Consider the following 57671-nt stretch of genomic DNA (forward strand, 5'->3'; position numbering starts at 1 on the left):
GAGAACACCTTGCTCACAAAGAAGCATCACCGCATAAGCCGTTACCCATTTACTCATAGAGCATGCATGGAAAATAGAATCATTCGTAACATTCTGTTCTGTCCCTGCTTCCAGCACGCCATAGCTTGCCAGATCACTAATTTGTCCGCGTTCAAGTAACGCAATGCTTAATCCGGCAACATTATCGTGCTGCATCTGTTTCGTAATGCTTACATTTTTCAACTTCATCGCTCATCACTATTGTTGTGTACCTTCATCTAGCAGGAAAACACAACAACTTTCCCCTTCCAATGATCATTATTCAGCAGCTTTTCTTCGACTATTTCCCCATTTGGATACTGTGAAATGACTTTTTCCCAAAATATTTGTGCGGCCACATTTCCCTCTGTTTGTTTTATTTCCCATATCCCCTGAAATTGCTCAAACAGCTGGAAAGCAACCTTTTTGCCGACTCCCCTCCCACGGAACTTCCGCATAATAAAGAAATCGCTCACTACATTTGTCTGCTCCGCTGTACTCCGCTTCGTATATTGTTTTGGCACATCAAGGATCAGCAAAGCAAAACCTGCAATCTCCCCATCCACCTTGACTAAAAGCGGGCGACGATAGCTTTCCGTCCATTGGTGGTCAAGGTATTTATAAGAATAAAGGCCGTGTGCCGTTAAAGCATGTCCATCAAATTCACTGCTGTCATAACGGTAAAGTTGTATTAATTGAAAAAGTATTGATTTATCTTCGTATGGAATGGGGGCAAGCGTTACATTCATTGGCTCCCTCCGATTTTCGCGATAATTTGCTTAACAATACATTCCGGTGCTTGTGTGCCATCAATGACAGCATCCGAGTCTCGTTTGATCGTTTGTTCCATTTCTAAATAGCCAATTCTTCCGGCTGTTAAATAAAATTGGATATCCTTTTGGATCTTCTCTACCGAGTCTGTTTCCTGATAATCTCGCAAAATTCGTCTACTAAGTGCTACATCTAATGGAGTGTCTATGAAAATAGCAAAATCAATGAACGGACGCATTTGGTCGTTTTGGTAGGCAAACGGGTAGTCAAGTAGGATGTAGGCGCAATCGTTCCGTAAGGCATGCAGATCATTTACGAACGGGTCCAAGTTCCATTCATTATAATCCGCCCCCTCCTTTACCCAATCAATGATATCTTCGGGAGCGTTTTCAAAATCATAGTCATCAAAGAACAATGCTGCTGCATTTGGAAGTGTAGCCTGTAATTGTTTTACAATCGTGGTCTTACCTCCTCCAGAAAAGGCAGAAATGGCTATAACGAATGGTTTGTCGTTCATTACGTTTCCTCCAAATTCAAGAATATTCCTATTACTCATTATAAACATAATTTCGACATCCAGCATTATTTTGCCTGTTTTCTAGCAAATTCGCGGTCTATTTACAAACCACCACCATTTATGCAAAAAAATCTATTTTTTTAATAAAAATGGAAAAAACTACATAAAATATGGTTAGCACTTTCACGTTCCAAATAATATTTAATTACAAGTTGGTGGTTGCAATCGGCGCGAAGGAAGAAATGCTAGAGCATATTCGAGTATTAGAGGATAAGTTATATAAAATAGAGCTAGATGATTGGATAAAAAATGAGGTCTTTACTTGGGAGTGGTGGATTTTACTTTGTTTCTTCGTGCTTCCTTGGGTGCTCTGGTGGCGTTTGGCAAAACGTGAGGCGTATGTAGAGGCATTTCTTTTTGGGATATTGGTTTTGTTTATTACGACGATACTGGATATTATCGGCCTCCGCTTTAACTTTTGGGAATATCCAACCGTGCTATTACCTGTATTACCAAAAGGGTTTCCATTTGATTTTTCGATGGTTCCGGTTGCCTATATGTTTATTTACCAATACACGAAAACGTGGAAAGCTTTTTCCCTTTTATTATTGGTGATGGCGCTATTATATGCGTTTGTCGGTGAACCATTTTGCCTTTGGACCGACCTTGTGGCTTATGATAAATGGCATTTGCTGAATTCGTTTATCTATTATTTAATTATTGGTATATTCATTCGATATTTCCTATTAAAAATGGTCGCCTATCAAAATAGCTCCGGGTAATGGCCACCCATTACCCGTTTACCCTCTATTAATTCAATCTTTTAATGTATGCAAATCGATCCGTTTTTACTAATTGGCTATCTGGTACGAGCGGATTTTTTTTCATATTTAACGCCAGGCGATTTAAAAGTGGCACTAAATGATTTCGTTCACTTTCAATAGAAGTGAATTCGATACCGTATCGGAAGAGATTTTCTTCGATTTCCTGCTTCCACGCGATATACCCGCATTCGATTACTTTTTTTCCGAGAATTATTGTCTCAAATTCGAGAATGACTTCATGGGTCACAGCAAAGGATAGATGGGTTAGAAAACGTAGTCCACCAATACCGATATCTTCTACTAGCACCTCCGTATTACCCAAGTTCATGTCTTTATTTTTGATTTTCACAATTGTCATTTGTGCACTTAAAGGGAAAAAGAAATCCACTCGAAAATACTTCCGGCGATTTTCTACTGGTACTTCCTTTTTGCCCCCATTTGGAAGCAATATTTTTTTATTAAGTAAGGAAAGAAACTCTGTAGCTGGTACCGGCTTACTATAAATATAGCCTTGAATTTCATCACATTCCTGCTGTTTTAAGAAGTTTAGCTGCTCCGTTGTTTCTACTCCTTCTGCTACAGTTTTTAAACCTAATTCATGGGCTAAATGAATGATGGCTTTTGTTACCGTTACATTGGATGGGCTGTTAATGATATTGCGGATAAAGTACCGATCAATTTTGATAATATCAACTTGAAATTTGGTTAAATAGGCAAGTGAAGAATATTCGATTCCAAAATCATCGATGGCAATTTTGATTCCAAGACTTTTTAACTTTTTAATAGCAGATTCTACGATTGCTTGATTTTCCAATAAGGAGCTTTCCGTGATTTCAAATTCTAACCACTCTGCTTTTGCTTTCGTTTCCTTTAGTAGCTCGATGACATCATTTGTAAATTCCTCTGAAAAAAATTGCCGGGCAGGAATATTTACGGATACCGGCACGAAAGGAACTCCTTCTGCTTCAAAAAATTGAATTTGCTTACACACCGTTCGTAACACATATTTTGTTAATGGCTCAATTAATCCAGTTTCCTCTGCAATCGATATAAATTCACCAGGTAACAGCATCCCCCACTCGGGATGCTTCCAACGCACCAATGCCTCCGCACTCACAATTCGACCCGAATGGGGTTCTACTCGCGGTTGGTAATGCACTTCTAGCATCTTTTCATTAATAGCGACTCGTAGTTCTCGCTCAAGGGAAAATCGTTTATATGAGTAAATGTCCATGATCGGATTAAATACCGTATAATTATTTATCCCTCTTGCTTTTGAACTATAGAGGGCAATATCGGCATTTTTTATAATGGTTTCCACATCTTGCCCATGTTGTGGATAAAAGCTGATACCTATACTCGTAGTTACAAAAAATTCATGTTGATTAATGCAAAAAGGGTCATTCTCCATACTTTGGATAATGCTTCTCGCCAGCGTTTGGACAGCATTTTTATCTAAACGATCATCCATTAGAACCGCAAATTGGTCGCCACCCATCCGCGCAACAAATCCTTTATCGTCAACAACATTTACTATTCGTTGCGAGATTTCTTTGATTAGTTGGTCCCCGAGGCTGTGTCCGAATGTGTCGTTTATATTTTTGAATCGATCCACATCAAAATAGATTAATGAAAACTCTTTTTGATTTGCTATAGAATGCTCCCATAATTGTGAAATCCTCTTTTCAAAATAACTTCGATTAGGAAGATTGGTTAAGGCATCATGTAAAGTGACATGCTCCAGTAGTTGTTCATTCTTTTTCTGGTTTGTAATATTCGTCACATAACCAATGATTCCATCTTGGTAAGGAGATACCCGAACCTCTAACCATTCCTGCGTAGGCTCAAAATATTCTTCAAAGAAAAACTCCCTACGCTCCACCATTGCTTTTCTATAAAAAAATTCAAATTTCGTATCTAGAATTGCCGGAAACACTTTCCAAACACTTTTTCCAATAATTTCGTGGCGAGTTTTCCCAATATTATATTCCAATTGTTTATTGACATAAAGAATGTTCCAATTCCTGTCCAATTTAAAAAAACCATTCATCATATTTTCCAAAATGGCTTCACTTGGTGGTAAGAAAATTTCATCGGTACGAGTTTCTTTTGGAATTTTACCGAACGATTTTTTAAGTATATTCATAATTGCTTATCACCTTATACCTTTTCAGCTTTTTATTTTTTTGGAAAATTATAAAAAACCAATAAAAAATGGCTCCCTCACACCCGAGTAGCCACTGAAAAATATAGGTTGATTGTGCTATCGGTAGCTGGCTGACATAGGAAAAAAATTCCGTTAGTCCCTGTAGCTTTGCGTCCCCACCTTTTGATGGGTTTGCCTTTATCGAGAGAATATCCTTTTCTTTGAATTATAGGAAAAATTGCCTACAAAATCAATAAAAAACCGATTTTACAGAAGATTCGACTTGTTAAGAGTAGTCAATTTTTCCTATTTATGATGTTCGTAACGCAGGATTGCACTGCTTTCAGTAAGAATTATTTTCTTTTTTCTGCAAAGAATATAGTAGGTAATATCATTTTAGGAGGAGCATTCATGGAACAATCACTCGGTTATTTACGCGAAATTTTAGCTGCACATACAGAGGATGATGTTGTTGGAAAAAAAATTTATCAACGGATCCGAAATCGTGACTACAAGGACGAGCATCAGTTTGTGATGGAGCTATCACAGGAGGAAAGCACGTATTTAAACCAAATATTAAAGGAAGCAATTGACTATTCCCGCCAGGAGCAGGATTACGAGCGAATGCAGCAGTTGAATGATGTGTACGAGCAGTTATTTGTTTAGTTGGGGTTTCAAAGGAAAAGGTGCATTTCTCAACGAAACGCACCCTTTTTTATTACTTTGCCCCAAAGTATTCTTTGTAGGTCGGACTTAATTCACTCCAAACGTCAAATATGTTTCCGTCTGGATCGGCGAAGACAAAATTATGTCCTGGATGGCCACGGTCCTCCATTTCACCGACGTTTACCCCATTTTCCGCTAATGTTTTATGTAGTAGCTCTAGCTGATCATAGCCATTCACTTCAAATGTCATGGAAAACTGCTCGTTGCCACGAAAATCCTTGAATCCCAGCTTTTCTCCGGGTGCAGCTTTCACAAGAAAAAAGCTTTGATTCGCAAAATCAAGAATTGCTTTGTCCTCGTCACGATAATTTTCTATCGCTCCTAGCTTTTCTTGGTACCAGATTGAGGAAGCTGCTGGATTGGATACTGGAAGGTAGGTTGTTCCTACTCGTTTAATGATGGTTTTCATTTTCGTTTCTCCTTTGTTATTTTTTTTCTGGGAATTGGATTGCTAGTTTTTAAGATTTTTTATGTGAGTGACGCTTGGGTTTTCAGGAAATTCCACGGTTTTTTCTGAAAAGTGATGTTCAGTTTTCTGGAATTTCCCTATTTTTTTCTGGAAGTTGCGTTGGGTTTTCGGGAATCTCCCCGTTTTTTTCTGGAAGTTACCCGAGGTTTTCGGGAATCTCCTCGTTTTTTTCGGGAAGTGACACCGAATTTTCGGGAATCTCCCCGTTTTTTTCTGGAAGTTACCTGAGGTTTTCGGGAATCTCTTCGTTTTTTTCGGGAAGTTACCCGAGTTTTTCGGGAACTGCCTTGGTTTTTTCTGAAAAGTGATGTTCAGTTTTCTGGAATTTCCCTATTTTTTTCTAGAAGTTGCGTTGGGTTTTCGGGAATCTCCTCGTTTTTTTCGGGAAGTTACCCAAGTTTTTCGGGAACTGCCTTGGTTTTTTCTGAAAAGTGATGTTCAGTTTTCTGGAATTTCCCTATTTTTTTCTGGAAGTTGCGTTGGGTTTTCGGGAATCTCCTCGTTTTTTTCTCACAGGGGCATCCCCATTTTTTGGAACCTCCCAACCATTTCCGAGAGCTTACCCGCTTTTTCCTCCTAAAAATCTACCATTTTATCAACCCAATCTACTAGATTTTTCACCACTCATATTGTAAAATAATTCTAAATAAATAGAAAGGGGTTGTTTTATGAACGTTAAACCGTATGAATTGCCTGCTGATGTTTGTAAGTATGGGGCTTTAAATGGGCGACTGATTAGAAGTCATAAGTTGAAGGCTGCTATTAGCGCTGAGTTTAAGAAAATGATGGCAGGGCAGCATGGGGAGAAGGAATTGTATTATCATTTGCAATATCTTCCTTACGATAAGTTTTTTATTTTACATGATGTTCGCTTAGTAGAGCATGGTCGTGTGTTTCAGATGGATGTAATTGTTTTTACTTCTGGAAGAGTGTTTATTTTAGAAGTGAAGAATTTTAAAGGCTTTATTTTTTTTAATGAAATTTCCCAATTAGTTCACCAAAGAGAGGATGGAAGTGAAGAGGTTTACAATAATCCCGTCACCCAGGTTGAAAAGCAAAAATTGCAGCTACAAAGCTGGCTAGCCCAAAATGGGTTACCCGCAATTCCGATCGAGACATTTGTTGTTATTGGAAATTCCACGAAATTTCACCCTACGAAAAATCAATTTTCTAAATACCTTCATAAAATTATTCCAATATCGAATATTCATTCCGTCATTGTAGAAACATGTAATAAATCCAATCGGCCGATTTTAAATGGAAACGGCATTCAGCAGCTATCCACCACCTTCCTATCATCCCATATTCCATTAGAGCGTGACCTTTTAAGTAAATATAATATTTCCAAGAATGACCTACTCACAGGTGTACAATGCCCAAATTGTGCTGCATTGCCCATGAAGCGCGTACATGGTAAATGGGTTTGTCTGCACTGCCAGCATGAGGGGAAAATGGATTTCGTTCATGCGTTAAATGATTATTACTTACTAATTGACGAATCGATTTCGGTGAGACAAGCAATGGAATTTTTACATGTTCCTTCTGATCATGTCGTTACATATATGATGCAAAAAGCGAAGTATAAGCGAGTGGGTCGCACGGCGGGGAGTCGGTATGTACTACGATATGTTAAGTGAATGAGTCTAATGAAAAAATAGCTCGTTCAATCTATTGTTGTTCGAGCTATCAAGTATATTTTATGAATGAGATTTTACTAATTTCCTTTTTTCCACATCATTACCACTTTAATTAAAATAAATTGTAAAAATGGGATTGATACAAATTTGATTACAGCTTCCACTGGATAAGCTAACAAAAATAAAAGTAACCACCCAACAGATCGAATAAAACTATCATCGCCCATATTTTTATCAAAAAAATAATCCGATAAACCAATATTTAAAAAGGTGGAGCAAACAGCAAAACTAACGAGTCCACTAATCATATACAAAATAAATTGTATCCTAATAATATTGCTGGTTTCCTTTGAACCTCGACGCTTTTCACTTTTTGCAATTGCTACTCGACTTAATGATAGGTCATCATCTGTTTCTACTGGAATGCTTTTATCATTTTTACTATTTCTACGATTTTCCAAATATAGCAAAATAGCAGTGATAATACATAAGATAATAATATTTGGAACAAATAAATCCATCCATAAACCTTCAAATAGCTCTTCTATTAGTTCTAATAAAAAAGAAGGTATAATTGCAATAACAAGAAAACCTAAAGCATAGCCTAAACATCCAGGATTCCTATTAGAGCTCACATAATTCCCAATCATTGCTGACCAAAAAACATTCCTCATGTTCCGTTAACTCCCTTATGGTGACTTTTTATGGCATACTATTTCAATATAATATAAAACGTACACTTGTGGATATAGCAGTATTTTCCATTTAAAAACATGTAATAATTTTTTGAGATTTATTCCTACGTTGTTTGTAGAGTAAATTTTTCCTTTTTACACACTCTATATTTGGAGGTGATAAAAGTGGAAAACCAAAATCAGCAAGGGAACAATCAGCGTGATAGCCAAGAGGATAACGGACTGTTTAACAAAATTGGTGAAGCGATTGAAAATGCGATTGATTCCGTTACTGGAAAAAGTGATGGCCAACCTAAAGATCGAAATAATAGCAAATGAGGGTTGTATAATAACGCCATAATTGTGGCGTTTTTTTATGGGTGGATATTTCCGTTTTTTTTTTAGGAATTCTAATTTGTGTTTTGCGGAGTTTTCTTTCCCGAAAGCTATTTTTGTTTCGGGAATTTGTTGTGGTTATTTGGGAATCTATAGTATTTTTCGGTGAACTTCCTCTCTTTTTCGGGAACTCCACCCACTTTTTCCGGAACTTCCTCCCTTTTTTCGGGAACTCCACCCACTTTTTCCGGAACTTCCTCCCTTTTTTCGGGAACTTCTACGCTTTTTTCGGGAACTTCCCCACTTTTTTCGGGAACTTCCCCGCTTTTTTCGGGAACTTCCCCGCTTTTTTCAGGAATCTCCGACATTTTTTCGGAAACTCCACCCACTTTTTCCGGAACTTCACCTCTTTTTTCGGGAACTTCCTCCCTTTTTTCGGGAACTTCCTCCTTTTTTTCGGAAACTTCCCCGCTTTTTTCGGGAATCTCCGACATTTTTTCGGAAACTCCACCCACTTTTTCCGGAACTTCCTCCCTTTTTTCAGGAACTTCCCCACTTTTTTCGGGAACTTCCTCCTTTTTTCGGAAACTTCCCCGCTTTTTTCGGGAATCTCCGACATTTTTTCGGAAACTCCACCCACTTTTTCCGGAACTTCCTCCCTTTTTTTGGGAACTTCCACGCTTTTTTCGGGAACTTCCGACATTTTTTCGGGAACTCCACCCACTTTTTCCGGAACTTCACCTCTTTTATCGGATACCTCCGCCCTTTTTTCGGGAAGCACTCCGTTCTCTTTTCTGGAACTCTCCCCATTTTTTTCAAGAATCCCCAACATTTTTTTATGGAACCCCACTCCCCAACTTTTTTCCTACACCCTCCTTATCATAATTTTCAAAACTAGTGCAAAATACTCTACATTTCTTGTTTGGTTATCGTTATAATAAAAAAAATAAACTAGGGGTAATATGACGTTGGGAGGTTTCGTTTGTGGATCAGTTGTTGCCGAATGGTTCGATTGTATTATTAAAAGGTGGGAATAAGAAGTTGATGATTTATGGGAGGAAGCAGCTTTTGTTGATTGATGAGGCTGGGAATCCTGTGGAGGAAGGAAGAATGTTCGATTATTTAGGTGTGCCTTATCCAGAAGGCTATATTAGTCCGGAGTATTCCTTTGTTTTTAATCATGATGATATAAGGGAAATTATTTTTAAAGGGTACGAGAATCAGGAAGAGGCGGAGTTTCAAGAGGTGTTAAGTAGGACGTAATGTTTGGACATCCGATTCTTCACTAAATATGTGTTTCTTAAATTAGAAAGTTGAATATTTTATCAAATAGATTGCTTTATTGGAATTTTTTTAGAAAAGCCAATCGCTTTATTGGTTTTATCGGGGAGGATTCACATGAAGGTATTAGATGTGAATAATTTATTTTCAAGTGTCGATTATACAGTGTCAGAAATTGGAAAGGTTCAGTCGCAATTGACCACCGTTTTGAAGGCTGTGGATGGGATTATTTCGTTAGAGGGGTCGTTGGATGGGAAGGGTGGTTTGGCGATTCGTTCGTTTTATACAGAGTCCCATTTGCCGTTTTTAAAATTTTTCTTTGATTTGCTTGAGGAATATAAGCAGACTTTGCAAAACTTGAAACAGGCGGTCAGTTCCTATGAGCCGGAAACGAGTGGCTATGTAAAGCAGGATTTTTTGGATGGGGCGGCAGAAAATGGCTTGAACCATGCGAAAAATATTACGGATGGTTTAACAGATGATGCAAATGCGGTGATTAACAGTGTCTCCGATATTGTTTCATTACCACAGCTTAACCAATCGGAACTGATTAATCAGGTGCAAAATGGGAAACGTGAATTGACAACTACGATTGATAATTTATATACTCTCGATTCGAAACAAACAAGTGCACTTTCTTCGATTCACCAGGATACCCTCACAATGAAAAACTACATCTCTGACATTCAATCCAAATTTAGTACTGGTGCTATTAGCATTGCCAATTATAATGGCCAAACATTACAGTCAATCCCTGCCTACCATACCATTCTCGCTACGCAAGCCGACGCAACGGAGGAAGTAGAGGATCCAACTGGTGTTAGCTTTAATCCGATGGCAGCGTTTGATGGTCCGAGTGATTGGGTTGGAATGAGTACGGAGGCAGTTGCTTTTTACCAGCTGTTTGGAAATGTTAGTGATGGTTTTAAAATTGTGAAGCATACGACACCTGGCGGAAAGCTACAATACCGGGTGTACGGGCCGGAAACGGTTGGTATTGGCAGACCTCGTAATCCAGCGAATCCAAGAAGAACGTACAAAATTTATGATGCCGATTATATTAAAAATCACGGTAGTAATTTAAAGGTGAATGAATACATTCGTCCAGGTGCTGGTGCAGTTAGTGCCTTAAGAAGTAAAGCCGGTTGGGCTGGTGTTGCCGTTGAGACGGTAATGAATGCGAAGGAAAACATTGATAATGGTGAGCCATTCCGTAATATTGCAGTAGATGCTGGTGTCGACGTTGGTGTTGGTGCCGTATCACTTGCCGTTGGTGGAGCTGTGACAGCTGCAGTTGTTGGAACACTAGGTGCCCCAGTTTTAGTAGGTGCAGCCGCTGGTGTATTAGCTGGTATTGTTATCACGTCTGTTTTAGACGGAATTGAAATTAACGGGAAATCTGTTAGCGATCATATAAAAAGTGGTTTACGAACCGTAGCTGGTTGGTTCAGCTAAACTAGTCTTTGGAAAATAGGGTGAAAACATGCGAAAACTTGACGAAAACATTAAATACAATAATCTATCAACATTTCAAAAAGGTCATTTAACTCCCCCACCTGCATTAGGTATCAAAGGCTCGATTGCGTTGTTTACCTTTATTGTTTTAGATCTCATGTGTCTCCTACCAATGCTGGCAGACCCGTTTATGCCAATGTTTCTATGGCTTGTTTTGCCTGTAATTTTGCTAGTCAATCTATGGGCAATTTCCTTACTCGTGCGGAATGTGTATTCGATTCAACTGGAGTCTGTACTATTTTTAGGAGCATTCAGTGCTGTTGGTGCATATAGCTTTTTCGTTTTAGTTCAAAAGTTTGCCTATTATGTAGTAGGTATGCAGTCCCCAGTGTTCCTTATCGTATCACTGCTAATCGTTTTATTAACGGTAATTTATTTTGTTTTATATTACGCGAAAAAAGTAGCAGCGACAGAAGACAGCAGCGTCAACAAGGAGCGCACGATTTGGTCTATTGCTTTTTCCGGACCTGCCCTTGGGTATATTTTGTATCAAACAATCATTGAGGATTCCCCATTTTTCAATCACTTTTTGATTGTCGTGTTCTTCCTTTTTGCGTTATTTTTCCTATATATTGCGGTGAAGTTTTTCCATAAATATTTGTTTATGAAAACTAATTACCATTTAGTAAATTTCCATGAACCTGCCAAGAGTGAGCAGAAGCAGTTTCGGGCGAAAGGAAAGACGATTCAAATTAAGTAGGCGTTCATTTATAAGTTTATAAAAAAGTGGTGAGTAGAGATGTCCTTAGCTAGTATTAATGCGCAAATTAGGTCTACGAAAAATACAATCTATTATTTAAACGGTCAGCTCGATCTGCGACAGGAGGAGTTACGCAGACTACAGCAGGCGCAATCGAAGCTGAATGATTATAAAAGTGAGTTCCAGCATAACGAACATTTCATCCTAGAGCCAAAGCTGACCGCAAAAACTTGGCATGGTCAGTTAGCGACCGATTACGACTCCTTTCGGGAAGGAGACTTGCTTTCCAGTTACAAAAACATTTACCAAACCCAATTAGGTAGCGTCTTATCTGAAATTAGTAGCGAAATACGTGCATTGCAAAATAAAATTGAGCAATTAGAGGCTTCGATAGAATCGAACGAGCGAAGATTAAGTGATCTATACGAGGCAAGAAGACGAGAACTGGAGGATGATGACTGAGATGGCTGAAATAAAAATGGAAGAGAGCGCCGTTGAAAGTGCATTATCAGCACTACGTACCTCTGCCCAAGCATTGGAAGCCGACTTCACAAAGGATGCCGGAGATAATGTCCTTTCTTTAGTGAATAAATTAGAAGAAATTAATACAACACTAAATAGCGTATTACGCTCTTACCAGGCTTTGCTGCTGCAAAATGAAGCTTCGACAAAGGATGCAGTGGAAGCATTGAAGGAAACCGATCAGCAGTTGGCTACTGGGTATCGGCAAGTTCGATAGGATTTTAGTATGAGAGATAAATAACGCCCACTTTCGGTGAGAAGTGGGTTGGAAGTTGTATTGGATGATAAGACGCCTGGATGTGGCGTTTTTTATTTTGGGTGGAGTTTTTCGAAGGGGCGGATACTTCTTCTTTTTTTGGGAAGTGTGCTTCTTTTTGGGGAGTGTCACTTGATTTTCGGGAACTGTCCGCGGTTTTCAGGGACTGTCCCGCGGTTTTCGGGGACCGTCCCGCGGTTTTCGGGAACTTCCTCACATATTTCGGGAACTCCACCGGATTTTTCGGGAACTTGCCCGCAATTTTCGGGAACTCCACCTCATTTTTCGAGAACTTCACCACATATTTCGGGAACTCATCCTCTTTTTTCGGGAACTTCCCCTCATTTTTCGGGAACTTGCCCTCATTTTTCGAGAACTTCCCCTCATTTTTCGGGAACTCGCCATCTTTTTTCGGGAACTCCCCCTCACTTTTCGGGAACTCATCCTCTTTTTTCGGGAACTCATCCTCTTTTTTCGGGAACTCATCCTCTTTTTTCGGGAACTCATCCTCTTTTTTCGGGAACTCATCCTCTTTTTTCGGGGACTTCCCCTCACATTTCGGGAACTTGCCCGCAATTTTCGGGAACTCATCCTCTTTTTTCGGGAACTCATCCTCTTTTTTCGGGAACTCATCCTCTTTTTTCGGGAACTTCCTCACATATTTCGAGAACTTCCCCTCATTTTTCGGGAACTCCACCTCATTTTTCGAGAACTTCACCACATATTTCGGGAACTCGCCCTCTTTTTTTCGGAAACTTCCCCTCACTTTTCGGGAACTTGCCCGCAATTTTCGGGAACTCCACCGAATTTTTCGGGAACTCATCCTCTTTTTTCGGGAACTTCACCACATTTTTCGGGAACTTGCCCTCATTTTTCGAGAACTTCCCCTCACTTTTCGGGAACTTGCCCGCAATTTTCGGGAACTCAGCAAGCTTCTCCTCAATCGCCCATATTATCGACTACCTCATATGTTGCTAGTCTTTCTTCTAATGTCCCCGTATGTAGTTCAAATAAATTATTATCATAATCATAGAAGTAAATAGAGTAGCCTTCTCCATTAATGCGAGGACGTGGTGGCAGCATTTCCAGATTCCATGCTTGTATTTTATGTAAATACTGCTCGATTGCGTCCGCACTAATTTTGAAAGCAATATGATGATAAGTTCTATTTACTATTTCTTTATTTTCCATCACAGCAATCCATTGCCCAGCAATTATGAAAAATTTTTCTTTTGCTATGGAATGGGGTTTGTTTTTGCTATCATAAACTTCTTTTGCATCAAAAATTTCTTTGTACAATGCCGAAGTTTTTTCTAAATCTTGTACGATAAAGGTGATGTGACTAATAGCTTCTATCAATTCCACTCCCCCTTTTCCTTGTTATTTTACACGATAATATAATTCCGCAAATTGCTTGAAACGGCGAACGTCTACCAATTCTAATTTTGTATCTTGATTGCTAGGAGTAAATAACGGGATGCCTTTGCCAATAATTGTCGGTGCGATTTGAATGATGAATTCATCGACTAGCTTTGCTTGTAACATTGGATTCAAAACTTCTCCCCCGCCAACCATCCAAATTCGCTTACCCTCTTGTTCCTTCAGTTTTTTCGTAAAGCTTACTATGTCATCGTTGATGAATGTGACATCTTCATTTTGGGCAGTCATTGTTCGCGAAAATACATAGCATTCCTTTCCCTTATATGGGAATTCGTTTGGGGAGAGAATTAAAATTTGCTCATACGTTTTCCTACCCATCAATATCGTATCGACCGTGTCATAGAACTCAAAATACCCACTTTCCTCTTCACCTTCCGTTCCTAGCAACCAATCCAACGAATGGTCCTCGCGGGCAAGATATCCATCGACACTAATTGCTCCGTAAAATACTACGTTTCTTTGATTACTCATATATATCAGATCCTTTATATTAAAAATTATTATTTATCGTTTGTTATTACTATCTTTGACAAAATTGTGGAGTTTCCTGCTTGTTTTGAAAGATTTTTGCGGAAAATGCAGTGTTTTTAAAGTGGGTAGTTGTAAGAATGATAGAAATTCTTTGTGATTATCACTATACTATAGAAAAGTAGCTTGTATCTAACTCTAGTAATTTGTGAATGATAGATGGGTGTCGGGGATTGATGCTAGGATTTTGGGAATTTTCCCTTATTTTTTGGGGAAGTGTGGGGCAGGTTTCGGGAACTCCCTCTTTTTTTCAGGGAAGTGCGACTCCGTTTTCGGGAAAATTCCTTTGTTTTTCGGGAAGTAGAGCTCCGTTTTCGGGGACTTTCCTTTTTTTTTCGGGAAGTGGGAATCCGTTTTCGCGAAATTTCCTTCTTTTTTCGGATGCCTGATTTGTTTTTCGGGATCTTCCTCCCTTTTTCGAGAAATGGGACTCCGTTTTCGGGAACCCCTCCTTTTCTCGGGAAGCGTGACTTGTTTTCTCTTCTCCTTTTCTAGAAGCGTGGCCGATTTTTCTAGAAGGAAACTAGTTTTTTCCCGCAACCCCATTCGTACTTTTTTAAAACTGCTAGAAACCACTTACCTATTCCCAACAAAACACCTATAAGTTTTTTTGAAAACACCCGTATAATTTTGCAGCCTTCAACCGTTTTATTTAAGTACTATAATGGGAGGGGATTTTTTGAAAGAAACCGTAACTATTCATTCAGCCATTGAGAAGACTCGAAGTGCGAGGAATCTTTTCGATGAAATTATGTCTGAGTATTGTGCCGATTTGTGGAATTATTGTAGATATATTACAGGGTCGCCTTGGGATGGGGAGGATTTGTACCAAGAGACATTGATTAAGTCATTCGGGCTACTTCCAGCGCGTTGGAGTGAGATTACAGATAAGAAGTATTATCTGTTTCGGATTGCGACGAATGGTTGGTTGGATTTGTGTCGGAAGCGAAAACGGGAAGTTGGTACGCTGGAGGAAATTCCAGATACTCCTGTTGATTTTTCGGAGAGTTTATTATTAGAAGAGGTTTTAGAAATGTTGGCGGCGAACTTGACTCCGAAACAGACGGCAGCATTTCTTTTGATGGATGTATTTCAGTTTAATGCAGAGGAAGTTGCTGGCATTGTTCAAAGCACAACTGGTGGAGTGTATGCCTCCGTGCAGCGTGCAAGAAAGCGAATTGCAAATTTGGATTTCGCAAAACCAAAGGCTGTAGTGCTTTCTACTAAAAACAGAGCGGTAATTCAGGCATATTTACAAGCCTTTAATTCCGGTGATTTGAATGGGATGCTGCAATTATTTAGTGAACAAGCACATAACGAGGCATTTCTTGGGTTTCAGGAATTTTCGAAAGAGGAAATGCGTAAAGGTTCGCTTCAGTTTGGATTACCTGGTCACACTGCTCAGGAAGTGGTTCTTTGGGGTAAACCGGTGATCATTGTATTAGCAAATGATACGAACGGTCCTGCGATTCATGATATTCAAATTCAAGAAATCGAAAATGGGAAAATTGTCAGTCATAAAAGTTATTTTTTCCGAAAAGAATTAATTCTAGCTGCAGCAAAAGAGCTTGGAATGCAGGCACAAATGGTCAAGCCTCCTTTGGATTGGAGCTAAAGTGTTTACGGGATAGCGATGGTTATCCCTTTTTTATTTTCCTAGAAAAAGGGCTCGTATACTTTACCGTTATTTCCGCATACTACCTATGTGAGTAAGGGAACATGGAGTGCTTTTTTAAAAGAAGGTGACGAACATAAGAAAGAAAAATGAACTTATTATATTACGCTCTCTTTTTGTTTTTGGAATCGCTTCCTTTTTTCATTTTGTTCGAAAACCACCGATGAAGGACTGGCTAATAATTTTTCTTTTAAAAAGCTATGTTGCTTCATTTCTCGATACACTTATTGTAAAAAAAGGGTATATTAAGTACCCCGTAAATTTATTTAAAAGCTTCAACATTAGCGTGTTGTTTAGCTATTTAATTTACCCTGTTACATGTATTTATTTTAGCCAAGTGACAAAAAATGCAAAACTGCCAAAAATATTGCTTGTTAATTTCTTATTCACTCTTCCTTCTACTTTGGTAGAATCATGGTTGGAAAAAAATACTCGATTAATCGAATATAAAAAATCCTGGACTTCCTTTCATAGCTTTGCTTCTATTTTTAGTACGACATTGATTGTCCGGCTATTGTTACTGGCGATTCGAAGGGTGGTAGAGGATGATAGAGAGGGTTAGAGAATATGGATGGGATGATGGACATTTTTTGATCAGTAATTTTATGGAACGAAAATCCCTCAAAATAGCCCCAATTTTCCTTCCCCTCACGTATCCTACTCCTCCACTTGTTCCTCCTTTGGTTCGCCATACTGCTCTGAAATTTCTTCTGCAATTTGATCTAAAAACTCATCTGTTATAATTGGTTCCTCTTTCTTCGACACAATCCATACCTCCGTATTTATCGAATTTCATAAAAAAGATTTCTCTTTACTTTTTCCTTACAAAAATATTGATGATTTATGTTGAAAAATATTTCATTTTGCTAATTTACATCTTCACAAAATGGGAGTAATATAATTTTTGTTTCATAGTTCTTATATCGCTGAAACATTATGTACGGGGGAACCATTAAGTGGATTAATTTCTTAATCCTGGGGTGAATCCTTTTTAGGTAGGGCTACTCAAAGGCCCGAATCCGACAGCTAACCTCGTAAGCGTATCTTGAGAAGGAAGGTGGATCAAGTGATTACTATTACATAATTTCTACAGCCTAAGTTTATTTGGCTTGTAGACTTTTTTTATTTCTTCGGTTTTTATTTTTTCCAATGGGGAAAATAATTATTAATTTATCACTAGAAGGTGAATTCTTTGGTGTCGACAGTAAAAAGGTTTCTGATTGGGAAACCGTTAAAATCAACTGAATTAGGGGAACAAAAATTAACGAAAACGAAGGCACTCGCGATACTTTCCTCTGATGCGTTGTCGTCTGTTGCCTACGGTCCAGAACAGATTTTGCTAGTGTTAGTAACTATTGGTTCGATTGCTTTATGGTACTCGATTCCGATTGCTATTGGGATTCTTATTTTACTTACCGCGCTGATTCTGTCGTATCGGCAAATTATTTTTGCTTATTCCCATGGTGGTGGCGCATATGTCGTATCTCGGGAAAATCTCGGGGCAAAACCTGGATTAATTGCTGGTGGTTCCTTATTAGTTGATTATATTTTAACCGTTGCCGTAAGTGTCTCGGCCGGTGCAGATGCGATTACTTCCGCTTTTCCTGCATTGCATGACTGGAAGGTAGCCATTGCTGTCGTGTTTGTCATTTTTATTACCGTTTTAAATTTACGAGGGATTACCGAATCCGCTTCGGTGTTAGCCTACCCTGTCTATTTATTTGTTTTGGCATTGCTAATTTTAATTGGTACTGGGCTATACCAAATTGTAACTGGAGCAGTTCCATCTGATTTACATGCATCTATTGGTACACCAGTTGCAGGCATCTCACTATTTTTATTATTAAAAGCTTTTACATCGGGTAGCTCTGCTTTAACTGGCGTCGAAGCAATCTCTAATGCGATTCCGAATTTTAAAGATCCCGCTCCGAACAATGCAGCGAAAACATTGACGGCAATGGGAATCATTTTAGCCATCCTGTTTTCCGGAATAACATATATTGCTTATTATTTTGGGGTTACCCCTTCGGAGACAGAAACGGTAGTTTCCCAAATTGCATCCGAAACATTTGGACGAAATTGGATGTACTATTTCGTTCAAGGGACAACTGCATTGATCTTAATTCTTGCAGCAAATACAGGGTATTCAGCTTTTCCATTATTAGCTGTTAATTTATCTAAAGATAAATATTTGCCAAGGATGTTTAATAATCGTGGGAATCGTCTCGTGTATTCAAATGGCATACTCACACTTGCGGTTGCAGCAATTCTATTAATTATTGTATTTAACGGAAATACCGAGCATCTCATCCCGCTTTATGCCGTTGGCGTGTTTATTCCATTCACGCTATCACAGACTGGCATGATGTTGAAATGGCTAAAAGAAAAACCGACAGGCTGGGTATCGAAGTTTACGGTAAATACTTTTGGTGCGTTCATCTGCTTTATCGTGACCATGATGTTCATCATTACAAAATTCGCCCAAGTTTGGCCAGTATTCATCTTTTTACCAATTATTGTATCATTTTTCTATAAAATTAGAAAACATTATGACACGGTTGGCGAACAATTGCGGGTAAGTGCGGACGAGGATGTTCCAGAAATTGAAGGCAATATTATTATCGTACCTGTTTCTGGTATTACACGAGTGGTAGAACATTCGCTTAATTATGCGAAATCCCTTCATGCAAGTCAAATTATCGCAGTTTATGTTGGATTTGACCGTGAAAGTATCATAACATTTGAAGAAAAATGGAAAAAATTACACCCAGATGTGCGCATTGTTACATTGTATTCCTACTATCGAAATATTGTCGGCCCACTCGGGAAATTTGTTGATTTAGTAAGCCATAAGGCAGAACAGAGTCACTATAGTGTAACAGTCGTCATTCCACAATTCATTCCGAAAAAAGGCTGGCATAATATGTTGCATAACCAAATGAGCTTAATGGTCCGGGAATTCTTGTTGCATAAGAAAAATGTTATTGTAAGTACGGTGCCTTATCGGTTGAAGAAATAAGTATAGATTTTATGCTTCGGTAATTATTTAAAGGTTATTAGAGGCTGCTCTTGAATGGTAGGTTTTTGTTGCCGTTTGGGGGCAGTTTTTTTGTTATGGTGTGGGGGATTGTTGGTGGTGGCATCCTGGAATTACAGGAATTTCCATGAGAATTTCGGGAACTGCTCATGATTTTTCGGGAACTTCCTCGAATATTTCAGGAATCTCTCATGGTTTTTCGGGAACTTCCTCTGAAATTTCGGGAACTGCTCCTGGTTTTTCGGGAACTTCCCCTGAAATTTCGGGAACTGCTCATATTTTTTCGGGATCTTCCCCGAATATTTCGGGAATCTCTCATGTTTTTTCGGGAACTTCCCCTGAAATTTCGGGAACTGCTCATATTTTTTCCGGAACTTCCCCTAGAATTTCGGGATCTTCCCCGAATATTTCGGGAATCTCTCATGGTTTTTCGGGAACTTCCTCTGATATTTCGGGAACTGCTCCTGGTTTTTCGGGAACTTCCTCGAAAATTTCGGGAACTTCACTACTTTTTTCCGGAACCTCCCCTAGAATTTCGGGAACTTCACTACTTTTTTCCGGAACCACCCCTAAAATTTTGGGAACTCCACTACTTTTTTCGGGAACCGCCCTAGTTTTTCCGGAACTCCCCCCTAACAACTACCTAACTCCCCACACCGACACACCGTAACATTCGGCAACACAACTTCTCCATCCGTACTATATTTCTCAAACACCGCACGAAATGCTGCGACTACTTGTTCATATGCTGCATCTCCTTCTATTGGGGCATAGGATGCGGATAGATGGCGTCCAATAAAACTTTCTTTATCGTATATTAAAGGGTGATCATAGCTTTTTGTTGTGAAGTTTGCAAAGAATGCTTGATATAGTTCTGGATGTTCTTCCATACCATTTGAAAACCCTTTGAATTCTGGGCAATAGGCATCGTATATAGAGATAATCTCTTGCATTATAGGTACGTCAATGACTCTACTGTTCGAGATGATGGCAACTTTTCCTGAAGGTTTTAATATTCGCTTGCATTCTGCTTTAAATTTTTTTAGATCAAACCAATGAAACGCTTGGGCAACTGTGATGAAGTCGATTGTTTCAGATGGGAGGGTGGTGTGTTCTGCTGTTCCGTTGATGGAGGTGTATCGTGGATGGTGGCGGAGTTTTTCCTCTGCAACGGCTCGCATATCGGCATTTGGTTCGACTGCTACGACTTGGAGATTGAAGTCAAGTAGCTTTTTTGTCATGATTCCGGTTCCGGCGCCGATATCCGCAATGATTGCATGCTCATTTAATCCGTGTTCCTGTTTCCAATCGATTATTAATTGATCTGGATAATCTGGGCGAAATTTTGCATATCCTTCTGCTTTTCCACTAAATTTGTTCGTATGCTCCATTGCTCACAACTCCCCCTACAATGTATGTAATAGAAAAATTGTATTACGAAAAAAAGCGTTCCGCAAGGTAGACGAACGCTTAATACAATGTTTTCTATTTTAAACTGTCATAAAGTGCATCCTGCTCCAATAGCCAACGATTGGTCAAAAAATCACGGCGAATGATAAATTGGATATTTCTTTTCCGATTTCCTTCCATTTTATCAATATAACTAATAGTAGCAGGTATTTGGACGAGTAGCAGCCCATTAAAATTATCCTTCGGTTTTTCAGGAGTATCAGTAATCAAAAAATAAGACATTGTCTTCGTTACTTTATTCAAACAGCTTTTGCACGCTGTATCGGTCGTAATCATTTGTAATAGGCTCGAGTCCCCTTGATTTACTGCCACTGCAAAAACATCAAGAAGCTCATAGGGATCTACCTGATGAATATAGTTATCTAGCTTTCCAGCCGATTTCAGCATCATTAATTTATGTCCGAGGTCTTCTTTTTTCGAACGATGGGTCGAGCTTCCGAAAAAATGTACACAAAAATGTCCCGGAAAACCATTTTGAAGTGCACCCGCCCCATGAGGCATCCCGTTCATGGATGCAGCAATCATTTTATCATCTGCCAACACGATGATTGCCCTCCGCTTCCAGCTCCATTCCCCTCCATAGATTTTCTTCATGATTTTCGTGTCTTTAGTGGTCAATGGCTGGACATCCGCGTGCTTATTTCCCGCTCTACGTTGAACATTAAAATGCAATCCTGTTTCCACATCAATAATTGTAAATTTCGTTTTTCTTGGCAGAAGCTCGTCCACTTCCTCCCAAGGTAGCAATTCAATTCGGTAGCTAAGTGGTGTGTTTTCATCCTCCCATTGTTCAGCCTTCACGATACTTGGTGACAGGAGTAAAAAAACGATGAGCATTAAGCTCGTAATTTTCCACATCATTCTCGCTATCTCCTCTGTTTTTTGTTATTTTTTTAGAGAAGAACCCATTTTATACAGTAAAAAATATTTTTCTATTTCACCTTTGCAACCCCGATTGCATAATGTTCCCACAAAATATTTTCTACTAGCTCTGCTTTTATTTCCTCGCACTCCACTATTAAAATAACCTCGGATTGCTTTCCCTTTAATTTCCTATTTCGTTTTTTGATAACTTTTTCGATAAAAAAGCGAATTGCTACTCCAACTATAAAACCAACCGCCGCCCCAATCAGTCCCCAATAAATCGGACCCCATGCTAATTCGAATCCAATACTTGCAGCAATCACGGCAAATGCCGTTGCCAGGGCCATTCCGATATCAATAAGCGAGGTACCATCGGAATGATGCAGTGTGTCGAAAAGCTTACGCTCATCCGAACGATTATCTAGTGGAACTGCAAATATTTTTTCTTGTTGAATCCCCTTTTTCTCGAGCTCGGCAAGTGCCATTTCTAAAAACACACTATTTTCAAATGTTGAGAAAACCTGCATTTTCATCACTTTACTTTTTCCCCTTTTTTAACTTGAAACGTTGGTGATTGATACTTTCTCTTTAAAAATTTCCGTTGTTCTTTATCAAAAAGCTTGTTATTCTCTACTGTATTGATGTAAGAATCAAATATTGCAAAGCCATAAATGGATGGAAAAAATAGCAGCCATTCCGGTTTTAATACCGATGTTGCCTCTTGGACCTTGCCAACAAATAGCATAGATATTGCCTCCAGAACATGGGATAAATAGCAAAATAGGATTACACTGATAATGACAAAAAAGGCAGTTAAAATGCGATGAATATATAACTGCCCAAGCCCAGGGACAAACAATGACCAAATAACAGCTACTACCGGATTTCTTTTATCTAAATAGTTGATTTCTAATGCACCAATACTGAATGTGTTGTAATCATGGCCCTCACGCTCGGCCAATAGACTCATTTTATTCAAATCCACCGTTGTTCGATAGCTATCCCATATGCCAAAAATATAAACGGGAATATAGATTAATAGCCATCTTGTATTTAAAACCTCTTTAGCCATTTCTATTTTTCCTTGAAAAGAGTACATCATCGCAAGATTCACGTTTGCCGTGATATTAACGACCACTTCCCATATAAATAAAAAGTAACCACGAAGGTATTTTGATAGCAACAAATGTCCAAATCCTGGAAATGAGGCACTCCACCAAGCAATAATGTATGGATTTCGCAAATGAATTTGCGTTGTTCCAAAGATACTTACATGTGCTTGATAGCGTCTAGCTGTGTTGTTATTTGAATAATTGTTCATGGTTAGTCTCCATTTTTACATTTTTTATTTCCTACCGATTATTTACAAACTCATTAAAGATTTTTTCCTAATTATTAGATGCCATACGTAACTTTAAAAAATGGACTTCCTCTTCATTGGAAGTCCATTCCGCTATGCGCGTACTACGCCGCTCTTATACGTCCCCCAATGGTTCTCTTGCTGCTCTTCCCTTGTATACATATCGGTGAAGAAAGTAATCCAACCCAAACCGACCGGCATTATAGCCAGCAACCATAATAAAGATTCCCATTAAAATATCGGTCGGATTATGAGAAATCGTACCGGATAACAAGAAACTGAAATTCATCAGAACGCCGAAAAATGCTGCTGCTGTTGTAAAACAGCCAAGGATAAGCCCTAAACCAACTAAGAACTCTCCCCAAGGAACGAGAAGATTGATAACTCGAGCATTAGGTAGCGCAAAATTTTCTACAAACGTTGTCCACCAACCATATACAGGACTACCTTCAGGACCTTGAATAGGTGCTGTCACCGCTCCCTTTAAAAATCCGCTCGAATCAAATCCACCAGTAATTTTTCCCCAGCCACTCATTAGCCAGCTATACCCTAAATACAATCGTAAAATTAACAATAAAAATGCTGCTATCGTATTTTCCTGTAAAAATTTGACAATCAAATGGTTTACCTCCCTTTGAAAATAATTTTTCCTATTCCGTTTTATATTTTGTTTAACGATCATTCCTATACTTATATTTTCCGTTAGTAAACAACAAAGGCTGCCGAAATGTCTCTTGCTTGAGCATTTCGGCAGCCGAATGATGAAAGAAAAATTATTTAGTTTCTAAAATTGGATAAAGGTCCGTAAGCTTATGGATTTCATATGTCGGTTCAATATCGGTGCTATTTTGCTTTCGTTCAGGGTTGAACCAGCACGTATCAATCCCTGCCATGTTTCCACCTTTAATATCTGCACTCAAGGAATCGCCAATAATTAATAATTGATTGGTGGAAACATTTGGTATATTCGCCAACACATGATCAAAAAACTCCTTACGCGGTTTTTGGTAGCCAACCTCCTGCGAAATAAACACACCTTTAAATAAAGAATCCAATCCCGCTTTCTTCAAGCGTTTATACTGTGTTTCTGCAACTCCATTTGTAACAATATAGAGATCATATTCCGCATGAAGCTTATTGATAAGCTCTAAAGCACCTTCCATCAACTGACTGCCCTCACTTAAAAAGGAACGATAATTCGTCTCAAATAAAACACCGTCAACTTCTTTACCATATTCCTTGAAGAATTTAGAAAAACGTGTGTTCACCACTTCATCCTGATCAATTTTCCCTTCCTCAAACGATTTCCAAAGACCAGAATTAATTTTCTTATATTGTGCTTCCACCTCTGGTGTTAACTGAAGATTCTCACCTTCAAATAGCAATTTCAATGCCACCTGTTCCGCTGCATTGAAATCTAATAATGTATTATCTACGTCAAATAGTAATGCTTTATATTTTGTCATGAATGTCACCTGTTTTTTCTTTCATTTTTTGTTGTTGGTATTATTTTATCATTTTCGCAGTGGAAATGCTGTTGAAGCGTATGTTATGGTTGGTGGGTTTGGGAGGAATGGGAGCTGGATGGTTTTCGGGAAAGTGTGTGTTTAGATTTTTCCGGAGATATGGTAAGAGGTTTTTAGGAAATAGTGGCTGTGTTTTGTGGATGGATTGGGAACCTCACCTACTTTTTGAGGTATCTCCTGCTTTTTTTCTGGAACTTCTCCCGATTTTTCGGGAACTTCTTGTTTTTTTCGGGAACTCCCTCTTCTTTTTCGGGAATCTCCTGCTTTTTTTTCTGGAACTTCTCCCGATTTTTCAGGAACTACACATTCAATTTCGGGAACCTCACCTACTTTTTGAGGTATCTCCTGCTTTTTTTTCTGGAACTTCTCCCGATTTTTCGGAGAACTACACATTCAATTTCGGGAACCTCACCTACTTTTTGAGGTATCTCCTTCTCTCTTTCCCGAACTACTCATACAAAATTCCCCCCACTGCTTCATAAATAATAGCTCATCACTATGAGCACACCTTTCCTCCCCATTGTCCTTCTCCCTTCATCAACAAAGCCGGACTTCTTGTATAGCTCCTGAGCAGCGACATTTTGCAGATTCACTGCTAAAACAATCTCATTTATCTCCGGAAAGTTTTCCCGAACAAAATTGGGTAGTAGCTGCAGTGCTAGTTTTGCATAGCCTTTTCCTTGATGACGATAGTCTGTGGAAAATGCTCTTACTAATATTGCTTTTTCATTTTCAGTGTACGGTTTGACTCCTTCATTTGGATGTAAGACAAAAAAAGTGACGAGCTGATTGTTTTCCATTGCTAGTATCGGATAACGTTCTGGTTCCTCTTGTGCGAGTGCGACTGCATCCTTAGGTGCACCTGTATATCGCAGCTGTTCTTCCGTTATTAGATAGTTTGTAATGGCATCATGATAATTTTCTTTATAAAAACATAGTTGCATAGTATTCTCCCCGCCCTTATGATTTCCCTTTGATTCTATTATTTTACTATAGCTGCGAGTATTAATGTACACTAGCACCCATCCATTTTTTCGACATACAATAAACAGACTAATTTTGAAAGGAATGGAGGGCATGTCGTGTCCTATTATTTTTACACAAATCATCCCTATTTTCGGCAAAGTGACCAATCGCTAATTACCGATATTGAAACTGCGACTCAAGAAGAATTTCAAGCAATTACTTGTTATGAAAAATTAGCGCGGATGGCACCTAAGGAAGTCCGAAATCAAATTTTAGAAATTCGCGAAGATGAGCGCAAGCATTTGCAAGTTTTCCAGTCGATTTACTCGCATCTAACAGGTAGACAACCGTCCCAACCAACACAGGTGATATGTGCTAATTCGTATCGAGAAGGGCTAATTGCAGCTTTCAAGGATGAGCAAAACTCTGTTGATTTTTATTTAGAGATAGCCGATCGTGCGCAAGATAGAGCAATAAGGGAAGCCTTCCAGCGTGCCGCCCTTGATGAACAGAACCACGCAGTTTGGTTTAGCTTCTTTTTAATGTCGCAAAGATAATGTTTTTCAAAATAGGAGGCAGTGGGAAGCGCTCATTTGCCTCTACAACTTTTTACCCTTCACTCCGAGTAATAGCACCTTTTTTTGCATAACGATTCTCTTTCACTTTTTTTGAACGTCCGTATGAAAAGAGCTAGCAAAAAGGCGCTCGAAAAATATCCGCCAATAATATCACTTGGATAATGAACCCCTAGATAAATCCGGCTAATGCCAATCATCAGGATAAATATGATGCTTACTAGAATTAACGAGGCTCGTCCAAGACGATTTGGAATATGACGCCACAGTAGGAACGTTAAAATCCCATATAGGGCAAATGCATTCATCGCATGTCCACTCGGGAAGCTATAGCCACCAATCTCGATTAATCGATGAAAATCCGGACGAATCCGATGAAAAATAAGCTTGAGTACATAATTCAAAATGGAAGTACCAATCATGACAGCTGCAAATAAAATAAGTTCTCCCCGATACTTAAGGACAAAATATAGAAAAAATAACGCGACGATACAAATGGAAAGCACCGCGGGGAATGATCCCATCTCTGTAAAGAAGATCATGAGCTGTGTAAGCATCGGCGACTCAGCACCTTGAATAAAGGAAATAATAGTCTGATCAAACTGAAGCACATCGTGTCGGCTAATTGCCATCGCCATACATGTAAATCCGATTAAGGATAGTAGTCCGATTAGATAGGTGATAAATAGTTGGTTTGTTAGTTTCATTGGTTTGGTTAACTCCTAGTTGTGAATTGGCTAGTTTTTTAGTTTATGGAAGATGTAGCTTTTGCTAGTTCTTATGTGTGTAGGTGAATTAAGTATAAGGGATATGGGTGGCGTTTTACAATGTGACGGAGGGATTTGATTGTTGGTTTGAATTTGTTTTGGGGCAGGTGGAGAATATTTATGTGAGATGAATAGGGACTCGGGGGAATTGTTTCTGTTTTTTCGTGAATCTCCACACTTTTTTCGGGAATCTTACCCACTTTTTTTGGAACATCACTCGCTTTTTCGGGAACTTCCCACTTTTTTTGGGAACTAGCACCGTTTTTTCAGGAACTTTCCACTTTTTTTCGGGAACTTCCCCACTTTTTTTCGGGAACTTACCCCGGTTTTTCGGGAACTTACCCCATTTTTTCGGGAACTTCCTCACTTTTTTCGGGAATTAACTCCGGTTTTTCGGGAACTTACCCCGGTTTTTCGGGGACTTCCCACTATTTTTCGAGAACTAACCCCGTTTTTTCAGGAACTTTCCACTTTTTTTCGGGAACTTCCTCACTTTTTTCGGGAACTTACCCCGGTTTTTCGGGAACTTCCTCACTTTTTTTCGGGAACTTCCCACTTTTTTTCAGGAAACTAACCCTCGGTTTTCGGGAACTAGCCCCTATATTTCGGGAACCTCCTTTATTTTTTCGGGAACTTCCTCCGTTAAACTAACCCCGCATTTTCTGATACTCCCCATGTTTACCTATAACCAATACCCCAAAAAACAAAATCCCCCCTTCACCGTTTGAACCTCCCAATATCTGCCTATACTGTTTTTTAGAGAATTTTTACATAGTTACCGATAGATTTTTACAATGGATTAATATTTCGTGGCTATATATAGATTGAATTGATTGAGGGAGGGAATATGAACGTGAAAGGGCAAAATTGGATTTGGGTTGTGGTGGTGCTTTTGTTGCTTGGTTCCCTTCCTGGGATAGTTACTCGTTGGAATGCGGAGGCTGGGAATAATACGTATGAAATCGCCATGCCTTTTGAAGAAATAATGGAGTTAACAGAGACTGGACCAATGACAATTGAAGCAGCTCTCTCGACATTAGCTACGGCTGGACTAAATAGTATAAGCTTGGAGCCGGTTTCCCTTGAACAGCTTGATGAGCGTGGTGTTGTAGCTGTTTATAATAAACATGATCTAGAACGTGCATTACTTTTTAGTGGGAAAACGTTTGATGCGGCGGACGGATATTATATAACCGTTCCTGATGATACAGAATATAGACAGTGGCTCGAAGGAAGTTTAAGCCCTGAGACAGTCCAGATTGAAGATACTTCATTCTATTTTATTCCCCAAGGCGACTTCGATTGGAGTGCTCCTATCGGTTACGATCCGGTAGCTCTTCGTCATATTCAAGATTACGGATTACATACGATTTTTCGAATGGAAAATTTAGATCTTCAAACAAATCAACAGCTTGTCGATCAGCTTGTTTCCATGAAAACCCCACAAGCAAATGGGGTATTATTTTCAAAAGAAGAGGTTATTGGTTATCCGAAGCCAGACGAGATTTCCGATTTTACCAATACGCTCCACGACGCTGGTTACTATTTCTATCTTATTGAATTTAGCGAGCAAAAAGGAATGCAAACCCTTGGAAGAAGCAATGATTATGATGTGCTCCGGCTGCACAGTATTGATTTGGGCAAAAAAACATTGAATGAAACTATTTCGCAAGCCGTTCGGGCAGTGAAAGAACGCAGCATCCAATCAATATTCGTTCATTTACCACAAGATGAAGGTACTACTGCTAGCAAATTAGAGGATGCTACCTCTTTTATCGAAGGGGTTCATCAGGCGATGCCAAATGAATACGCAGCAGGAAAGCCACTGCTTTTTGAAAAAATAACCGTTTCAACTAGTACCTTACTTTGTGTATTTGCAGCAGGCATTCTCTTTACCTACCTAACAGCAGAATTAGTTAAATCCCGATTGCTTCAAGCAGTCGCCTTCGTTATGATGTTGCTTCTTGCAATTTCCTATTTTTTTACAAAATCTATTACATTTTTACAAGGATTTGCTCTCATTATCGCATGTGTAACACCTATTTACGCGGTATTGAAAACGAGTAGGCAAACCGGAAAAATTACGACACTGACACTTCGTTACTTGCAAGCAATCGGGATTAGTGCAATTGGCATTATGATCGTTATCGGTTTGTTAAATGGTGATGGCTTTATGACAGGGTTCGAAGTTTTTCGCGGGGTCAAGCTTGTTTACGTTGTCCCAATTGTATTTGTCGCGATATATGTTTTTTGGAAGGAAAGTCGCGAGCTTTTTCAAAAGCATGGTTTCGGTGTGTTGAATTTGGAAGTACGGTATTGGCATGTTCTCGTCTTTCTCATCGTTGCAGCCGTCGGAATATATTATATTATGCGCACAGGCAATAGCGGGGCAGCGAGTGCATTGGAGATTCGGGTGCGCAACGCATTAGAGGATTTTCTATATGTCCGGCCAAGAACGAAGGAATTTCTCATCGGATTTCCGTGCTATTTATTAGCGTTATATATAATCGGTCAAGGGAAGGACTTCGGAAAGCTGTTGCTTATTCCTGGTGTGATTGGCTTTTTATCGATTGTCAATACATTCACCCATTTACATATTCCACTTTCCGTTTCATTATTGCGGACTGTTTATAGCATTGTATTAGGTTATATCGTTGGATTAGTTTTTATTTTCCTATGGCGGCAAATTTTCCGATGGTTTGTAAAAAATATGCATAAGAAAGCAACAATAGAGTAGATAGGGAATTTTTATAAACAAGACGAGGTGCATCCAATGAATGTTGTATTATGTGGGTACTATGGTTTTGATAATGTTGGCGATGAAGCAATTTTATTTTCCATTGTACGTGCGTTAAAAAATTTACACGCAAATATCACGATTACAGTCTTGTCGAATAATCCCGAGAAAACAAAGGAAACATACGGTGTCGAGGCAGTTAATCGCTGGCGGTTTAAGGAGGTTTGTGCTGCAATTAAAGCCTCCAATGGACTTATTTGTGGTGGCGGCAGCTTACTGCAGGATGAAACAGGCTGGAAATCTGTCCCTTATTATTCAGGGGTTATGCGTTTAGCGATTTGGATGAAAAAACCAGTATTTGTGTATGCACAAGGTATGGGGCCAATTAATCGCAGGTTTAATAAATGGGTTGTTAGTCATGTACTCAATAAGGTCAATGAAATTACTGTTCGTGACGAGGCTTCTAAACTACTTTTACAAAACATTGGTATTAAACGTTCGATCTCGATTGTTCCTGATCCCGTTTTGTCATTAGAGGGCATCCCCTTTCAAAGCGAATGGCTTACTACTCAAAAAATTGAGCGTCCCTTTATCACCGTATCGGTACGAAACTGGCCAACCCCGATTGAATATAAAAAGAAAATTGCCGAAGCTCTCGATGAACTTGCGTACAAGGGCTATACAGTCGTCTTTGTCCCGATGCACAGCATCCATGATCAAGAGGCTTCACAGGAAACTGCCCAATTAATGAATGAAAATAGTCGCATCGCACCATGCAATTTAGAAATCGGCGAAAAAATATCGATTATCGGGGAATCCGAATTACTGATTGGCATGCGTCTCCACTCCTTAATTTTTGCAGCCATCTCCCACACCCCATTTATCACCATCTCCTATGATCCAAAAATGGATGCCTTCGCCGCACTCGTGGAACAACCAGTCGTCGGTCATGTGGAATCAGATGATTGGGACGGGAATACGTTGTTCGATTTGGCAATTGGTGCATTAAAAAATGAGGATGCATTGAGTAGCTATTTGAAGGAGAAGGTCGAGAAGTTTAAGGCGGAAGCGATGGAAACACCGAAGATGGTGTTGGAGATATTGGAAATGGAAAGTGACGGGGAGGTCGGATCTTGAGGCTTTGTTATTGGGAATAACCTGACTGTTTTTTGGAGGGCTCCCCTTGGTTTTCGGGAATCCCCGTCTGTTTTTCGGGAACTTCGCTCGTTTTTTCGGGAATCCCTGCCCGTTTTTCGGGAACTTCCCCTTCTTTTTCGGGAATCCCTACCGTTTTTTCGGGAATCCCTGCCCGTTTTTCGGGAACTTCCCCTTCCTTTTCGGGAATCTCTACCCGTTTTTCGGGAACTTCCCTTTCTTTTTCGGGAATCTCTCCTCAGTTTTCGGGAACTTCGCTCACTTTTTCGGGAATCTCTACCCGCTTTTCGGGAACTTCGCTTTATTTTTCGGGAATCCCCGTCTGTTTTTCGGGAACTTCCCCTTCCTTTTCGGGAATCTCTACCCGTTTTACAAGAACTCCACTCACTTCCCCCAAAAAAAAACTATTTACTCACCCTATCCCGCTTCACTACCTCCTCCAAAAATTGCAATACATCCAACTTTAACTCGTCTCGCTGTAATGCAAATTCGATTGTTGTCTTTACAAATCCTAGCTTTTCTCCGACATCATAGCGGTTTCCTTCGAACTCATATGCATACACTGTTTTGCTGGTGTTTAATTTGTGAATGGCGTCGGTTAGTTGGATTTCGCCGTCTGCTCCTTTTTCTTCCTTTTCTAAGAACAAAAAGATTTCTGGTGTTAGTAAATAGCGGCCGATAATGGCAAGGTTGGATGGTGCCGTTCCTTGTGCGGGTTTTTCTACAAAGCTACTCACTTGATATAATCTCCCATCCTTTTTACATGGATCAATAATTCCGTAACGGTGGGTTTCATGATCCGGTACTTGCTGAACACCGATTATCGGTGCCTTTGTTTTTTCATATTGCTGGATTAATTGACTTGTACAGGGGATATCATTTTGGACAATATCATCTCCTAGTAGGACGACGAATGGCTCATCTCCGATAAAACTTCGTGCACATAAAATCGCATGCCCTAGTCCCTTTGGTTGTTTTTGGCGAATGTAGTGGATGTTTGCGAGATTGGATGGGTATTGCACCTTGTCGAGCAAATCGTATTTTCCTTTTTCTGCTAAATTAGCCTCTACCTCTGGTGCATTATCAAAATGATCTTCTATCGCACGTTTACCTTTACCAGTAATAATGATAATATCCTCGATTCCGGATGCCACCGCTTCCTCGACGATGTATTGAATCGTTGGCTTATCCACGATCGGTAGCATCTCCTTAGGCATTGCCTTTGTCGCAGGTAAAAATCGTGTTCCTAACCCTGCAGCAGGTATAATCGCCTTTCGAACTCTTTTCACTCCCAGACCCCCTCTTCTTTTACCCCATCATCCTAAACTAACAAAATAACCTAGGACACTAGCTATCTATTTTTTTTAGCCAATCCTAGGTTATTTATTTTTATTTAGTTTATTAACGTTATGGGAGATTATTCCTAATTTGTCGCTATCGAATTCTCTTTATTTTGTACAAAAACAATTTCATTATCAATAAAGTGCTCGACAATTCGCTCGGTAGCTTTGCCGTCCTGATATTCAAAGAACCGCTTCTGAAAGCTACTAATCTCATCAAATTTAAATTGCTTAGAAGTTATACAATTCACGAGACTTTTTGTATCATAAACAACTGGTCCTGGCACTAGTTCTTCATATTGGTAATAAAAATCGCGTTCCTGCTGATAGGCATCTAAATCATACGGATAAAAAATCATTGGACGCTGTAATAAACAAAAATCAAAAAATAAGGCCGAGTAATCCGTTATTAATAGATCGGTAAGTGACAGTAGCTCTTGAATCGTATAGGAATCCTGGATATGGTAAAGGAAATTGCTTTCCGTTACATCTAGTCCAGCCGTCATATATGGGTGCAAATGGACAAACAGCACATATTCGTCTCCTAATTGGTTCGCCATATACGTTACATCAAATGGCAACTGGAATTTTGATTGATAATGGCTCCTTCCACGAAAGGTTGGTGCATAAAGAATAATTTTTTTGTCCTGTAGCTCTGGATATTGTTGATAAAACCTATCTTTTTGCAGGTGAATTTTACTTTCATTGTAAAAATAATCCGTCCGCGGGATGCCTAAAGGGTAAATATGCTCTTCCTTCATTCCAAAAGCCTCCGCATAAAACGGGACAACCTCCTGGGAGCTTACATATACTTTCGAATAATTGCCGTGTACTTTTACATGTTTTAAATACTGTTCACTTGGACCAAAAGGCTTTCCTACCGTACTTAGCCCGAATTTTTTCAATGCACCTGCACTATGCCATAGCTGAATAACGTCCACACCTTGGCGCAGTTTCAAAACATATAATGGAAAATAATAATCATCAATAAGAAAATATTTGGAAGTCGCCAAATGGTAGCAGGACTCCACCATGTGAAGGATATATTTAAGCTTTCCTGCTACTGAGCTATCAAACTTTTTAAAAAGATAGTTTCGTTTATAATTTGGGTAGGCTTCCGCAATTCGATCATGGACAAATGCTAAATTATCCTTCAGCTCATTGGAACGGTACGATGCAAAGGTAATTTTATTCGTGTCTACTTTATTAAACAAGCAGCATAACGCATATACGGTTCGTAAAAAATATTTTACTAATATAGTAGGTATGAACCTCAGAAGCTTCATATCATAAACCTACCCTTCTTTTTTATTCATTCACTCATGTTGCGAAAATCTGATTGTATTCATGAATTAGCTGGCAACGTCTTGCTTCACCTTTGCAGCTGTCGATTCCGTATTTATCGTTAACAAATGTTTATAAATAAAGTTTACTTGCTTTTCGAGCACCTGTTTTTGGTTTTCTTTTGCATAAAAAATATTCAATACTCTTTCTCTGTCTGCCGCAAATTGTCCCGGATCCTTCATTGCCTTTTCTAAATCAGATAGAAAAGCGGAGAATTGAAAGGATTTTGGACCTGGTGTAACGTCAAAATAGTTGAAGTACATTTCATTCGATTTTTTCAAATACATATCTAAGTCATAGCAGTAAAATAGGACTGGTTTATCTAACAGCAAATAATCGGTGTAACAGCTCGAATAGTCTGTAACAAGAATATCCGTGTATTTTAACAATAGCTGCGGATCATACGATTCATTGCTTATATCAATAATATTTTCATAAATAGCCGGAACTTGACCGCTACTATACATATGACGTTTCACTAAAAATTTATAGCCTGTCCGTTTACATAATTCATTCAGCTTTTGAAAATCAATCACTAAATTAATATCTGTTTCCAGCTTGCCGAACTTCCGATGGGTTGGCATATACATGATGATTTTTCCTTCGCGAATCCATTCCGGTATCGCGAAATCCTCGTCTGTATCTTGAAAAAATACGTCATTACGTACTTGCCCCATTTCTAGCACATGATCTTTTGCCACTAAAAATGTCTCCGGATAATAGGAGGATACCCGTGGGCTTGTCGAGACGACATAATTTTCCTTTGCTGAATTCGTTTGAACAACAAACTTCCCAAAAAAGCGACGTATTCTTCTTGGCTCATGGAGAATTTTATAAGAAAATGTCCCTTTATTTGCTCCCCATACTTTTTTCAAGCCAACCCCATGCCAAGTGTTATAAGAGATTGCACCACCTAAAAGCGATTTAATAAAGTCATCGTTAATGGAGTGGGAATGGATAACTAGCTTTGCACGTAGCTGGTAAAGAATGCCCTTTGGCGAATGATGCATATGTGCCTCATAGCCCAAACTGGCTAACTCCTTCACAACACGGGGATTTTTCGTTATCCATACACACTTTAATGTAGGATTTTTCACCATTTCTAAAAATAAATATTTCGTATTGCCGCGAAATCCTTGTCCATTCTCACCACCAAAAACGACCAAGTTCTTTGTTTTCGGAACAAGCTTAGATAAGAAATAAATAGTAACAACAACTGTCCGCTTACCAATTAGTCGCGCTGTCTTTAGTAACGGACGGTTAACGGACAGCAGTATTAACACTAGCAACACAATCTGGATTATTTCGATTATACGATTACTCATGTTTTTATTCGCCTCGTTATATCTTGTCTCTAAATTTTTGATTAAAATTCACCTATAGACGGGGCTAATAGGCTAGATGTATCTCGGATTCTTGGGTATTAGGGACTTTGTTTGTCATTCACGGTTTCGAGGATTATTCAAACCCCAGTTGTTTACCGCTCCCTATTCCATTGGTACTCATTATGTGCAGCATGTTTTGTAATATTTAAAGCGCTGAATAGCATTCGTTAGTTAGTTCTTAAATTTCACAGCTTCTTGTCATATATACATCACCAACTATTCCCGGATACCCAACAACTCAGATGATGCGCATCGATTAAGAAACAGTAACCTGCTGCTCGATGACACTCTTTTTCGATGCTTTCGTCACTTGCTTTCGAACGACAATATTTTGCCCATCTAAGCAAATTCCGGTGTCTGATAATAGCTGTTTCACCACATCGCCAACTTCCTCTGGCTGCATAATGGTCGTTGGATCTTCATCTGGTGCTAATACTTTTCTTAATTCCGTTGCACAGCGACCTGGTGAAATACAGTACACTAAAATGCCGTACTCGGAAAGCTCAGCGGATAATGTTTCAGAAATACTAATTAGTGCCGCCTTTGACGATGCATAGGCAAGCCAACCAGGACGGGCGGAACTACCGGCTGTGGAAGCGACATTTAAAATTTTGCCTCCTGTTTTCTTCATAAATCGAACGGTTTCTTTTGTAATGTTAAATAAGGAATGGACATTAATTCGATAGGTTTCCTCCCAATCATCCACCGTTGTTTCCAGCAGTGATTTCGGATTCGCGTAGCCTGCCACATTAATTAGCATATCAATCGTTCCGAAATTATCGCCAACTTGTTGAATCAATTCTCTCACATCATCATAGACAGTAAGGTCCATCGCATAACATTCAATATGTTTGTCGCCTGCCATTAAGTGTTTCGTTTCTTCGATTCCATCTTTTGATCTAGCAATCAATATAAAGTTGGAAATATCCGCTTGCTCACTTAAACTAACCGCAATTGCTCTCCCAATTCCACGACTTGCCCCTGTTATTACACATGTTTTTGTCATCCCTATTCCCCCATTAAAATAGTTTCTTTGTAAATCGCCTCTGCAATTTTACGATCAATTGGCTTCGTAATTTTTATATTGTACTCACTACCTTGTAGAATGGTAATGTCTGAATGGTAGTAGTGAAAATATAAACTCGCATCTTCAGTAAACTCTAGTGCATCCTCTCTCGCACATTCATGGGCATATAATAATGTTTTTGTATTGTATTTATGTGGTAGTTGTACGTTCACTAATTGATCACGCTGCAAATTACCATCTACCTTCGTGGTTCCCTGCAAAACGGTGAACGGAATATCCAATCCGAAAATAGCGTTTTCATTTTTTTCTTGTATGAGTGTTTGGAACATTTCCTCTGTAACAAATGGACGAACAGCTTCATGGATGATCGTATTTTCATAGCTTGCTTGCTTAAGCCCTTTATAGACAGATTCCTGACGGGTTTCCCCACCTTCAATACAATGAATCGGTGTCGTAAAACCATACTCGCGAATAACTTCCTCGGTTTTTAAAAGGAAATCAGCTGGACATGTAACGATAATTTCTTTAATTTCTGGAATGCGATCCACCTTTTCCAACACATGAATAAAAATTGGCTTTCCCGCAAGTAATAAAAATTGCTTCGGAATATTTAACTGCATTCGCTTTCCAATACCGCCTGATAACAATACCAAACTATAATCTGCCATGATGACCTCCCGTTTTCATTACAATTTTTACGATTTGTAAATAAATTTTTACTTTTAATTAAATTTTTATTTATATTAATTTATTATAATATTAAATTAACTAAATTTATAGGTCTATTCTCTCAATATTTATATGATTTTAAATTATTTTCAAGAAATTGTTGGAAATGGCAAAATTGTGGATGTATGAAAACGGTTATGTTGATATTTAGGCGAGCGTTCCTTTTTTCTATTAAAAAAGCACCTAGCTTATACGCTAGATGCTTCTTCCTTCTTACAATTTAATTTTTTCTGCATCAATTAATTCTTTAATAAAATCATTTACTTGCAGTTTTAGTTCTTCATCTTGTAATGCAAATTCAATCGTTGTTTTAATGAAGCCGATTTTTTCACCGACGTCAAAACGTTTTCCTTCAAAATCATATGCAAATACTCGTTGGATTTGATTTAATTGTTGAATTGCATCCGTTAATTGGATTTCTCCACCAGCACCAACCATTTGTTTATCTAAGAAACTGAAGATTTCTGGTGTTAAAATATACCGACCTAAAATTGCTAAATTCGACGGTGCCGTACCTGGCTCCGGTTTTTCTACAAAGTTTTTCACTTGATATAAGCGACCATCTTTTGATAATGGGTCAATAATTCCATAACGATGGGTTTCATTTTCTGGTACTTGCTGCACCCCGATGACAGATGCATATGTTTTATTGTATTGATCAATTAATTGTTTTAAGCATGGAACTTCATTTTGAACGATATCATCACCCAGTAGAACTGCGAATGGCTCATCTCCGATAAATTGGCGTGCACACCAAATTGCATGACCTAATCCTTTTGGTTCTTTTTGACGAATATAGTGGATATTTCCTAGCGTAGAAGAATAGCGTACTTTTTCTAATAGCTCAATTTTTCCTTTTTCTTCAAGATTTTGTTCAAGACTTGGTGCATTATCAAAATGGTCTTCAATGGCACGTTTTGTTTTACCGGTTACGATAATAATATCTTCAATCCCGGCTGCTACTGCTTCTTCTACAATATATTGAATGGTAGGTTTATCAACAATTGGGAGCATTTCCTTTGGCATAGCTTTCGTTGCTGGTAAAAATCTCGTTCCCAATCCTGCTGCAGGTATAATTGCTTTTCTTACTTTTTTCACTTTATGTTCCTCCCACGTTATGAATCATCTTCTAATAGAATATACATAATCGAGACGGTTTGTACTTTCGCTCGCGAAATTCATTCTATAGATTTGTCATGCTTCCTAACACATCTTTTTGCCGTTCATATGCTGCCTGTCTGTAGAGTTCTCGCTCTTTATTTGTCTTTTTCTGCCAGTCCTTAATGAATGTCTCATATTTCGGTAGTATTTCTTCGGTCGGACCGAAATCACGTACCATACCGAACTCTAGCCATAATACTTTATCGCAAAACTGTTTCACTTGACCGAGAGAGTGAGAGACAAAAATCATTGTCTTCCCCTTTGCTTTAAATTCTTTCATTTTTGCTAAGCTTTTCTCAGCAAAGGCTTTGTCCCCAACAGATAGCGCTTCGTCAATAATTAATATTTCTGGATTAACGGTTACGCTAATGGCAAAACCTAGTCGTGATTTCATCCCACTGGAATAAGATTTCACCGGCTGATCAATAAATTTACCAAGCTCAGAAAACTCAATGATACTTGGCTCCATTTCTTTAATCTGCTTCTTTGTAAATCCAAGCATTAAACATTTCAGCTCAATATTTTCTCTTCCAGTTAATTGGTTTTTCAGACCTGCTGAAACTGCAATTAAGGAAGCTTCCCCATTAATTTCTACCGTTCCAGTCGTTTGGGGAACAATACCTGCGATAATGTTTGAAAATGTTGATTTACCTGAGCCATTAATCCCAAGAAAACCAATGACATCTCCTTTTTCCGCTTCAAAATTTACATCTGCCAGGGCATAAAAATCTTCCCCATAGCTTCTTGGGGTGATTAAGTCTAGAAGACGTTCTTTTGTATTACCATAGAGCTTATACTTTTTTGTAATATGTTTTGCAACGATTGCCTTTTCCACATTTCCACCTGCCCCGAACCTACTCTGTATAATAACTAATTTTAGCATATTTAATATCTTTCATTCTTACTAAGAAGAAATAAGCAAAACAAGGCTTTCAATGAGTCCCTACGTTTTTTCGGGCACTCATCCAAAGCTTGTTTGTACAACATGCCTTTTGGGCTAACTTAGCAAGCAAGTGACTTATTTATCTACCTTCTAATACCCGTAAGAAAGAGTCCATTGCTTCCTTATTATAGTTTACATAGTCAAATTTAGCAGGCTGGAATTCTTCAAAGTTTTCCGCTACATACGTCAATCCTTTTTCTAAACCATCCACGCTATCTTCCACTAGTAATCCGTATTTTCCATCTTCCAATACGGTACGATTAGCTACAATATCTGTTGCCATAATTTTCATTCCAAGTGTCATCGTTTCTAATAGCACCATCGGTTGGCCTTCATAATGGGAGGATAGTACAAAGCAATCACATTTCTTCAAGAATGGGAATGGATTGTCCAGTTGGCCCATTAAAAAGACAGAATCGGCTATGTTTAACTTCTTAATTAATCTTTCCAAATCATCCTTTAGCGGACCTTTCCCAAGAATATATAGTCTTGAATTTGGATGCTGTTCATGGAATTTGCCAAAGGCCTCAATTAAATTTCCTTGCGCCTTTTCTGGCGATAATCTCCCCATGTTCACAAAGTTTAAGTAGCCTTCCGAAGGATATGGCACAAATCGTCCATCTATATATGCACCAAGTAGCTCTTGTACTTCAAGTGCCGCACCATCTATCCAACCAAGCTCCTTGCCATCTAATTCGATAAGGCAATAAGTCGTTTCTGTTGTTTCTGCTTCTTTTTTAATTACAACTTGTTTCCCTTGTAAATCGGAAAGATCTTCCTCGATTAATTGGGCATCCTCTTGTAATTCTGGTTTTGTCCATAAGGATATACCTACGGTTTCGACGATAATAGCCAATTTGCTTACTTCTTTTTCTTTCACTAGCACCGGACCGTCGACAAAGTCAAATGCACTCGTTTCTAAATATCCGCTTATTTTCCCTGCAATTGAAAAATGATAATATGTCCCTTTTGCGGTTTTACTAATTCGTTTTAGCTCTGCAAGCTCATCCTTATATTCCATTGCATCTGCTTTTTTCTTCGATTTATAACTTGGATATGCCTTCGTCCAAATTACTTTATTTCCAGGATTCGTAATGGTTGCAAAAGTTTTTTCTTCAAAGAATGTTTCTTCTAATATACGGTTTGGCAGACTTTCCACTAGTTCATGATATTTTGTATAGTTTTGCGAAAGCATCTTGTCACGTTTCGCTTGTTCCATTTCTGGTAAGAACTGTAGTGCTCGTTTATCAATCCAGCCTAATATCGTTTCACCAATAGAAACACGACAGTATGTCCCGTGAATGGTTTCTGTTTCTTTATCCACCGTAAATAAAATTCCTTTATAATCGTCTAATCCAGACACACGTTTGCTTCCTGGGAGATTATACGGTTCTGTACGAATAGAGTGACCCTTCGTTTTTTCGATTTTCGCGATGCGATCCACTGTTACTTCACTCAATGGCTGGTCATCGGTTAATTCGATTGCATTGTTATTTATCCAACCGATGCTTTGATTTTTATAGCTGAATTTATAAAGCGTTTCTTCTCCTACTTTTGCTTCTCTTATAATTAACACGACTGCATTTTCATAGGATTTATCCAATTGGAATGTTGATGCATTAATATTCCCTGGAATGGTGTTCCAAACAGGAAAATCCGTTACATTACGTAAAATACCATGGGATTTTAATGAAGTTGTCTCCACTTTATTTTCCGTATGTCCAATTGCCTCTTGATCATTTTGCGATGTACCTAAAATTTTATCAGGGTTAATCGTGTTTAACACATAATCAAATTTATCTGCATCTGCATATTCGATTAAATTCTTTTTGTTTAACTCCATCGTACCTACTGAAACGCTCACTAGCTTATCAAAGCGATGATAAACCGAGAATAACCCACGCAAATTAATACGGTGTGGTCGTTTACCTTTCACTTTCCGTTCACTATCGGAAAGCAGGTCATTATGCATAAAGCAAATCTTCCGCTTCGCATCAAGGGCTAATAAATATTTCGCCCAGAAGAGACTGTATCCACTAAAATCAATCGTATAGTCAAAATGAGTGTTGCCAAATAAGCGACGACTTTCACGTTTATATGCTTTTTCTGGATAGAATTTTTTCCCTAAATAGCCACGTTCCCCACGGTTATGCACAAATTTATCTTTATAAACTTCAAATAATCGGTATGCAGGGATACCTGGTTTAAATAAGAAGCGTACATTTTTGTTTACACGATCAAGATTTTTCAAAACCTCTTGTGTGTTCGATGATTGTGTAAAGCACGTAACATCAAAACGTTCAAAGTCAATATTGTTCATTAAATTAATAAAGGAGGAGGTTATCCCATTATCGCGCATACCACCTGGATAAATGATAATTTTTTCTTTATCGTTATAAACTGATATTTCATTTAATTGGTTGCCATTTCTTAAAATTAACGTATCCGTTATTCTTGCGGTAACTTTCCCATCTTCGTAGTTAACAAACTGGTTTTGCATATTTTCGTAATTTGCCCGACAGTCATTTTGCACTTGCTCAAGGTTTTGAATGGCATTTACAAGCTCTTTTGCATTGTACAAAATTGGTCCTGGTAAAGCTTCATTTGGAAAATATTGACCGCGTTCTTCACTATAGACATCTGCATCCCATGCGTAAAATAAGATTGGACGACCTGTCACTAGAAAATCAAAGAAAATACTAGAATAATCGGTAATAAGTACGTCTACAATTGACTGAAGTTCATTTGCATCAATATAATCTGGTATTAATTTTCCATTTAATTCTGCATAAGATGTTGCTTGCTTGTAAAGAAACGGATGAACTTTAATTAGAATATTGTATTCATTTCCAACCTTGCTTGCTAGCTCGCTCATATCCGCGATAATCTGTAACACATCATCTTTCGGAGTAGAAACACTATTGCCCTTCCAGGTTGGGGCATAAAGAATATTTTTTTTCTTTTCATCCATTTTTATTCCTAAAGAACGTAAGTAAATCATAAACTTATTACGATCCGTATTTAACGTTAAATCAATCCGTGGGTAACCTTCTTCAATGATTTTCCCTTCATACAGGCCTCTTAGCTTATAGCTTTCTGTATACACTTTTGTTGTATGCGTATTCGGACTTAAAATATAATCTGCCGACAAAAAGTTGCGCAGTACATTTTGGTTTTGTGCTGGATTTCCCGGTATATCAAAGCCCATATGCTTAAGCGGTGTACCATGCCAAGTATTGATATAGGTTTGTCCATCCTTAGGTATGTAAAATGTTTGGAATGTGGAATTATTGATTAAATATTCACATGAAGCTAAATACTTTAAGTACTCTTTTGAATTTCTTTGGACAAACTTAACATTTGTGTATTGTTTATATAAATCAATCACTGGTTGAACGGCATTAAAATCTTGAATAGACCAAATATGTACATAATCTTGGTATGCTGGATTGTTAAGCATGTACTTAAACATTGCATACGGATTATCTGTTATCGAATTCCCATCCCTGCTTTCATAGAGAATGGTATTCTTTTGAATTGGTAAATCATCATAATATTTTGCATAGACATTCGCCCGACGATGATTTTCCCGTAGAACATATTTAGCTATCGGTCCTACTAAAAATGCAATTTTCCGCTTTAATATCTTTATCTTACTTTTCACTTCAGCATGCTTCTCCTTTTAACAATTTATTTCCTTTTTTATACGGTTTCTATCATTCGTACAAAATAGAAATTATTTGGTTTTAATTTCCCCTGAAAGCGCGCAGTTATACGAGCATCTAAATCGAGCGGGTAACTCCACCCGTTTTGCTCCAAGCAATCCTATGGAATACTATCGATAACTACTATAACAAAAAATGAATAATTTATCGATTGAATCTATCATTTTCTAAACTTCGAACAAATAAGTGCAAAGCATTAAAACAACACCACTTTGCACTTAATTATTCGGATACTTATGTCCTAAAACAATGTTAGGACTATTACTTACTTTTTAAAAGTTTTTTCATAAATCCGCCTAAATCGTTCGCTTTCTTGCTTACTCGTTGCTTTTCATCCTGTTCTTTACCTTTTACAAGCTGAATATTTCGCCACGATACATGTCCGTTTTGCATTAAATATGGGCCAACCTTTAAGAATTTCCCTGTTTTCGGCTTAAATACATGTGTATAGCGTACCCATGCACCGTTTTGGATTTTCTTAATTGCATCTAATTTAATATTTTCATGCCAGACACATTCCTTTTGCAGTACATGGTCAATTTTGTTGTACGTACGTAAAGAAAAGATAAAACGATCGGCATCTACCTTTTCGACATCTTCCACTTTAATATCAAAGGAAAGTGTAAATTCCTGGCTACCATTCGTATTGATTTCTACTGGATTTGACCAGAGCTGGCGGTAAGCCTTCTCTTTCAGCCCAGATTTATTAATAGAAACGATAGCCGCATTTGGTAAATCATTTTCTGGTTTCAAAATTTCAAAATCATCTTGCCAAAAAGTCCAATACGCTTTTCCTTCGTTAAAGGAAGAATTACGAAGCAAATTGTAATTTGCCACCGGCTCTTGAACAATATCAGCAGTCAGCATTTTCTTCGTCTTATATAAGTCCTTCATAATGATACTTACTAATTTTGTTGTAAAGTCTTGATAAAAATCAGGGGTGTAATGCACATAGAAATATTCCCACGTATGGTTTTCATCCGAAACATATTCTTTATCATAATGGATAAAGAATACATCTGATGCATAATTCTCCTCAAAATATTGATAAAAACCATCCAACCAACTATTAATCTGATCTACGTCGACATTCTTATATTTTCCGGATTCACTAATACGTTTCAATTCTCCGCCATCCGCTGGCTTGTAAAAATCTGTAAAGTGCACTTTATTTACAATAATCTTTATTTGCGGAAACTCTTTTTTCATTCTTACCATAAAGGCATCGATTGCCTTTTTCCAGAGCTTCATATATTCATCATATTTTGTTTCAATCTTAATAGTCTCTGTCCACTCAAATTGATTGAAAAATGGTGTCCGCTTATATAGCCATGTTTTATCCGTTAAAAAACTATCGCCAACTTTTATTACTCCAAAATAGACATCCGCGTAAAAATCTAAAATTAAATAATCGGGATTCATTACGCGCATCGAGTCCCAAACGCTCTTTGTCAGATCGGTTAAAAGAATTTGTTTATTGAAATCGGTAAGATCACCAGACATTGACTTTGGTAAAAATGGTATCGGATCAGCCATTAACGAAATCATCGATACATGGTTTTGTGTTAACACACATTGATAAAATTGTTTATAGTCCTTAATAAACTTCGAATTAAATGAATCCCTACTTACACAGCTACCAATTACCGCAAGCTTAATATCACTCATTGTTTATGCTCCATCCTTTAGTTTCCCATTTTATGCTGACGCTGTTTTCAGATGGATTGTTGTTTTTTAAGTAGTAAATAAAGAACAACAATCCTCTGGAAAACAGCAAATGCTAAAGAATAACTCTCTGCCGCGCTTATCTTCCATTTGGAAAATCATCTGGTTTGGTAGATTTATTCTATCAATTTGTTACGTTTTTTATAAGAAATCAATAAAGTTTTTCCGTAATTTCACATGAATGGCTGCACCAAATAAATAAAGCACAAGAACAAATGCCCAGAAGTAAAGCGTGTATTGCCATTCATCAATGAAGTACCAACCTGTACCAAAAAATGCCGCACGATAGCCCTCAATTAAATAGTAAAGCGGGTTTAATTTCATAATAAAATTAATCGTCGGATTATCGATAACCGAATGAATCGGCCAAAGTACTGGAGATAAATATAAAAACATTCGTAAAACCGCATTGATGAACATATGTACATCACGGATTATTGTTGATAATGTTGATGTTATTAATGCAAGAGCAAACATAAAAATAAAGGTTGCTAAAATAAAATAGATTAACTGTAAATAATATATATTCACAAACCAACCTAATGTTTGCAAAATGATAATGGATATTACGAGCATCACCAAATGAACATAGAACTGTGAAAAAATCACAAAGTTCGGAATGATACTCATTGGAAAGTTCATTTTCGCTAGCATTCCTAATCGAGAATAGATGGATTTTGAACCTTGTATCGTTGCCTGATAAAAGAAATTCCAAAGGATAAAACCACCTAATAACCACGCAATAAATGGTACTGATTCCCCTGGCACCACTTCAATATCTGCTCTACTACTAATACTGCCAAATACAAACCAATAGATTAAGATTTGGATAAATGGATTAATAAATTCCCATGACATTCCTAGATAATTTCCTTTATTCTTGCTAACTAGCTCATACCATGAAAGTCTTCCAATTAAATATATATTCGCTAACTGTTCCTTCAAAACTAACACTGCAGATTTCATCCAATAATATCCCTTCACGTTGTTGTTTATTGTTAAAATAAAGCATGTAGAATAACTATTTCACATCGCAAATTTAGCTCTTATGCCTTTTCAAATTATACTAATAATAAAAATAAAATACAATAAACGTAATGGATTCGAAATAGAATCTTAACATGGAATTCTTTATTATTTCAGGTGAATCTTGAAAAACTATTATCCTACTTACAATATCATTTAGTTATAAGCATCTGTCCAGTAAATTGAACACAAAAAAGCCGTAAAATCGTAAACGATTCTACGGCACTTTTAATTATTCTGCTTTATAAACTGGAATTTCTAGCTTGACATTGATAATGCCTAGCTGTTGATACAAATTATACATGGTAGAAAGTTGCTTAGAAGCCCAACCGATATCTGATGCATATTGGTGGGTTGCATAACCATATTTCTCCATACCAGCAGGATTCCAACGCATTTCATATATCGTGTTTTGTCCTGCCTTAATGTAATTTGTTCCAATAAATCTAGCACCACCGACAATTGCTTTATAAGGTGTTGTCCAGCCATTTTCGTATGCTGTTTTTGCTCCACCATTTTCCGCATCGCCATCAACAGCACCAATACCATACATATTGTAAACCTTCACGCCATTATACATTACACCGTTAGCTAATGGAGACTTACCATTTCCGGTTTCTAAAACAGCATGTGAGATAAGATAAAGGTCGTTTATTCCATTTTGATTAGCTGCATCAATGAACGCTTGACCCATATTACTCAAAATCCCTTTACCAGCAAGATATGCATTAAGCTGGCTGACCGTCGCATCACTTGGTTGTGCTAAGTCTAGGAATTGGAATCGCTGGATTGGATCATTGATGAAGTTCAATGGATTTAAGTAATATAATACATCCGCTTGGATTGCATCTACCCAAGTATTATGATTAAACTCGATAGCGTACCAATCTCCAGCTGTAGCAATTACACGAACAATATCCCCATTTTTCAAGCTGCCAATCGCTTTGTATTGTCCGCCTGGTCCCGTTCTAACATTCAAGGTACCAGATGTAAGGACTACTCGACCATTTACAATATAATCTTTGCTTACATATGCATAATTTTGGTCTGTTTGAGGTTTCAGAGTTAAGCTCATTTGCATTGCCAATGCTTCGCTTAATTTAACATCATAAGCTTTATTTATGATGCTATCCGCTCCAACATTGTTACTATGGATATACACCGTTACCCCATTAATTTTGCCTCGATACCAAGTATTTCCGCCAACATCTAATGTAAGGTCAGCAATAAAGACATCTCCTTGATCATTCGTAAGGTTTGTAAAGACAACATCTTTTTCTCCACCCCACGGATCTGTGTAAGCCCAACCTGTACCTTTTAGATAGAATACCTTTTGGCTACCACTCACAGTTGTTAACGAGTAGGATGTTAAATCACTCGCTTTCACCCAACCAATCATGATATTTGGTTCTCTACTGAGCAAATAATAATTTTCTTCGTTTAATTTTGCTTGCTTATTAATGTAATAAACGTGATCTCCATAATTAGATCCTACAACCGAGTAAGAACCTAAATTATTTAGATTACCGTATATTTTAGCGGTAGCATTTTTAAACTTCCCTAAACGAGTTACAGAGCTTTCTACCGTATTCTTCACATTATTGCTGTGAATATAGACAGTTTGGCCGTTGATTTTCCCGCGGTACCAAGTGTTGTTTCCAATGTCTAAAACTTGATCAATTGGGAATGCTTGATTTATATAACCCGAAAGGTTTTTAAAGGTGGCGTCCATATTTCCACCCCAAGGCTCTGTATAAGCCCAACCTGAACCAGTTAAATACAATGTTTTTCTCTCACTGCTGATGACCTTGTACTCATAAGAAGTTATATCGCTTGCCTTCACCCAACCGACGACTCCTTGTGTAGTACTAGGTTCTCTGCTAAGTAGATAGTAAGTAGCTCCATTATATTTCGCTTGACTTTGAATATAATAGACATAATCTGCATAGCCACTACCTGCGATTGTGAAAGTATTCTGATCCGTTAAATTACGGTAAATGCGAACATTTGCGTTAGTATATTTTCCTAGACGGCTTACTGAGGTTTCATACACAGTAGCGACATTATTAGAATGGATATAGACGGTTTGTCCGTTAATAGTTCCACGGTACCAATCGTTATTTCCAATATCTAATGTTTGTGTTACTTGGAATGCTTGTCCTTTATAAGATGTTAAATCTTTAAAGATAGCATCCGTATTTCCGCCCCATGGCTGGGTATAAGCCCAACCGGTTCCAGTTAAATATAACGTAAAGCTTTGATTATTTTTCTCTTCATACGGATTGGACGTGAGGTCACTTGCTTTGACCCAACCTACCACACCTTCTGTTGCACTTGGTTTAGTACTTAGAAGATAGTAAATAACTCCGTTTCGAGATGCTTGTTTCTTAATATAGTACACATGGTCAGCATATCCTGTCCCTGCTGTTGTATAAGAACTTAGTGTAGCAAGATTTTGATAAATACGGACATCTTTATTTTTATATTTACCTAGTCTGTTAACTGCGCTTTCTTCAATAGATACGACATTGTTGGAATGGATGTATACCGTTTGTCCGTTAATCGTCCCACGGTACCAATCGTTATTTCCAATATCTAATGTTTGTGTTACTTGGAATTTATTTCCCCCGTAACTTGTTAGATTTTTGAAAATAGCATCTTTATTTCCACCCCAAGGCTGTGAATACGCCCAACCGGTCCCAGTTAAATATAAAGTAAAGGTTTGGTTACTTTTCTCTTCATAAGGATTTGTTGTTAAATCACTTGCTTTAACCCAACCAACGATACCTTCTGTTGCACTCGGTTTTGTACTTAAGAGATAGTAAGTAACTCCGTTTCGAGTCGCTTGCTTTTTAATATAGTACACATGGTCAGCATATCCTGTCCCTGCCGTTTTATAGGAACTTAAGCTAGCAAGGTTTTGATAAATACGAACATCCTTATTTTTATATTTACCAAGTTGACTTGTTGAGCTTTCTTGTATCGAAACAACATTATTGGAATGGATATATACCGTTTTACCGTTAATTGTTCCACGATACCAGTTGTTGTTCGCAATATTCAGAGTTTGCGTCACCTGGAACGGTTGACCTTGATAGGCAGTTAAACTTTTAAAAATAGCATCTACATTTCCACCCCAAGGCTCTGTATAAGCCCAGCCTGAACCGGTTAAATATAAAGTAAAGGTTTCCGTACTAGTTTCCTCGTATGGATTAGTTGTTAGATCATTTGCATTGACCCAACCAACTATACCTTCTGTCGCACTCGGTTTTCTACTAATTAAGTAGTACGTCTGATCATTTATTGTTACTTGTTTCTTAATATAATAAACATAATCAGCATAGCCTGACCCAATCGTAGTGTAATGGTTAAAATCTGTTATATCTTGGTAGATTTTTCCCGATTGATTTTTAAATTTCCCTAGGCGACTTGTTGAAGATTCGGTTGCCTTTGTCACATTGTTCGCATGAATATAAACAGTTTTACCGCTTATTGTTCCACGATACCAATTATTGCCTCCGACATCCATTGTTTGTGTTACTTTGAATGGTTGACCTTTGTAAGTGGTTAAACTTTTAAAGGTAGCATCTTTATCTCCACCCCATGGATCTGTATATGCCCAACCAGTTCCTTTCAAATACAAGGTGAATGTATTTTCACTTGTTACTTCATAGGAATAAGAGGTAAGATCACTTGATTTTACCCAACCAACCACACCCGATGTAGGTTCGGTGTTAATGGAATAGTAAATAGTATTATTTACTGTTGCCTGTTTATCAATATAGTACACATGATCTGCATAAGCGGAACCAGCAGTACGATATTGATTTAAATTGTTTAAATCCGAGTAAATTCGAACAGTGGAAGCGTTGATTTTCCCCAATCGATTCGTTGGCGTTTCAACAACGCTACTTTGCACCACTACATTTTCTCCATTTGTTTGGGAAACCGTGCCTTCAGCAAAGGCTACATTGGCAACTAATGAAGAAAATAGTAGGATTGCAAAAAATGATAGGATGATTCTTTTCCTCATTAATAACCTCCTCGATCTTATAACACTATTAAATTCTTTTACCACGCATCCCCCCTCGTAGTATATTTACAACACGCTAGTTTGCTAACTCATGATGCAATGAAATCACCGAGTCGAATTTTATCAAAATTTGTACTCGGGCTTCCATTTTATATTTTAATACATTGATAGGCTATTTGCTATAATCATTATTTACTAGTTTTTAGGTATAATTACTATTTTTTAATAAAAAAGCATGCGCCACATTCCATATCCGTTGAATACACTACAAAAATGTTAAAATATTTGTTTTCAGGAAAACGGAAATTTTTATCTTGCAATCCATGATTTTATGCCTTTTATATAAAAACTTTCCATTTTTAACATAAATGTCTCTTTGTTTATTCCCGCTGAATATGTTAACTTAGTAAACAAGGTAAAGAATTTGTAAAGATATTGTATATTTACTTTATCGGTAAAGGATTTATAATGTAATTATGTATGGAAACTGTTTAAATTTGTCGAACTATGAAAATTATATTTTATTAGATTAAAAATATTAACTTATAGATTTCTCATGACAGGCTTTTATGGAATTTTGTTATGAAATGCTATGGAAAAAATTAAATGTGTAGCCTGATTTGAAATCACGACTACAAGGAGGAGTTTCATTTGAAAAAAGTTATCACATACGGTACATTCGATCTTCTTCATAATGGACATATTAATTTATTACGCAGAGCTAAAGAATATGGAGATTATTTGATTGTTGCGATTTCATCTGATGAGTTTAATGAACTTAAAGGGAAAAAAGCATACTATTCTTTTGAGCAACGCAAAGCGATTTTAGAGGCTATTCGTTACGTGGATGAAGTTATTCCTGAGCATACTTGGGAGCAGAAGATTGAAGATGTACAAAATCATGATGTAGATGTTTTTGTAATGGGCGATGATTGGGAAGGAAAATTTGACTTCTTGAAAGATTATTGTGAAGTTGTTTACTTACCAAGAACTGTCGGAATTTCTACAACGAAAATTAAAAAAGATTTAAAAGGTGTATTAAGCCGATAATTGTATGAAATAGAAATAGAGGGAAACTGATAGCCAGATGGTTATCAGTTTTTTTCGTGGAGTGATATGATTGGCATATAGTGCTTCCATTTTTCCAGTCGTATGACAATTGACCATGGAGGAAATATTAGCGATAACATCGATTATTTATAGTCTAAAAGGGCTAGCTATGTTTGTATAACGGTCTATATTAGGTAATCTTACACTGTCATTTATTCCGCTTGTTTAATACAATATAAAATAAAACTTGTCCAAATATTGTCTATTTTGGAATGTGGACAAATATATATAGAGGTGAATGTTTTTATTCTTTTTTCGTTATTTGCAGTGATTTAAGGGGGTAGTTTTTTGAAAAAAGTTTATCTTGAGCAATGGAGAATTTTTAAACAATCTTATTGGAAATTATTCGTTAGCTTTTTTATTTTATTTCTTGGAAGTGGCGTAATTGTTTATTCCGCTTTAATTAATCATACCGCACTTGTGGAAAGCTTGATGAGTCAGGTTTACGAAATGTTTGCTGAAAAAGATTTGATGGATCCTGATACTACCTCATTGCAGCTTGCCCTTGGCTTGTTTTGGAATAACTCCACCGCATGCTTGTTGATTTTCCTTAGTGGATTTATCCCGATTTTCCTACCGGCAATTGTGATAGTCATTTTAAATGGCGGTATTTTAGGTGTCGCATTCGCTTCCCTTCATTTAATTGGTCAATCGATTTTAACCGTCCTTTTCGCAGGTATATTGCCACATGGGATATTTGAAATTCCGGCCATCATTTTAGCTGGTGCACTTGCATTTTATATTAGTTCCGGAATCTTTAAAAAGATTAATTCTGATACTTTTTCATTTAAAAAGGTCGCGAAGAATGCAACAATGACATTTGTATTTGTTTGTGTACCGCTATTGATTATCGCTGCAATTATTGAAGCGTTTGTTACACCGTTGATTTTGGACGGGTTTATGATGTAGGTTGGAGATGGCTTGGTTCTTAAGGAATCTGGCCATTTTTTATTGCTCGGTCTTGAGAGTTCGGATTGTTTATCGGATTTATCTTTTTTCAGGAATTTCACTCGTTTTTCAAGAAACCTTTACCTCTTACCTAAAATTATTGCAACATATTTTTTCCTTCCTCCCGTTTCTTCCAAAACTTCCTACAAATCGACTAAAACTTTACGCGAAAAATTGGTATAATAATAAGATGAAGTTTTTTATTCGACGTACATAGATAGGTAAACAGAATATCTGTTTTCAAGGTTTGTTATGGAATAAAGGATAAGGAGGTTTTTTAATGGATAGTTATTCACCGGCTGAATTTGTTCTCTCATTTTCTGCCCATTTGAATATGTTTTTAAATCCGAATCATCCAGAGGATGAACGGGCTGTTCAGAAAGGCCTCCTATTATATAATCAGAAAATGGTTCGTTCATTGAAGATGAAAGGACCAATTATTTTTGGACATGTGCAGGATGTTATTCCCGTACAGGTGAAATTACATATGGATTTATTTACGAAAAATGAGTGTAGCTGTCCTGCGGTTGGGTATTGTCGACATATCCTTGCGGTGTTCTTTTCCTTGTATGGTAAGCATCATAGTGTAAACGAGTGGCTAGAGTCATGGCGTGCTCCACAGCAAAGTTTATTTTCAAATGAAGCTAGTAATTCCGAGCTTCCAAAGGAAAAACTTATAATAAAAATTGGGCAAAAGACAGTAGTTCCCGCTACTGTTCCAACAAATAAAAGTCAATTACTTGCACCTGATCCGCAAGAACGCGTCGAGGATAGATTAACCGATCAGGAAATGCTATCACTTTCTAAGCAATCATCAACTACTATTCTAGATTCCAAAGGAGCGTCTGTTTCCGATATGCAATTTTCCAAGAATGAGCCAACGAATAATCAAGGACAATCCACTGGGGATAATCTATATGATTTCTGGGTGCATATGACCGATGAAATATTTCAAGGGGAAGTGCTGCAACGAAATTCGCTATATCCGTACTTGATGAACCTCTACGGACATGCGGCACTACGGCAGCTGGAAAATCCGATTTTAATTAGAAGAGAAAATATGCAGCTCTACAAAATCGTTACAAATGTACGGTTGCTCCAGCAATTACAGGAGCTGTTTTTATCCAGTAAATATAGTACACAAGAAATTGAAGACACATGTGCACAGTTGGTTCATACGATTCTTCATAATGTAGAAAATGCTACTGAGCAGCTGCCGCAACCAATTCCATTATCATTAGATTCCTTAATTGTCCGGCTACAACGAGAGGTTCGTGAGTTATTGTTTTTAGAAGGTCCTTTCCCTCGACAAACATTGCTAATTTACTGGGCACTATGGACCAAATTGTTTACAAGTCGGCAATTACGGGATGATGAGCTCACATTTGCGGAGGATATTGCAAAGAAAAGCAATCCAGATTCGGTTTGGGTAGTAGCTTATGTCATTCAATTATTTTTAGCCGGGAAAGTGGAACAAGCACTCGATCAGTTAAATAAGTCTGGCCCGCATAATTTCTTTTATATTTTTCAGTTCATAGATCATTATGCATCCGAAGGGAATTGGAAAGGGATTACGAGTATTCTCCCATTTTTAATTCAACATATAAAGGATTATTTTTCCGGAAGAAGCTACCAGGAAAACATGAATTATGTTCGTTATACAAATTTAATTTTGTCTGACTATGTTAGTCATACGAATCGGATGGATCTTTATGAGCAAGTTTTGATTGAAATGCTTCCATACAGCGCTCGGTCTATTTCTGATTTATATTTTGATAATGAGGATTACTATAAACTAATGGACTTTCTGCAATTAACTGGTATGAGCATGGATGTTATCGTCGGCGAAAAGCTACGGAAAATCCAGAAGGATGCTCCTGATAGCCTACTTCCGCTTTATCATCAGCATGTAGTTGCTTCCATTGAAAAGAAAAATCGTTCCAGCTATAAAGAAGCTGTTCGCTATTTGAAAAAATTACGCACCATTTATAAAAAAATCAAAAAAGAGGCCGTATGGGAGTTGTATTTTGCCAATCTACTACAGGATACAAAGCGGCTCCGCGCGTTTCAAGAAGAATGCCAAAGGGGAAAATTAATAGATGTTGAAAATGAAACAGTTTGATATTCATTGTCATTTACTTGCAGATGGTTCGTTTTTCCTTTATGCCTTTGATGAGGATGGCGCAATTTGTCCGACTTCTGTCTGGGGACCGGCTTTATTCCATTGGCATGAAGGTAGCTATTACGGAACGAATTTAAAAACCGATAGCTTTTTGGTGAAAATCGGTCGACAGGAACAATATGTAGAGGGCATTATTATGGATCCACTCGATGCATTAGAATTATACGGTACAGAACCATTTAACCATTTAGTACAGTGGGAGTTTGATGACTTTTCGCAAACATTGCTAGCGGTTGCCCCAGTTGTTTATGAAAATGTTAGTGAGCGAAAATGGGGTCCACCTGATTTTCAAGAATGGAAAAATGGAAAATTTCAATGGAAGGTTCCCGATGAGGTTTGGGAGGAATTTTTACCGCAAATTTGGGAAGAACCAATTACTGAAACGGACAGTTTCCTTATCGAACCGGATGCAGCTAACGATTATAAGCACCCAATGCGTATGCGCGATTTTGTTCAATCATGGTTTCATCATGGTGTGGAATCATATATTACGCGCCAGCCAGCAATCCATCAAAGGTGGCTGGACCGAAAAGTCATTTTAGAGGAAGCAATGGAACAAGGCATTGATTTACTTTCTTATTTTGATGAAAAGCGTTTTATGCAATGGGTTGGTTTATTAGAATCAGATCTCCCATTTACGATTGGACTTCATTTACAAGAGCCTGAGCAGGATGGAGAAATGTGGAAGCTATCAACTGTGCTTCGTGACCGAAAAAAACCAGATACGGTCGTGACATTTGGTTCCGACGGGAAACACATGCCAAAACGTTGGCTGCCTTATGTTGAACAGGTTTTAGAGGAACAACAACGAATTTGTCAGCTACTGCCTTGGTTAGAAAAGGAAGACCTAAATATCGCTCATGAACCAAATATAAGCTTACGTGACCAGATGGCGATTTTACCAAAGGACGGCTCTGTTTCGATAGTAAAAGAGGAGCTGTTCGAGGAGGATGCGTGGGAATTTTTAACGAATGCCAGTGAAAAATTATTAATGATTGGGATTGAAATTCATCTACCGTCTTGGTGGGAGGCAATCAAATCAGCAAATATGCGTCTTAAGGCACGTGTATCAACCGGATCTGGTGGACCATCCTTTGTCGGCTTAGATGCATTAATGGATTTTGAATGGCGCGTATCGATGAATAATGTTGATTTATCTGAGGCAGAATTCCGTAAATTAATGGAAGAAAATCGCCGACTAGTCAATATTGGTGGTCGTTGGATGAAGATAGATCCAAGCTTTATTCGCCAAATGCAGGCGATTATGGAAAAGGCGGAAAAAGAAGGGATGCGTGTTCAAGACTTTATTGAGCAGCAGCTCCTTTATGGTAATAATGAAGAGGAAGCAGAGGAAATGCTGGATGAGGATAATGACCCTCGGATCTTCTCCCGTATCCAAATTGAATTGCATCCGAAGCTACGAAGCTTTGTTGAAAATTTAACAGATTTAAAGGATATCCCCGATTTAGAGGTACCAGCAAGCTTTCTAGGCGAGCTACGTCCATATCAAAAGAAAGGGATGAACTGGCTGTATTTCCTTCGGGAGTATGGATTTGGTGCATGTTTAGCCGATGATATGGGACTCGGAAAAACGATTCAACTAATTTCTTACTTATTATTAGTAAAAGAACGTCAGCCTGCAGCAGGTCCTGCGCTTATTATTTGTCCTACCTCGGTGCTTGGAAACTGGCAGCGAGAGCTAGCGCGCTTTGCTCCTCATCTTCAAGTATATTTGCATTATGGTGCGAATCGAAGTAAGGGTGAGGAATTTACCGAATATGTAGGAAATGGAAATGATGTAACAACTTCGACTAGCGAGGAAAACGAATCTGCGATTAATCAATTAGCACGGCACGCTAATACAAAAATCAGTGACTTTGCTTCCATTGATGTTGTACTTACTACTTATGGCCTATCCCACCTAGATGCAGAAGAGCTCGCCTCGGTAAAATGGGGTACTATTGTGCTAGATGAGGCACAAAACATTAAAAATGCTGGAACGAAGCAATCACGAGCCATTCGACGATTAAAAGGGCAACACCATATTGCGTTAACCGGAACGCCAATGGAAAATCGCCTAACCGAGCTATGGTCGATTTATGATTTTATCAATAAAGGCTATTTAGGTAGTCTTACCCGCTTCCAGCAACGTTTTGTATTGCCTATTGAACGGGAGCATAATGAGGAACGAATTAAAGCATTACGGAAATTAATTAGTCCATTTTTATTAAGACGAACGAAGAAGGACGAAGAGGTTGCTTTAAATTTACCAGAAAAGCTGGAGCAAAAGGAATACTGTCCATTAACCGCAGAACAGGCAGTCATGTATGAGCAAATTGTGAAAGATACATTTGACAAAATTGCTAACCTATCTGGTTTTGAACGGAAGGGATTTGTATTGAAGCTGCTCGGTCAATTGAAGCAGCTATGTAACCATCCAGCATTGTATTTGAAGGATGCCCTTACAGCTGGAAGCAATAACTTAAGCTTGATTGAACGCTCGACTAAGCTAGAAAAATTAATGGAAATCATTGATACAATGATGGAGCAGGACGAAAGTGGACTAATCTTCACCCAATACCTTGGAATGGGCGACATTATCCGTACTGTATTAGAAAAGAAATACAAAATTAAAGTACCATTTTTAAATGGAAGCACAAGCAAGCAAGCACGTGACAATATGATAGAGAGCTTCCAAAACGGCGAATTTCCGATTTTATTACTGTCCTTAAAGGCTGGTGGCACTGGTTTGAATTTAACACAAGCAAATCATGTCATTCATTATGATCGCTGGTGGAATCCTGCGGTAGAAAATCAAGCAACCGACCGCGCTTATCGAATTGGGCAAACAAAATTTGTTCATGTGCATAAATTTATTTCTACCGGAACATTGGAGGAAAAAATTGATGCGATGCTAGAGAAAAAACAATCGCTAAATGAAGAAATTATCCAAAGCGACCAATGGCTAGCAGATATGTCGAATGATGATTTATATGATATATTGAAACTAGATTAACAAGTAGGTCAGGCTGGAGCAAGTATCTAGCCTGACCTATTTATATTCCAGAAAAAACCGATGGAAATCCAACCGGTTTTTGCTTTTGAGGCTTATAAGAGGCTTTATGAGGACATTTCTGATCTAAATGAAAAATTTCCTATCGTTACTATCATATTTTCCGATTCAAGTATTTTCATCATTGCCTCTTGGTATTTTATTTAAGAAGTAGAGCAAATTTATACCAAGAGACAATTTTTTGTGTTTTTTACTGTAAAATAAATCTTTCTATTAATTAAATTTTATTTACATCTATTTTCTATAAGGTTTCCTTCATTCCCCTAGATGATCCTTATAGGTAAAATACAATCCATTTCTTTTCATCTATCCACCTAAAGCTAGTTTTAGCTTTTTTTAAATTTTTTTGCCGTATTCGTCGTCTTTTTACCGTAAGAAAATCATTACATTCTGCATGCATTTAAAAATAAATTTCGACATTTTGGAATTTGAACTGTTATTTGTGGTGTACGTACGTTGATAAAGAAGTTACCCCACTTCTATTCAGGCGCACGAACTTGCTATACATTCTTGCTATACATTACTTTTCGTTCATAGGTTATTTATCATTTTATTTGTAAGTATTGGTCCTGGAAATTTTGCATCCCTTGTATAAGTAGCTTTTCAAATAATATTCTTAAACCTTATATATACCCCAATAAATATTCTTATAAAAATTTCAATGGCATCCTTCTTTCTATTGTTAGATTTAAGCCAACTCATTAGCCATTTCGCCTGTTAATTGCTTTCATATTCTTTAATGGACCACTTTCTGTACTCCAGTTATTCCTTCCAATGGAATACCTTGCGTTTTAAGGATAGCTTCTAATTGCTTGACGCGACGGTCCATTTCCACCATTTTTTCATTTGATTTTCCAACAATGCGAATAAGTAGCTGTACCATCTCCTCTAATTGAAAGGAATCCGGAATTCGCTGCACACTTCCCCCTCCTTTTGTGAAGCACTACTTGAGATCCGCCAGAAAAAATTTACGAGCTAACGGATGCTATTTCTTTATCCTCCGCTGGCCGTCTACCGAGGAAACGCACACTATCAGCAATCACTTCTGTCACATATACTCTTTTTCCATCCGAGTTTTCATAATTTCTCGTTTGGATTCTTCCAATGACACCGATAGTCGATCCTTTTCGACAATATTCCACCGTGTTTTCCGCTGCTCTCCTCCAAAGTGTACATTGGACAAAGTCTGCATCGTTATTTCCATTCGCACTTCGGAAATTCCGATTCACAGCTAAGGTAATATTTGTTACAGCAGTACCTTCTTGTGTAAATTTCAGCTCTGGATCTCGAGTTAGTCTTCCAACTAATGTCACTTGGTTTATCAATGGCTCCCCTCCTTTCCCCATCGGTAAATTTATCATAGTAAATTGTACCTATCGTGTAAATTCGGTAAAATTTAATAATAAAAAATATTTTACTAAGGGAAAT

52 protein-coding genes, 1 pseudogene and 2 riboswitches (1 of these 55 only partly in view) are annotated in these 57671 nt (G+C 38.0%); of the genes and pseudogenes, 20 read left to right on the forward strand and 33 right to left on the reverse strand.

The window, feature by feature from the left end; translation table 11 throughout:
- The 3 genes in view from OEV98_RS06600 to OEV98_RS06610 are tightly spaced (at most 29 nt apart) and all read right to left on the reverse strand, a layout consistent with a single transcriptional unit that may run on beyond the window.
- On the reverse strand, window positions 1-228 hold the beginning of the coding sequence (locus tag OEV98_RS06600) for a serine hydrolase domain-containing protein (protein ID WP_263072431.1). It extends 798 nt beyond the left edge of the window; the window shows 228 of its 1026 coding nt (coding positions 1-228); it begins with the start codon at window positions 226-228; its stop codon lies off the left edge, out of view.
- A 29-nt stretch (window positions 229-257) separates the two neighbouring features.
- Window positions 258-767, reverse strand: coding sequence for a GNAT family N-acetyltransferase (locus OEV98_RS06605; RefSeq protein WP_263072432.1), 510 nt, complete (start codon window positions 765-767; stop codon window positions 258-260).
- Window positions 764-1306, reverse strand: a complete 543-nt coding sequence (locus OEV98_RS06610) for a nucleoside/nucleotide kinase family protein (RefSeq protein ID WP_263072433.1) — start codon at window positions 1304-1306, stop codon at window positions 764-766. The genes OEV98_RS06605 and OEV98_RS06610 overlap by 4 nt, the downstream gene beginning before the upstream one ends.
- Before the next feature lie 242 nt (window positions 1307-1548).
- On the opposite strand from OEV98_RS06610, the gene OEV98_RS06615 reads away from it, so the two are divergent.
- On the forward strand, window positions 1549-2088 hold the full coding sequence (locus OEV98_RS06615; RefSeq protein ID WP_263072434.1) for a CBO0543 family protein: 540 nt from the start codon (window positions 1549-1551) through the stop codon (window positions 2086-2088).
- 28 nt (window positions 2089-2116) lie between these two features.
- On the opposite strand, the gene OEV98_RS06620 is transcribed toward OEV98_RS06615, so the two are convergent.
- Complete coding sequence (locus OEV98_RS06620) at window positions 2117-4276, reverse strand: EAL domain-containing protein (protein WP_263072435.1); 2160 nt, start codon at window positions 4274-4276, stop codon at window positions 2117-2119.
- Window positions 4277-4395: 119 nt separating this feature from the next.
- Window positions 4396-4483, reverse strand: a riboswitch (cyclic di-GMP riboswitch).
- A gap of 204 nt (window positions 4484-4687) precedes the next feature.
- Between OEV98_RS06620 and OEV98_RS06625 the strand changes: the two genes are divergently transcribed.
- Complete coding sequence (locus OEV98_RS06625; protein WP_263072436.1) at window positions 4688-4942, forward strand: sigma-G-dependent sporulation-specific acid-soluble spore protein CsgA; 255 nt, start codon at window positions 4688-4690, stop codon at window positions 4940-4942.
- A 52-nt stretch (window positions 4943-4994) separates the two neighbouring features.
- On the opposite strand, the gene OEV98_RS06630 is transcribed toward OEV98_RS06625, so the two are convergent.
- Window positions 4995-5411 carry a VOC family protein gene (locus tag OEV98_RS06630; RefSeq protein ID WP_263072437.1) on the reverse strand — a complete coding sequence of 139 codons (417 nt, stop codon included), beginning with the start codon at window positions 5409-5411 and terminating at the stop codon, window positions 4995-4997.
- A gap of 728 nt (window positions 5412-6139) precedes the next feature.
- Here OEV98_RS06630 and OEV98_RS06635 point away from each other — a divergent pair.
- A complete protein-coding gene (locus OEV98_RS06635) occupies window positions 6140-7108 on the forward strand; it encodes a nuclease-related domain-containing protein (RefSeq protein WP_263072438.1) in 969 nt (322 codons plus the stop codon).
- A 77-nt stretch (window positions 7109-7185) separates the two neighbouring features.
- Here OEV98_RS06635 and OEV98_RS06640 read toward each other — a convergent pair whose 3' ends face one another.
- Entirely contained in the window at window positions 7186-7782 is a 597-nt protein-coding gene (locus OEV98_RS06640; protein WP_263072439.1) for a hypothetical protein, read from the reverse strand.
- Window positions 7783-7968: 186 nt separating this feature from the next.
- Here OEV98_RS06640 and OEV98_RS06645 point away from each other — a divergent pair, with 186 nt between their 5' ends.
- Window positions 7969-8121, forward strand: coding sequence for a hypothetical protein (locus tag OEV98_RS06645; protein WP_263072440.1), 153 nt, complete (start codon window positions 7969-7971; stop codon window positions 8119-8121).
- Window positions 8122-8228: 107 nt separating this feature from the next.
- Here the strand turns inward: OEV98_RS06645 and OEV98_RS06650 are convergent, their stop codons facing one another.
- Window positions 8229-8612, reverse strand: coding sequence for a ribosomal eL19 family protein (locus tag OEV98_RS06650; protein WP_263072441.1), 384 nt, complete (start codon window positions 8610-8612; stop codon window positions 8229-8231).
- Between the two features lie 490 nt (window positions 8613-9102).
- On the opposite strand from OEV98_RS06650, the gene OEV98_RS06655 reads away from it, so the two are divergent.
- From OEV98_RS06655 to OEV98_RS06675, 5 genes are all read left to right on the forward strand, one after another.
- Window positions 9103-9381, forward strand: coding sequence for a DUF4176 domain-containing protein (locus OEV98_RS06655; protein ID WP_263072442.1), 279 nt, complete (start codon window positions 9103-9105; stop codon window positions 9379-9381).
- A gap of 135 nt (window positions 9382-9516) precedes the next feature.
- The gene (locus tag OEV98_RS06660; protein WP_263072443.1) at window positions 9517-10854 is read left to right on the forward strand and encodes a ribonuclease YeeF family protein; all 1338 of its coding nucleotides are present in this window, start codon (window positions 9517-9519) and stop codon (window positions 10852-10854) included.
- A 28-nt stretch (window positions 10855-10882) separates the two neighbouring features.
- Entirely contained in the window at window positions 10883-11614 is a 732-nt protein-coding gene (locus OEV98_RS06665; protein WP_263072444.1) for a hypothetical protein, read from the forward strand.
- A 39-nt stretch (window positions 11615-11653) separates the two neighbouring features.
- The gene (locus OEV98_RS06670; protein WP_263072445.1) at window positions 11654-12076 is read left to right on the forward strand and encodes a DUF5082 domain-containing protein; all 423 of its coding nucleotides are present in this window, start codon (window positions 11654-11656) and stop codon (window positions 12074-12076) included.
- 1 nt (window position 12077) lies between these two features.
- Entirely contained in the window at window positions 12078-12353 is a 276-nt protein-coding gene (locus OEV98_RS06675) for a YwqI/YxiC family protein (protein ID WP_263072446.1), read from the forward strand.
- 4 nt (window positions 12354-12357) lie between these two features.
- Here OEV98_RS06675 and OEV98_RS06680 read toward each other — a convergent pair whose 3' ends face one another.
- The 3 genes from OEV98_RS06680 to OEV98_RS06690 form a co-directional block, all read right to left on the reverse strand.
- Window positions 12358-13179: a hypothetical protein gene (locus OEV98_RS06680; protein ID WP_263072447.1), complete on the reverse strand. Its 822-nt coding sequence runs from the start codon at window positions 13177-13179 to the stop codon at window positions 12358-12360.
- Between the two features lie 152 nt (window positions 13180-13331).
- Window positions 13332-13751 carry a FosX/FosE/FosI family fosfomycin resistance hydrolase gene (gene fosX / locus OEV98_RS06685; RefSeq protein WP_263072448.1) on the reverse strand — a complete coding sequence of 140 codons (420 nt, stop codon included), beginning with the start codon at window positions 13749-13751 and terminating at the stop codon, window positions 13332-13334.
- 21 nt (window positions 13752-13772) lie between these two features.
- Window positions 13773-14303 carry a dihydrofolate reductase family protein gene (locus tag OEV98_RS06690; RefSeq protein ID WP_263072449.1) on the reverse strand — a complete coding sequence of 177 codons (531 nt, stop codon included), beginning with the start codon at window positions 14301-14303 and terminating at the stop codon, window positions 13773-13775.
- Window positions 14304-15039: 736 nt separating this feature from the next.
- Here OEV98_RS06690 and OEV98_RS06695 point away from each other — a divergent pair.
- Window positions 15040-15975 (forward strand): sigma-70 family RNA polymerase sigma factor, encoded by a 936-nt coding sequence (locus OEV98_RS06695; protein WP_263072450.1) that lies wholly within the window; start codon window positions 15040-15042, stop codon window positions 15973-15975.
- A gap of 223 nt (window positions 15976-16198) precedes the next feature.
- Window positions 16199-16597: a CBO0543 family protein gene (locus OEV98_RS17780; protein ID WP_317633796.1), complete on the forward strand. Its 399-nt coding sequence runs from the start codon at window positions 16199-16201 to the stop codon at window positions 16595-16597.
- 95 nt (window positions 16598-16692) lie between these two features.
- Here OEV98_RS17780 and OEV98_RS06705 read toward each other — a convergent pair whose 3' ends face one another.
- On the reverse strand, window positions 16693-16800 hold the full coding sequence (locus OEV98_RS06705) for a bacitracin ABC transporter ATP-binding protein (RefSeq protein WP_263072452.1): 108 nt from the start codon (window positions 16798-16800) through the stop codon (window positions 16693-16695).
- Window positions 16801-16949: 149 nt separating this feature from the next.
- Window positions 16950-17092, forward strand: a riboswitch (cyclic di-AMP (ydaO/yuaA leader).
- Between the two features lie 135 nt (window positions 17093-17227).
- On the opposite strand from OEV98_RS06705, the gene OEV98_RS06710 reads away from it, so the two are divergent.
- Entirely contained in the window at window positions 17228-19054 is a 1827-nt protein-coding gene (locus OEV98_RS06710) for an APC family permease (RefSeq protein WP_263072453.1), read from the forward strand.
- Between the two features lie 145 nt (window positions 19055-19199).
- A pseudogene (locus tag OEV98_RS17815) lies at window positions 19200-19469 on the forward strand (hypothetical protein); the annotation flags it as partial.
- 23 nt (window positions 19470-19492) lie between these two features.
- Here OEV98_RS17815 and OEV98_RS06715 read toward each other — a convergent pair.
- The 8 genes from OEV98_RS06715 to OEV98_RS06750 form a co-directional block, all read right to left on the reverse strand.
- Window positions 19493-19711: a hypothetical protein gene (locus tag OEV98_RS06715; protein WP_263072454.1), complete on the reverse strand. Its 219-nt coding sequence runs from the start codon at window positions 19709-19711 to the stop codon at window positions 19493-19495.
- Complete coding sequence (locus tag OEV98_RS06720) at window positions 19705-20463, reverse strand: class I SAM-dependent methyltransferase (RefSeq protein WP_263072455.1); 759 nt, start codon at window positions 20461-20463, stop codon at window positions 19705-19707. Before OEV98_RS06720 ends, OEV98_RS06715 begins: the two co-directional genes overlap by 7 nt.
- 94 nt (window positions 20464-20557) lie before the next feature.
- Window positions 20558-21403, reverse strand: a complete 846-nt coding sequence (locus OEV98_RS06725; RefSeq protein WP_263072456.1) for a hypothetical protein — start codon at window positions 21401-21403, stop codon at window positions 20558-20560.
- 71 nt (window positions 21404-21474) lie between these two features.
- Window positions 21475-21933 carry a hypothetical protein gene (locus tag OEV98_RS06730; protein WP_263072722.1) on the reverse strand — a complete coding sequence of 153 codons (459 nt, stop codon included), beginning with the start codon at window positions 21931-21933 and terminating at the stop codon, window positions 21475-21477.
- 5 nt (window positions 21934-21938) lie between these two features.
- A complete protein-coding gene (locus tag OEV98_RS06735; protein ID WP_263072457.1) occupies window positions 21939-22727 on the reverse strand; it encodes a hypothetical protein in 789 nt (262 codons plus the stop codon).
- A 154-nt stretch (window positions 22728-22881) separates the two neighbouring features.
- Window positions 22882-23385 carry a DoxX family membrane protein gene (locus OEV98_RS06740; RefSeq protein ID WP_263072458.1) on the reverse strand — a complete coding sequence of 168 codons (504 nt, stop codon included), beginning with the start codon at window positions 23383-23385 and terminating at the stop codon, window positions 22882-22884.
- 154 nt (window positions 23386-23539) lie between these two features.
- Window positions 23540-24232, reverse strand: a complete 693-nt coding sequence (locus OEV98_RS06745; RefSeq protein ID WP_263072459.1) for a YjjG family noncanonical pyrimidine nucleotidase — start codon at window positions 24230-24232, stop codon at window positions 23540-23542.
- Window positions 24233-24768: 536 nt separating this feature from the next.
- Window positions 24769-25236, reverse strand: coding sequence for a GNAT family N-acetyltransferase (locus tag OEV98_RS06750; RefSeq protein WP_263072460.1), 468 nt, complete (start codon window positions 25234-25236; stop codon window positions 24769-24771).
- Between the two features lie 138 nt (window positions 25237-25374).
- On the opposite strand from OEV98_RS06750, the gene OEV98_RS06755 reads away from it, so the two are divergent.
- Window positions 25375-25815 (forward strand): ferritin-like domain-containing protein, encoded by a 441-nt coding sequence (locus OEV98_RS06755; protein WP_263072461.1) that lies wholly within the window; start codon window positions 25375-25377, stop codon window positions 25813-25815.
- A 59-nt stretch (window positions 25816-25874) separates the two neighbouring features.
- Here the strand turns inward: OEV98_RS06755 and OEV98_RS06760 are convergent, their stop codons facing one another.
- The gene (locus OEV98_RS06760; protein WP_263072462.1) at window positions 25875-26540 is read right to left on the reverse strand and encodes a phosphatase PAP2 family protein; all 666 of its coding nucleotides are present in this window, start codon (window positions 26538-26540) and stop codon (window positions 25875-25877) included.
- A 913-nt stretch (window positions 26541-27453) separates the two neighbouring features.
- On the opposite strand from OEV98_RS06760, the gene OEV98_RS06765 reads away from it, so the two are divergent.
- Together OEV98_RS06765 and csaB are read left to right on the forward strand one after the other, a co-directional pair.
- The gene (locus tag OEV98_RS06765) at window positions 27454-29337 is read left to right on the forward strand and encodes a DUF5693 family protein (protein ID WP_263072463.1); all 1884 of its coding nucleotides are present in this window, start codon (window positions 27454-27456) and stop codon (window positions 29335-29337) included.
- A 36-nt stretch (window positions 29338-29373) separates the two neighbouring features.
- Complete coding sequence (csaB, locus tag OEV98_RS06770; RefSeq protein ID WP_263072464.1) at window positions 29374-30474, forward strand: polysaccharide pyruvyl transferase CsaB; 1101 nt, start codon at window positions 29374-29376, stop codon at window positions 30472-30474.
- Between the two features lie 422 nt (window positions 30475-30896).
- Here the strand turns inward: csaB and galU (OEV98_RS06775) are convergent, their stop codons facing one another.
- The 11 genes from galU (OEV98_RS06775) to OEV98_RS06825 all read right to left on the reverse strand — a co-directional run bounded on the left by galU (OEV98_RS06775) (window position 30897) and on the right by OEV98_RS06825 (window position 48930).
- Window positions 30897-31781: a UTP--glucose-1-phosphate uridylyltransferase GalU gene (gene galU / locus OEV98_RS06775; protein WP_263072465.1), complete on the reverse strand. Its 885-nt coding sequence runs from the start codon at window positions 31779-31781 to the stop codon at window positions 30897-30899.
- Window positions 31782-31915: 134 nt separating this feature from the next.
- Window positions 31916-33118, reverse strand: a complete 1203-nt coding sequence (locus OEV98_RS06780; protein WP_263072466.1) for a CDP-glycerol glycerophosphotransferase family protein — start codon at window positions 33116-33118, stop codon at window positions 31916-31918.
- Window positions 33119-33184: 66 nt separating this feature from the next.
- Window positions 33185-34501: a CDP-glycerol glycerophosphotransferase family protein gene (locus tag OEV98_RS06785; RefSeq protein WP_263072467.1), complete on the reverse strand. Its 1317-nt coding sequence runs from the start codon at window positions 34499-34501 to the stop codon at window positions 33185-33187.
- A gap of 316 nt (window positions 34502-34817) precedes the next feature.
- Complete coding sequence (locus tag OEV98_RS06790) at window positions 34818-35567, reverse strand: SDR family oxidoreductase (protein WP_263072468.1); 750 nt, start codon at window positions 35565-35567, stop codon at window positions 34818-34820.
- Window positions 35568-35569: 2 nt separating this feature from the next.
- Window positions 35570-36256: an IspD/TarI family cytidylyltransferase gene (locus OEV98_RS06795; protein WP_263072469.1), complete on the reverse strand. Its 687-nt coding sequence runs from the start codon at window positions 36254-36256 to the stop codon at window positions 35570-35572.
- 274 nt (window positions 36257-36530) lie between these two features.
- Window positions 36531-37415 (reverse strand): UTP--glucose-1-phosphate uridylyltransferase GalU, encoded by an 885-nt coding sequence (galU, locus tag OEV98_RS06800; protein ID WP_263072470.1) that lies wholly within the window; start codon window positions 37413-37415, stop codon window positions 36531-36533.
- An 85-nt stretch (window positions 37416-37500) separates the two neighbouring features.
- Window positions 37501-38313: a teichoic acids export ABC transporter ATP-binding subunit TagH gene (gene tagH, locus OEV98_RS06805; protein ID WP_263072471.1), complete on the reverse strand. Its 813-nt coding sequence runs from the start codon at window positions 38311-38313 to the stop codon at window positions 37501-37503.
- Window positions 38314-38500: 187 nt separating this feature from the next.
- Window positions 38501-42085: a CDP-glycerol glycerophosphotransferase family protein gene (locus OEV98_RS06810; RefSeq protein WP_263072472.1), complete on the reverse strand. Its 3585-nt coding sequence runs from the start codon at window positions 42083-42085 to the stop codon at window positions 38501-38503.
- A 322-nt stretch (window positions 42086-42407) separates the two neighbouring features.
- Window positions 42408-43814, reverse strand: a complete 1407-nt coding sequence (locus OEV98_RS06815) for a DUF6270 domain-containing protein (RefSeq protein WP_263072473.1) — start codon at window positions 43812-43814, stop codon at window positions 42408-42410.
- A 198-nt stretch (window positions 43815-44012) separates the two neighbouring features.
- On the reverse strand, window positions 44013-44837 hold the full coding sequence (locus tag OEV98_RS06820) for an ABC transporter permease (RefSeq protein WP_263072474.1): 825 nt from the start codon (window positions 44835-44837) through the stop codon (window positions 44013-44015).
- 292 nt (window positions 44838-45129) lie between these two features.
- On the reverse strand, window positions 45130-48930 hold the full coding sequence (locus tag OEV98_RS06825) for an N-acetylglucosaminidase (RefSeq protein ID WP_263072475.1): 3801 nt from the start codon (window positions 48928-48930) through the stop codon (window positions 45130-45132).
- 651 nt (window positions 48931-49581) lie between these two features.
- Between OEV98_RS06825 and tagD the strand changes: the two genes are divergently transcribed.
- The 4 genes from tagD (at window position 49582) to OEV98_RS06845 (ending at window position 56186) form a co-directional block, all read left to right on the forward strand.
- On the forward strand, window positions 49582-49980 hold the full coding sequence (tagD, locus tag OEV98_RS06830) for a glycerol-3-phosphate cytidylyltransferase (protein ID WP_263072476.1): 399 nt from the start codon (window positions 49582-49584) through the stop codon (window positions 49978-49980).
- A gap of 348 nt (window positions 49981-50328) precedes the next feature.
- On the forward strand, window positions 50329-50949 hold the full coding sequence (locus OEV98_RS06835; protein ID WP_263072477.1) for a stage II sporulation protein M: 621 nt from the start codon (window positions 50329-50331) through the stop codon (window positions 50947-50949).
- Window positions 50950-51268: 319 nt separating this feature from the next.
- Entirely contained in the window at window positions 51269-53110 is a 1842-nt protein-coding gene (locus tag OEV98_RS06840) for an SWIM zinc finger family protein (RefSeq protein WP_263072478.1), read from the forward strand.
- Entirely contained in the window at window positions 53088-56186 is a 3099-nt protein-coding gene (locus tag OEV98_RS06845) for a DEAD/DEAH box helicase (protein WP_263072479.1), read from the forward strand. Before OEV98_RS06840 ends, OEV98_RS06845 begins: the two co-directional genes overlap by 23 nt.
- Window positions 56187-56979: 793 nt before the next feature.
- Here the strand turns inward: OEV98_RS06845 and OEV98_RS06850 are convergent.
- Window positions 56980-57162 (reverse strand): hypothetical protein, encoded by a 183-nt coding sequence (locus OEV98_RS06850; protein WP_263072480.1) that lies wholly within the window; start codon window positions 57160-57162, stop codon window positions 56980-56982.
- A gap of 49 nt (window positions 57163-57211) precedes the next feature.
- On the reverse strand, window positions 57212-57568 hold the full coding sequence (locus OEV98_RS06855) for a single-stranded DNA-binding protein (protein WP_263072481.1): 357 nt from the start codon (window positions 57566-57568) through the stop codon (window positions 57212-57214).
- Window positions 57569-57671: the final 103 nt, after the last annotated feature.

It is taken from the genome of Perspicuibacillus lycopersici (assembly GCF_025660475.1).
Taxonomy (GTDB): Bacteria; Bacillota; Bacilli; order Bacillales; family Caldibacillaceae; genus Perspicuibacillus; species Perspicuibacillus lycopersici.

Bases quoted from the DNA above. Each gene is read 5' to 3' on its own strand.
- OEV98_RS06605 (WP_263072432.1), bottom strand. From the start codon at position 767: ATGAATGTAACGCTTGCCCCCATTCCATACGAAGATAAATCAATACTT.
- OEV98_RS06610 (WP_263072433.1), bottom strand. From the start codon at position 1,306: ATGAACGACAAACCATTCGTTATAGCCATTTCTGCCTTTTCTGGAGGA.
- OEV98_RS06615 (WP_263072434.1), top strand. From the start codon at position 1,549: ATGCTAGAGCATATTCGAGTATTAGAGGATAAGTTATATAAAATAGAG.
- OEV98_RS06620 (WP_263072435.1), bottom strand. From the start codon at position 4,276: ATGAATATACTTAAAAAATCGTTCGGTAAAATTCCAAAAGAAACTCGT.
- OEV98_RS06625 (WP_263072436.1), top strand. From the start codon at position 4,688: ATGGAACAATCACTCGGTTATTTACGCGAAATTTTAGCTGCACATACA.
- OEV98_RS06630 (WP_263072437.1), bottom strand. From the start codon at position 5,411: ATGAAAACCATCATTAAACGAGTAGGAACAACCTACCTTCCAGTATCC.
- OEV98_RS06635 (WP_263072438.1), top strand. From the start codon at position 6,140: ATGAACGTTAAACCGTATGAATTGCCTGCTGATGTTTGTAAGTATGGG.
- OEV98_RS06640 (WP_263072439.1), bottom strand. From the start codon at position 7,782: ATGAGGAATGTTTTTTGGTCAGCAATGATTGGGAATTATGTGAGCTCT.
- OEV98_RS06650 (WP_263072441.1), bottom strand. From the start codon at position 8,612: ATGTCGGAGATTCCCGAAAAAAGCGGGGAAGTTTCCGAAAAAAAGGAG.
- OEV98_RS06660 (WP_263072443.1), top strand. From the start codon at position 9,517: ATGAAGGTATTAGATGTGAATAATTTATTTTCAAGTGTCGATTATACA.
- OEV98_RS06665 (WP_263072444.1), top strand. From the start codon at position 10,883: ATGCGAAAACTTGACGAAAACATTAAATACAATAATCTATCAACATTT.
- OEV98_RS06670 (WP_263072445.1), top strand. From the start codon at position 11,654: ATGTCCTTAGCTAGTATTAATGCGCAAATTAGGTCTACGAAAAATACA.
- OEV98_RS06675 (WP_263072446.1), top strand. From the start codon at position 12,078: ATGGCTGAAATAAAAATGGAAGAGAGCGCCGTTGAAAGTGCATTATCA.
- OEV98_RS06690 (WP_263072449.1), bottom strand. From the start codon at position 14,303: ATGAGTAATCAAAGAAACGTAGTATTTTACGGAGCAATTAGTGTCGAT.
- OEV98_RS17780 (WP_317633796.1), top strand. From the start codon at position 16,199: ATGAAGGACTGGCTAATAATTTTTCTTTTAAAAAGCTATGTTGCTTCA.
- OEV98_RS06720 (WP_263072455.1), bottom strand. From the start codon at position 20,463: ATGGAGCATACGAACAAATTTAGTGGAAAAGCAGAAGGATATGCAAAA.
- OEV98_RS06725 (WP_263072456.1), bottom strand. From the start codon at position 21,403: ATGATGTGGAAAATTACGAGCTTAATGCTCATCGTTTTTTTACTCCTG.
- OEV98_RS06730 (WP_263072722.1), bottom strand. From the start codon at position 21,933: ATGCAGGTTTTCTCAACATTTGAAAATAGTGTGTTTTTAGAAATGGCA.
- OEV98_RS06735 (WP_263072457.1), bottom strand. From the start codon at position 22,727: ATGAACAATTATTCAAATAACAACACAGCTAGACGCTATCAAGCACAT.
- OEV98_RS06745 (WP_263072459.1), bottom strand. From the start codon at position 24,232: ATGACAAAATATAAAGCATTACTATTTGACGTAGATAATACATTATTA.
- OEV98_RS06750 (WP_263072460.1), bottom strand. From the start codon at position 25,236: ATGCAACTATGTTTTTATAAAGAAAATTATCATGATGCCATTACAAAC.
- OEV98_RS06760 (WP_263072462.1), bottom strand. From the start codon at position 26,540: ATGAAACTAACAAACCAACTATTTATCACCTATCTAATCGGACTACTA.
- csaB (WP_263072464.1), top strand. From the start codon at position 29,374: ATGAATGTTGTATTATGTGGGTACTATGGTTTTGATAATGTTGGCGAT.
- OEV98_RS06780 (WP_263072466.1), bottom strand. From the start codon at position 33,118: ATGAAGCTTCTGAGGTTCATACCTACTATATTAGTAAAATATTTTTTA.
- OEV98_RS06785 (WP_263072467.1), bottom strand. From the start codon at position 34,501: ATGAGTAATCGTATAATCGAAATAATCCAGATTGTGTTGCTAGTGTTA.
- OEV98_RS06790 (WP_263072468.1), bottom strand. From the start codon at position 35,567: ATGACAAAAACATGTGTAATAACAGGGGCAAGTCGTGGAATTGGGAGA.
- OEV98_RS06795 (WP_263072469.1), bottom strand. From the start codon at position 36,256: ATGGCAGATTATAGTTTGGTATTGTTATCAGGCGGTATTGGAAAGCGA.
- OEV98_RS06815 (WP_263072473.1), bottom strand. From the start codon at position 43,814: ATGAGTGATATTAAGCTTGCGGTAATTGGTAGCTGTGTAAGTAGGGAT.
- OEV98_RS06820 (WP_263072474.1), bottom strand. From the start codon at position 44,837: ATGAAATCTGCAGTGTTAGTTTTGAAGGAACAGTTAGCGAATATATAT.
- OEV98_RS06825 (WP_263072475.1), bottom strand. From the start codon at position 48,930: ATGAGGAAAAGAATCATCCTATCATTTTTTGCAATCCTACTATTTTCT.
- OEV98_RS06840 (WP_263072478.1), top strand. From the start codon at position 51,269: ATGGATAGTTATTCACCGGCTGAATTTGTTCTCTCATTTTCTGCCCAT.
- OEV98_RS06845 (WP_263072479.1), top strand. From the start codon at position 53,088: ATGTTGAAAATGAAACAGTTTGATATTCATTGTCATTTACTTGCAGAT.